Source organism: Methylocystis sp. NC52PC (assembly GCF_055698645.1).
In genome coordinates this window covers 2057157-2114827 of sequence record NZ_CP170127.1, presented here as the reverse complement: position 1 = coordinate 2114827, position 57671 = coordinate 2057157, and the positions used below count along the sequence as shown (strand labels likewise).

50 protein-coding genes and 1 pseudogene (2 of these 51 cut by a window edge) are annotated in these 57671 nt (G+C 61.0%); 20 read left to right on the top strand and 31 right to left on the bottom strand.

Features of this window, described 5'->3' with window-relative positions; translation table 11 throughout:
* The 4 genes in view from ACETII_RS12165 to ACETII_RS12150 are tightly spaced (at most 9 nt apart) and all read right to left on the bottom strand, a layout consistent with a single transcriptional unit that may run on beyond the window.
* Positions 1-534: the 5' portion of an alpha/beta fold hydrolase gene (locus ACETII_RS12165; protein WP_472785648.1), read on the bottom strand. Its footprint begins 447 nt before the window's first position; only the first 534 of its 981 coding nucleotides appear in the window; its start codon is at positions 532-534; its stop codon lies beyond the left edge, outside the window.
* Between the two features lie 9 nt (positions 535-543).
* The gene (locus ACETII_RS12160; protein ID WP_472785647.1) at positions 544-3162 is read right to left on the bottom strand and encodes a 2Fe-2S iron-sulfur cluster-binding protein; all 2619 of its coding nucleotides are present in this window, start codon (positions 3160-3162) and stop codon (positions 544-546) included.
* A complete protein-coding gene (locus ACETII_RS12155) occupies positions 3054-6185 on the bottom strand; it encodes an efflux RND transporter permease subunit (protein WP_472785646.1) in 3132 nt (1043 codons plus the stop codon). Before ACETII_RS12155 ends, ACETII_RS12160 begins: the two co-directional genes overlap by 109 nt.
* Entirely contained in the window at positions 6182-7291 is a 1110-nt protein-coding gene (locus ACETII_RS12150) for an efflux RND transporter periplasmic adaptor subunit (RefSeq protein ID WP_472785645.1), read from the bottom strand. The genes ACETII_RS12155 and ACETII_RS12150 overlap by 4 nt, the downstream gene beginning before the upstream one ends.
* A gap of 86 nt (positions 7292-7377) precedes the next feature.
* Between ACETII_RS12150 and ACETII_RS12145 the strand changes: the two genes are divergently transcribed.
* The 3 genes from ACETII_RS12145 (at position 7378) to ACETII_RS12135 (ending at position 8986) form a co-directional block, all read left to right on the top strand.
* Positions 7378-7956 (top strand): TetR/AcrR family transcriptional regulator, encoded by a 579-nt coding sequence (locus tag ACETII_RS12145; protein ID WP_472785644.1) that lies wholly within the window; start codon positions 7378-7380, stop codon positions 7954-7956.
* 375 nt (positions 7957-8331) lie between these two features.
* Positions 8332-8496 carry a hypothetical protein gene (locus tag ACETII_RS12140; protein WP_472785643.1) on the top strand — a complete coding sequence of 55 codons (165 nt, stop codon included), beginning with the start codon at positions 8332-8334 and terminating at the stop codon, positions 8494-8496.
* A gap of 220 nt (positions 8497-8716) precedes the next feature.
* Positions 8717-8986, top strand: a complete 270-nt coding sequence (locus ACETII_RS12135; protein ID WP_472785642.1) for a hypothetical protein — start codon at positions 8717-8719, stop codon at positions 8984-8986.
* A 343-nt stretch (positions 8987-9329) separates the two neighbouring features.
* On the opposite strand, the gene ACETII_RS12130 is transcribed toward ACETII_RS12135, so the two are convergent.
* Positions 9330-11018 (bottom strand): FAD-dependent oxidoreductase, encoded by a 1689-nt coding sequence (locus ACETII_RS12130; protein ID WP_472785641.1) that lies wholly within the window; start codon positions 11016-11018, stop codon positions 9330-9332.
* 691 nt (positions 11019-11709) lie between these two features.
* Here ACETII_RS12130 and ACETII_RS12125 point away from each other — a divergent pair.
* Positions 11710-13734 carry a hypothetical protein gene (locus ACETII_RS12125; protein WP_472785640.1) on the top strand — a complete coding sequence of 675 codons (2025 nt, stop codon included), beginning with the start codon at positions 11710-11712 and terminating at the stop codon, positions 13732-13734.
* A 279-nt stretch (positions 13735-14013) separates the two neighbouring features.
* On the opposite strand, the gene ACETII_RS12120 is transcribed toward ACETII_RS12125, so the two are convergent.
* Positions 14014-16029 (bottom strand): hypothetical protein, encoded by a 2016-nt coding sequence (locus tag ACETII_RS12120; protein ID WP_472785639.1) that lies wholly within the window; start codon positions 16027-16029, stop codon positions 14014-14016.
* 493 nt (positions 16030-16522) lie between these two features.
* Between ACETII_RS12120 and ACETII_RS12115 the strand changes: the two are divergent.
* A pseudogene (locus ACETII_RS12115) lies at positions 16523-16795 on the top strand (transposase); the annotation flags it as partial.
* 34 nt (positions 16796-16829) lie between these two features.
* Here the strand turns inward: ACETII_RS12115 and ACETII_RS12110 are convergent.
* The 14 genes from ACETII_RS12110 to ACETII_RS12045 all read right to left on the bottom strand — a co-directional run bounded on the left by ACETII_RS12110 (position 16830) and on the right by ACETII_RS12045 (position 33005).
* The gene (locus ACETII_RS12110; protein WP_472785638.1) at positions 16830-18446 is read right to left on the bottom strand and encodes a terminase; all 1617 of its coding nucleotides are present in this window, start codon (positions 18444-18446) and stop codon (positions 16830-16832) included.
* Positions 18443-18610 carry a hypothetical protein gene (locus ACETII_RS12105; protein WP_472785637.1) on the bottom strand — a complete coding sequence of 56 codons (168 nt, stop codon included), beginning with the start codon at positions 18608-18610 and terminating at the stop codon, positions 18443-18445. The genes ACETII_RS12110 and ACETII_RS12105 overlap by 4 nt, the downstream gene beginning before the upstream one ends.
* An 83-nt stretch (positions 18611-18693) precedes the next feature.
* On the bottom strand, positions 18694-19152 hold the full coding sequence (locus tag ACETII_RS12100) for a hypothetical protein (protein WP_472785636.1): 459 nt from the start codon (positions 19150-19152) through the stop codon (positions 18694-18696).
* 1019 nt (positions 19153-20171) lie between these two features.
* Positions 20172-20717, bottom strand: a complete 546-nt coding sequence (locus tag ACETII_RS12095; RefSeq protein WP_472785635.1) for a hypothetical protein — start codon at positions 20715-20717, stop codon at positions 20172-20174.
* Entirely contained in the window at positions 20710-23730 is a 3021-nt protein-coding gene (locus tag ACETII_RS12090; RefSeq protein WP_472785634.1) for a DUF5906 domain-containing protein, read from the bottom strand. Before ACETII_RS12090 ends, ACETII_RS12095 begins: the two co-directional genes overlap by 8 nt.
* The gene (locus ACETII_RS12085) at positions 23727-25175 is read right to left on the bottom strand and encodes an ATP-dependent DNA helicase (RefSeq protein ID WP_472785633.1); all 1449 of its coding nucleotides are present in this window, start codon (positions 25173-25175) and stop codon (positions 23727-23729) included. Before ACETII_RS12085 ends, ACETII_RS12090 begins: the two co-directional genes overlap by 4 nt.
* A gap of 107 nt (positions 25176-25282) precedes the next feature.
* The gene (locus tag ACETII_RS12080) at positions 25283-25438 is read right to left on the bottom strand and encodes a hypothetical protein (RefSeq protein WP_472785632.1); all 156 of its coding nucleotides are present in this window, start codon (positions 25436-25438) and stop codon (positions 25283-25285) included.
* 325 nt (positions 25439-25763) lie between these two features.
* The gene (locus tag ACETII_RS12075) at positions 25764-27011 is read right to left on the bottom strand and encodes a DNA cytosine methyltransferase (RefSeq protein WP_472785631.1); all 1248 of its coding nucleotides are present in this window, start codon (positions 27009-27011) and stop codon (positions 25764-25766) included.
* Position 27012: 1 nt separating this feature from the next.
* On the bottom strand, positions 27013-27321 hold the full coding sequence (locus tag ACETII_RS12070) for a hypothetical protein (RefSeq protein ID WP_472785630.1): 309 nt from the start codon (positions 27319-27321) through the stop codon (positions 27013-27015).
* A 311-nt stretch (positions 27322-27632) separates the two neighbouring features.
* Positions 27633-28223 carry a hypothetical protein gene (locus ACETII_RS12065; RefSeq protein ID WP_472785629.1) on the bottom strand — a complete coding sequence of 197 codons (591 nt, stop codon included), beginning with the start codon at positions 28221-28223 and terminating at the stop codon, positions 27633-27635.
* A 117-nt stretch (positions 28224-28340) separates the two neighbouring features.
* The gene (locus tag ACETII_RS12060; protein ID WP_472785628.1) at positions 28341-29345 is read right to left on the bottom strand and encodes a ParB/RepB/Spo0J family partition protein; all 1005 of its coding nucleotides are present in this window, start codon (positions 29343-29345) and stop codon (positions 28341-28343) included.
* Positions 29342-30064, bottom strand: coding sequence for a hypothetical protein (locus tag ACETII_RS12055; protein WP_472785627.1), 723 nt, complete (start codon positions 30062-30064; stop codon positions 29342-29344). The genes ACETII_RS12060 and ACETII_RS12055 overlap by 4 nt, the downstream gene beginning before the upstream one ends.
* A 658-nt stretch (positions 30065-30722) precedes the next feature.
* A complete protein-coding gene (locus ACETII_RS12050; RefSeq protein ID WP_472785626.1) occupies positions 30723-32009 on the bottom strand; it encodes a tyrosine-type recombinase/integrase in 1287 nt (428 codons plus the stop codon).
* Positions 32010-32288: 279 nt separating this feature from the next.
* Positions 32289-33005: a glutathione S-transferase gene (locus tag ACETII_RS12045; protein WP_472785625.1), complete on the bottom strand. Its 717-nt coding sequence runs from the start codon at positions 33003-33005 to the stop codon at positions 32289-32291.
* A 299-nt stretch (positions 33006-33304) separates the two neighbouring features.
* Here ACETII_RS12045 and ACETII_RS12040 point away from each other — a divergent pair, with 299 nt between their 5' ends.
* Complete coding sequence (locus ACETII_RS12040) at positions 33305-34675, top strand: sensor histidine kinase (protein ID WP_363346225.1); 1371 nt, start codon at positions 33305-33307, stop codon at positions 34673-34675.
* Between the two features lie 45 nt (positions 34676-34720).
* Here ACETII_RS12040 and ACETII_RS12035 read toward each other — a convergent pair whose 3' ends face one another.
* Both ACETII_RS12035 and ACETII_RS12030 read right to left on the bottom strand, forming a co-directional pair.
* On the bottom strand, positions 34721-35527 hold the full coding sequence (locus ACETII_RS12035; protein WP_472785624.1) for a methyltransferase domain-containing protein: 807 nt from the start codon (positions 35525-35527) through the stop codon (positions 34721-34723).
* Positions 35524-35757, bottom strand: coding sequence for a hypothetical protein (locus ACETII_RS12030; RefSeq protein ID WP_472785623.1), 234 nt, complete (start codon positions 35755-35757; stop codon positions 35524-35526). Before ACETII_RS12030 ends, ACETII_RS12035 begins: the two co-directional genes overlap by 4 nt.
* Before the next feature lie 781 nt (positions 35758-36538).
* Here ACETII_RS12030 and ACETII_RS12025 point away from each other — a divergent pair.
* Positions 36539-36982 carry an SRPBCC family protein gene (locus tag ACETII_RS12025; protein ID WP_363346220.1) on the top strand — a complete coding sequence of 148 codons (444 nt, stop codon included), beginning with the start codon at positions 36539-36541 and terminating at the stop codon, positions 36980-36982.
* A 236-nt stretch (positions 36983-37218) separates the two neighbouring features.
* Entirely contained in the window at positions 37219-37452 is a 234-nt protein-coding gene (locus tag ACETII_RS12020; protein ID WP_363346218.1) for a hypothetical protein, read from the top strand.
* A 103-nt stretch (positions 37453-37555) separates the two neighbouring features.
* On the opposite strand, the gene ACETII_RS12015 is transcribed toward ACETII_RS12020, so the two are convergent.
* The 4 genes from ACETII_RS12015 to ACETII_RS12000 form a co-directional block, all read right to left on the bottom strand.
* Entirely contained in the window at positions 37556-40039 is a 2484-nt protein-coding gene (locus tag ACETII_RS12015; protein WP_472785622.1) for a TonB-dependent receptor, read from the bottom strand.
* Between the two features lie 313 nt (positions 40040-40352).
* Complete coding sequence (locus ACETII_RS12010; RefSeq protein WP_472785621.1) at positions 40353-41069, bottom strand: LuxR C-terminal-related transcriptional regulator; 717 nt, start codon at positions 41067-41069, stop codon at positions 40353-40355.
* 282 nt (positions 41070-41351) lie between these two features.
* Positions 41352-41648, bottom strand: a complete 297-nt coding sequence (locus ACETII_RS12005; protein WP_363346211.1) for a hypothetical protein — start codon at positions 41646-41648, stop codon at positions 41352-41354.
* 244 nt (positions 41649-41892) lie between these two features.
* Positions 41893-42066 carry a hypothetical protein gene (locus ACETII_RS12000; RefSeq protein WP_363346209.1) on the bottom strand — a complete coding sequence of 58 codons (174 nt, stop codon included), beginning with the start codon at positions 42064-42066 and terminating at the stop codon, positions 41893-41895.
* 128 nt (positions 42067-42194) lie between these two features.
* On the opposite strand from ACETII_RS12000, the gene ACETII_RS11995 reads away from it, so the two are divergent.
* A complete protein-coding gene (locus ACETII_RS11995) occupies positions 42195-42425 on the top strand; it encodes a hypothetical protein (protein WP_472785620.1) in 231 nt (76 codons plus the stop codon).
* Here ACETII_RS11995 and ACETII_RS11990 read toward each other — a convergent pair.
* Positions 42415-43836 (bottom strand): hypothetical protein, encoded by a 1422-nt coding sequence (locus ACETII_RS11990; protein WP_472785619.1) that lies wholly within the window; start codon positions 43834-43836, stop codon positions 42415-42417. The two genes, ACETII_RS11995 and ACETII_RS11990, sit on opposite strands and share 11 nt — an antisense overlap.
* Positions 43837-44108: 272 nt before the next feature.
* The gene (locus tag ACETII_RS11985; RefSeq protein ID WP_363346204.1) at positions 44109-44855 is read right to left on the bottom strand and encodes a L,D-transpeptidase; all 747 of its coding nucleotides are present in this window, start codon (positions 44853-44855) and stop codon (positions 44109-44111) included.
* Between the two features lie 232 nt (positions 44856-45087).
* Here ACETII_RS11985 and ACETII_RS11980 point away from each other — a divergent pair, with 232 nt between their 5' ends.
* The 3 genes from ACETII_RS11980 to ACETII_RS11970 all read left to right on the top strand — a co-directional run bounded on the left by ACETII_RS11980 (position 45088) and on the right by ACETII_RS11970 (position 47000).
* Complete coding sequence (locus ACETII_RS11980) at positions 45088-45486, top strand: carboxymuconolactone decarboxylase family protein (protein ID WP_363346202.1); 399 nt, start codon at positions 45088-45090, stop codon at positions 45484-45486.
* Between the two features lie 92 nt (positions 45487-45578).
* Positions 45579-46115 carry a hypothetical protein gene (locus tag ACETII_RS11975; RefSeq protein ID WP_472785618.1) on the top strand — a complete coding sequence of 179 codons (537 nt, stop codon included), beginning with the start codon at positions 45579-45581 and terminating at the stop codon, positions 46113-46115.
* A 243-nt stretch (positions 46116-46358) separates the two neighbouring features.
* The gene (locus ACETII_RS11970; protein WP_472785617.1) at positions 46359-47000 is read left to right on the top strand and encodes a dienelactone hydrolase family protein; all 642 of its coding nucleotides are present in this window, start codon (positions 46359-46361) and stop codon (positions 46998-47000) included.
* Between the two features lie 13 nt (positions 47001-47013).
* On the opposite strand, the gene kdsA is transcribed toward ACETII_RS11970, so the two are convergent.
* Positions 47014-47850 carry a 3-deoxy-8-phosphooctulonate synthase gene (gene kdsA / locus ACETII_RS11965; RefSeq protein ID WP_363346196.1) on the bottom strand — a complete coding sequence of 279 codons (837 nt, stop codon included), beginning with the start codon at positions 47848-47850 and terminating at the stop codon, positions 47014-47016.
* Between the two features lie 343 nt (positions 47851-48193).
* Here kdsA and rfbB point away from each other — a divergent pair, with 343 nt between their 5' ends.
* The 8 genes from rfbB to ACETII_RS11925 all read left to right on the top strand — a co-directional run bounded on the left by rfbB (position 48194) and on the right by ACETII_RS11925 (position 56723).
* Positions 48194-49246, top strand: a complete 1053-nt coding sequence (rfbB, locus tag ACETII_RS11960) for a dTDP-glucose 4,6-dehydratase (protein ID WP_472785616.1) — start codon at positions 48194-48196, stop codon at positions 49244-49246.
* Positions 49247-49273: 27 nt separating this feature from the next.
* Positions 49274-49828: a dTDP-4-dehydrorhamnose 3,5-epimerase gene (rfbC, locus tag ACETII_RS11955; RefSeq protein ID WP_472785615.1), complete on the top strand. Its 555-nt coding sequence runs from the start codon at positions 49274-49276 to the stop codon at positions 49826-49828.
* A gap of 68 nt (positions 49829-49896) precedes the next feature.
* Positions 49897-50772, top strand: a complete 876-nt coding sequence (gene rfbA, locus ACETII_RS11950) for a glucose-1-phosphate thymidylyltransferase RfbA (RefSeq protein ID WP_472785614.1) — start codon at positions 49897-49899, stop codon at positions 50770-50772.
* A 131-nt stretch (positions 50773-50903) separates the two neighbouring features.
* Positions 50904-51185: a hypothetical protein gene (locus ACETII_RS11945; protein WP_363346188.1), complete on the top strand. Its 282-nt coding sequence runs from the start codon at positions 50904-50906 to the stop codon at positions 51183-51185.
* A 242-nt stretch (positions 51186-51427) separates the two neighbouring features.
* Positions 51428-53371 carry a PrkA family serine protein kinase gene (locus tag ACETII_RS11940; RefSeq protein ID WP_363346186.1) on the top strand — a complete coding sequence of 648 codons (1944 nt, stop codon included), beginning with the start codon at positions 51428-51430 and terminating at the stop codon, positions 53369-53371.
* A gap of 40 nt (positions 53372-53411) precedes the next feature.
* Positions 53412-54704: a YeaH/YhbH family protein gene (locus ACETII_RS11935; protein ID WP_363346184.1), complete on the top strand. Its 1293-nt coding sequence runs from the start codon at positions 53412-53414 to the stop codon at positions 54702-54704.
* Complete coding sequence (locus tag ACETII_RS11930; protein ID WP_472785613.1) at positions 54701-56218, top strand: SpoVR family protein; 1518 nt, start codon at positions 54701-54703, stop codon at positions 56216-56218. The genes ACETII_RS11935 and ACETII_RS11930 overlap by 4 nt, the downstream gene beginning before the upstream one ends.
* Positions 56219-56240: 22 nt before the next feature.
* Positions 56241-56723, top strand: coding sequence for an MEKHLA domain-containing protein (locus ACETII_RS11925; protein ID WP_472785612.1), 483 nt, complete (start codon positions 56241-56243; stop codon positions 56721-56723).
* On the opposite strand, the gene ACETII_RS11920 is transcribed toward ACETII_RS11925, so the two are convergent.
* Both ACETII_RS11920 and ACETII_RS11915 read right to left on the bottom strand, forming a co-directional pair.
* Positions 56724-57317 (bottom strand): DUF1254 domain-containing protein, encoded by a 594-nt coding sequence (locus ACETII_RS11920; RefSeq protein WP_363346178.1) that lies wholly within the window; start codon positions 57315-57317, stop codon positions 56724-56726. It lies immediately after the preceding gene.
* A protein-coding gene (locus ACETII_RS11915) for a DUF1214 domain-containing protein (protein ID WP_363346176.1) crosses the window boundary here: on the bottom strand, positions 57308-57671 show its 3' portion. Its footprint extends 233 nt past the window's final position; only the last 364 of its 597 coding nucleotides appear in the window; the start codon falls outside the window, past its right edge — the gene reads right to left on this strand; its stop codon occupies positions 57308-57310. Before ACETII_RS11915 ends, ACETII_RS11920 begins: the two co-directional genes overlap by 10 nt.

The window sequence follows — 57671 nt, the reverse complement described above, 5'->3', positions numbered from 1 at the left end:
AAAGGAGCTGCGCGCCATTCCGCGTCCCGTGGCGTAATCATAAGGATTGATCGCCACGACGCGTGAAACCCGCGGATTGTTGCGCGCCGCGAGAATAAGCGCGATCGAGGCGCCGATCGAAACGCCAGCGAGCGTCACCTCGCGCAGATCCAAGGCTTCGAGAAAGCTCTCGATCGTCTCAACGAAATAATTCGCGTCGTATTTCGCCGGCGGTATGTCGGAATAGCCGTGGCCGGGATAATCAACCGCATACACGGTGAAACTCTTCGCGAGTTCGGGGATGACCTTCCCGAAGAGGTCGAGTTGCGTCCTCAGCGTGTGCAAAAGAACCAGCGCAGGGCCTTCGCCCGTCTTGATGTAGCGAAGGCGGACGCCGTGAAGGCTGACATATCGGATCGGGATGTCGGGCGCCCAGGAGACGCGCTCCGGTGTTGGCGGGACAGGCCGCATCGCCTCGACCAGGAATGAAAGGAGCACCATCGCTGCCGCCACGCCAACGAAACCGACGAGGCCGAAGATCACAACATTTAACATGGCGTCCTCCTATGACTCGACGACGAGGTCGCTCTCGGCGAGCGCTTGGCAAGCGAGAATGTAGCCGCGGGCCTTCTCTCCCTGCGTCAGGGAGTCCTCGACCGGCATACGCACCTTGCCCGAGAGCAGCTTGACGCGGCAGGCGCCGCATGTGCCCGATCGACAGGCATTGTCGATAAAGACATGCGACTTGTCGGCGACGTCGAGAATGGTGTCATTCTCGGCGATCGGGGCCGAGACCTGCGACATCTGAAAGGTGACGCGCCCGACGGTCCTTCCGGCCGAAGCCGCCTTGTGGGTTGGATCGCGCGTCTCGGTTCCGAACGCTTCCTTCTTGATCCGCTCGGCAGGCACGCCGAGATCGAGCAGTGCGGCCGTGACGGCGCTCATCATCGCGAGAGGGCCGCAGAGATGGACGCGCTGCGCGGCGATATTCGGAACCGCCGAGGCGAGGAATGCCTTGTCGATGCGGCCCCGGGCCCCCGTCCACTCTTCGACGTTGGGATCGCTCATCGTGGCCGCGACCCGCAGGCGGCTGTTGCGCGCTTGCAGCGCCGCGATTTCCTCCTGGAACGGGTAATCGTGCGGGCTGCGGAAGCCTAGGAGCAGATGGATGTCGCCCGGCCAATTTGTGTCAGTGAGATAGCGCGTCACGCTCATCAGCGGCGTCAAGCCGACGCCGCCGCCGATCAGGACGATGCTTTGTTCCTCCTCGCCCGTGAAAGTGAAGGTTCCGTTCGGAGCCATGACTTCGAGGAGGTCGCCCGGCGTGACCGCGTCATGGAGCCACCGTGAAACGAGGCCATTCGTTTCCCGTTTCACCGTGATCTCGATAGAGTCCCGACAAGTCGGCGAAGACGCGATGGTGTAGGAGCGCCTGGTTGGAATGCCGAAAGGCTCGATTGCGAATGTCAGGAACTGCCCTGGCAGGAATTCGAAAGGAATCCTTCCTCCCACCGGTTCGACGAGTCGGAAGGTTTTGATGTTTTGCGCAACCTCGGTGATCTCGGCCAATCGAAGGGAGCCCGCCCATTTGATTTTTCCGGTCGCCGGGTCGTTTTGGCGATAGGGAGCCGCTTTCGGCCGCAGCTTTGACGCCACCGGAGGGACGGGCGTCGCATCATGGCGAACCGCGGGGCTCGGGAAGCATCTACCGAAAGCGAGAAGGAGCTTGGGCGAGCCGCCGACGCGGATTTTTCTTCGCAGCAGCGCCCACACCAAACTGTGCTCCCTCGCCAGAAAGCCGAGCCAGGTCAGGCTATCCGCGGTGACCCGAAGGTCGGCAGAGCCGACGTGCCCCTCGCGGACGCGGATAACGCCATCGTGAATAACAATCGTCGCCTTGCGCTGCTCGGCGCCGGTGAATTCGAAATGATAGGTTGCGCGCAGGTCGCGCGCCTGGTTGGGCTGAAACGCGACAGGCAAGAGTTGCAGCATCGCGTCGATGCTCCGCGGTCGTAACGCGTTGCCGACGGTCTTGACGGTCTTGTTCTTCCATCTCTTCTTGGCGTACGCCTCGGCGTCCGAGCCTTTTACGACATAAACGGGTTCTTCTTTCTCTTGGAGCGGCTTGAGGATTTCCTGAATGTGGCGCGCGCGATCCGCCAGATACGTCCCGATGACGTCTTCGCCGGCGGGACACACCGCCATGCAATAGGCCGCCTTGTAGTTCGCCCCATGGGAGAGGCTCTGCCACATCGAGGCGGTTTCGGGTTCGCTCATGCGGCTGCGATAGTCGAGCGCGTTCTTGCTGTCCGCGATCTGCTCGACCCAATCGGTGAAGCCCCCCATGAATTCGCGATAGTTGTGGGTAAAGCAGGCCGAAAAATTGAACCCTCCGTCGGGGGCGATGGCTCCAACTGGACAGGCCGTCACGCACAGCCGACACTCCAGACAAGGATTGTAGTCAATGGGCGCGTCGTACTCGGTGGCGTCCGCCCCGATCAGCACGGTTCCTAACAGGATGAAGTTGCCAAACTTAGGGTGAATCAAATTTCGGTGGACGCCCATGTGGCCGAGCCCGGCAGCGATGGCGACGAGCTTGTGGGATACGATCCATATGGCGCTAGGAAACTGATACATCTCCATAGGAAAGCCCATCGCCGGGCTGACGGCGCGAATGCCTTTCGCCTCGAGCCGCTGCACCACCCGACGACCAACCTCGTCAACCTCGAGTCCCGAATGGTGAAACTCGATGTTGGCGACAGAGCGCGCCGCGCTGCGGATCGGCTCCCGGTTCATGCGGACGACGAAACCCAGCAGTGTCCTGGTCCAAGGATAGAGATGCAGAATCCCGTCCCTCTGGGAGTCGAGCGCGGGCCGCTTGATCTCCACCAAGCCGACGTCATCGGCGCCGCAGTCGCGGGCCAGTTGGCGGAGCCAAGCGGCGTCGATCCCGCCCTTCTCGTTCTCGATCCGAGCGTCGGCAATGGCGCGCATACGCTTGACGGTCGGATGGTCCTCGATGTTCATGGCGTTATCCTCGCGAAATTGCGGTCGGCATAACTTGATGGCCGCTACTAGCGACCATCGAATGCAGGCTCGACGTCCGTCATTTGCAGGTCGATTTGCTCGCGCGAAGAAGCGTGCGCATGGACGTCGTCCGCCGTTGGTTTGATCCGGAACCACGTGGCGTAGAGCGCAGGAAGGAACAGCAGGATCAGCACCGTGCCGACCGCCGTGCCGCCAATCAGCGTATAAGCCATCGATCCCCAGAAGACGGAGTGCGTGAGGGGGATGAAGGCCAGCACGGCGGCAAGCGCGGTCAGGACCACGGGCCTCGTGCGTTGCACCGTGGCTTCGATGACCGCGTGATAGTCGTCGAGGCCGGCGGCGCGGTTCTCCTTGATTTGCTCGGTCAGGATCAGCGTGTTGCGCATCAGGATGCCAGCCAGTCCGATCAGGCCGAGAATGGCGTTGAATCCGAAGGGCTGGTTGAAGGCGAGCAACATAGGCACGACGCCGACGAGACCGAGCGGCGCCGTCAACATGACCATGCCCATTGTCGAGAAGGATCGCACCTGGAGCATGATGACGATCAGCATGGCGGCGATCATGGCCGGGAAGATCTTGACCAGCGCGACATTGGCCTTGGTCGCCTCCTCGATCGAACCGCCTGTATCGATACGGTAGCCGGACGGAAGGGACGCGATCAGCGGCTGAAGGGCCGTCATGATCTCTTTGGAGACTTCTGGGGGCTGGGTCGCCTCATTGACGTCAGAGCGGATCGTGATAGCGGGTGTGCGATCGCGGCGCTTCAGGATCGGCTCTTCCAGACGGACTTCCGAATGCCCGATCTGGTCGAGCGGAATTTGGCGGCCGTCCCGGCTCATTAGCGAGAAATCCGCCAGACGCGTTGGGTCCAAACGCTCGCCGCCCGCGCTGCGCGCCACGATGGGAACATTGCGGATGTCCTCGCGGACCTGCGTGACGGCGATGCCGGTGAGGAGGAATTGGAGCTGCTGGCCCACCTCCGCTGGCGAGAGGCCGATGAGGTTCAGCCGATCCTGATCCGGGATGAAGCGAAGCACGGGCGTGCGATTGCCCCAATCGCGGTTCGCTTGCCGCACGTCGGGCACGTCGCGCATGTTATCGAGCGCTTTTTCGGAGATATCGTACAATTGCGAGGGATCAGGCCCCATCACCCGAAACTCGACCGGGAAGGGCGTGTAGGGTCCGAACACGAGCTGCGTGACGCGCACATAGGCCTCCGGCGTCAGCCCCTGTGACACCGCTGCTCGGAGCCGACGCTTCAGCGCCTCGCGCGCCTCCGCATCCGGGGTCAGCACGACGATCTTGGCGAAGGCAGGATCTGGCAGTTCCGGCGACATCGCAAAGAAGAAGCGAGGAGCGCCCTGACCGACATAGCTCGTGACGATCTTGGCCTCGGGCTGGCTCGTCAGCCAATGTTCGAGCTTCTCGACCGCGGCTGTCGTCGTCTCAATGCTGGCGCCTTCCGGCAGGCGAACCTCGACCAGCACTTCGGGGCGATCGGATGTCGGGAAGAACTGCTGTTTGAGCGCGCCCATGCCGGCGCCACATAGCGCGAAGGCGATGCCGACGACGCCGCAGGTTACGAACTTGTGGCGCACGGCGAATGCGATGAGCCGCCGCAGACGCTGGTAGTTCGGTGTGTCGTAGATCGCCTGGGAGCCGCCTTGGATTGGTTTGAACGCTGGCAGCATCTTGACGCCGAGATAGGGCGTGAAGACCACCGCGACGATCCAGGAAACAATAAGGGCGAACCCCACGACCCAGAAGATGTTGCCGGCATATTCGCCGGCCGACGAGCGCGCAAAGCCCACCGGCAGGAATCCGGCGATCGTCACGAGCGTGCCGGACAGCATCGGCGCCGCAGTGTGGCTCCACGCATAGGCCGCCGCCTTGATGCGGTCCATGCCCTCTTCCATTTTCACCACCATCACTTCGATGGCGATGATGGCGTCATCGACGAGAAGGCCGAGCGCCAGGATGAGGGCGCCGAGCGTGATGCGGTCGAAGAAGCGGCCGGTTTCCAGCATGATCAGGAACACGACGGCGAGCGTCAGAGGCACGGCGGCCGCCACGACGATGCCGACGCGCCAGCCGAGGCTGACGAGGCTCACCAGCAGCACCACGCCGAGCGCCATCGCGAACTTCATCATGAATTCGTCAACCGCCGAGGTGATGTTGACCGCCTGGTCGCTGACCTTGGCGAGCGTCATCCCGAGCGGCAGGGTCTGTGCGATGGCTGCGGACCTCTCCTCCAGCGCCTTGCCGAGCGCGAGACCATCCCAGCCCTCCTGCATAACCGCCGCGAGCATGATGGTGGGCTCGCCCTGGTGTCGGATGAGGTAGGTGGGAGGGTCCTCATAGCCGCGGCGGACCTCGGCGACGTCGGAGAGCTTCAGCGTGTGCCCCGCAGCCACGATTGGCGTGTCGGCGATCGCCTCGGCGCTGTCATAGGCCCCGTCGATCCGAATGAAGAGCTGCGGCCCCTTTGTGTCGATCGAGCCTGCCGGCGTGACGGTGTTTTGCCTCTGCAAGGCGGCGACAATATCCTGTGCCGACACGCCGAGGGTCGCCAGTTTGGCGTAGGAAAACTCAACAAATATCTGTTCGGGACGTTCGCCGAGGATATTGATCTTCTTGACGCCGGGCACGTGCAGGAGATCCTGGCGAATGATCTCGGCTTGCCTCGCGAGCTCCCGCATCGGCATGCCCTTCGCCTTGAGGGCATAGAGGCCGAAGCTCACGTCCGAATACTCGTCATTGACGAAAGGGCCAAGCACGCTGGACGGCAGCTTACGGGCTTCATCCCCGAGCTTTTTACGGGCCTGGTAGAACTCCTCCTGCACGACTGACGGCGGCGTGCTGTCCTTCAGCGTGACCGTCATATAGGCATAACCTGGCCGTGTGGTCGTCTCCACGCGGTCGTACCAGGTCAGCTCCTGAATCCGCTTCTCTAACGGTTCGGCGACGAGGTCCTGCATCTCGCGCGCCGTCGCGCCCGGCCATACCGTCGTCACCGTCAGGGTCTTGATGGTGAAGGAGGGGTCCTCCGCCCGCCCGAGCATGAAAAAGGCGTAGGCGCCCGCGGCCGCCAGCAGGAGGATGAAGAAGAGGGTGACCGCCCGTTCGCGAACGGCGATCGCGGAAAGATTGAAGTTCATTGGGCGCCCCTGCTTTCAGACGCAGTCCTGACGCGCGCGCCGTCTTGCAACAGATGCGCGCCGAGCGAAACAACCGGGTCGCCAGAGCTCAGTCCGGAGATCACGGCGGTTTCGCTGGCCACACGCACAAGCTTGACGGGCCGAAAGTGGACGGTCGAGGTGGCGCTGTCGAAGGCCCAAACGCCGGTCTTCCGGCCGTCATCGAGCACGGCTCCGAGCGGCACTTGGACTTCCGGCCCACTCGCCTTGCTCGGCAATCGAATGGTCACCGTGGCGCCGAGGGGCGCCGCCGAAGCCGCGCCGTCGAGCACGTAGCGCGCTTCGTAAGTGCGGGTCCGACCATCGGCGGAATCCGACAGTTGCCGCAGATGCGCGGCATAGCGGCGCCCATCGCCCCCATACACGCTGGCCTCGGCCGCCGAGCCGATCGCCGGTCGGATCGTTTCCGGAAGCGCGACCACCGCTTCGCGAGGACCGGCTTGTGCAAGCCGAACCACTGTCTGGCCGGCGGACACGACCTGTCCCGGTTCGCCGAGCGTTTCCATCACCGTTCCATCGGCGTCCGCCACCAGCACGGAATAGGCCGCCTCATTCTCCGAGACCCGCGCCTCGGCTTCGGCGGCCGCGAGTTGCGCCTTGGCCGAATCCGATGCGGCTTTCGCCTGCTCGTAGCGCTGCCGGGTAACCCATCCTTCGCTTAGCAATTTGGCGTATCGTCGCTCATCCGGGACCAGCTGGGTGACGGAGGCGCGGGCCGCTGCGACGGCGTTACGCTTCGCGGTGAGCGCATGGCGTAGGTCGGTTTCGTCGATCCTTAACAGCGGTTGACCTGCTTTGACCTGCTGCCCGGCATTCACAAGCCGCTCCACGATCTTACCGGCGACGCGAAAGCCGAGATCGCACTGCACCCTCGCCCCTATGACGCCCGTGAAGCCGCGTTCGGATCCGGTCACTCGCGTAGCCGTCGCAAGTCTGACGATCGGACGCTCCAGCCTCGGGTCGTTCATTGCGGAGGCTTCCTTCGTGCGCATGAAAACTGTGGCGAGCGCGACCGCCGCAGACACCGTGAGAAGGCCCCCCAGCACAACAGCGGGTCTCTTTTTCATGGCCGTCTCCTCTAACAAAGATTTAGATTGCGCTCGAACTCTATCTCGGATAGATTTCGAACGCAATCTAAAAAAGGAGGTCGGGGATGCGGGTCAGTCGCACTCAGGCAGCGGAAAACCGCGAGACGGTAATCAATGTGGCAAGTCGTCTCTTTCGGGAGCGCGGCTTTGATGGCATCGGCCTTAAGGATCTGATGAAAGGCGCCGGGCTGACCCAAGGCGGCTTTTACAAGCAGTTCGCGTCAAAGGAGGACTTGGCCGCACAGGCGTCCAGGCGAGCCTTGGAGAGCGCCTTCAACCGATGGTCGGCCGCGATTGCGGCCAAACCCGAGGATCCGCTTGGCGCGGTGATGGCGTTCTACCTCAGCATGGGCCATCGCCAAGAAAAAAAGGACGGCTGCCCACTCGTGGCGCTCGCCTCAGACGCCGCCAGACAGGGCGGTGAGGTGAGAGCGTCATTCGAAGCCGGCATCAAGGCGCATCTCGAAGTCCTTGGCCGCTTGATTGCCGAAACCCATGACTCGGAGGCCAAGGGCAAGGCCATGGCCGTTCTCTCGATGATGGTTGGCGCGGTGACGCTATCGCGCGCCGTCAACGACCCCGACCTCGCTCAGGCCTTTCTGGATGCGGCAGCCAAACAGATTCGTGAAGTCGTCGCCGCTTGAATTGATGGAGCCACGTTTTCCCCATTAGCCTTCTTCACCTGCGGAGATAGGAGGGCGAGGCCGCTATACCCGAACAGGTTGAAAGACCGATTGTCTGCTCCCGCCGGGGCAGTACCATGGGGTGGATTTGGCGACCAGGAGCGCGCGATCTCCCAACGCCAGCTTAGTAGTTTCCACAGTTCTCGGGCCTTGAAGTTGAAGTTATCGTGAATTCAAATAGGCCCATAGAAAAAACCAATCACGGCCTTTATGGGTGGAAACATGCGCGACTTCGATTTCGGCCGTGTTCGAAATCCGATCAGAACAAATCGAGCTAACAGGTTACTTAGCTCGTACCGCCTCAACACGGATCGCGACTGTTTCGAAGTCAGAGATATGATTCTCGAAGACATTCGCCGGTTCTCTGAATTGGGCGCGGAAGCCTACGTTGCTGATTTAATGGAAGCGCTTTTCCAATTTGATGATGAGGAGTTCGAGGCTGCTCGCCCGAAAGCAGCTCACCGTAGCTTAAGCCCCGAAGCGCTTAAGGTTGCGATTTAGTCTCCTTGCGGGAACGCAAGGTGCGCCTTGGGTCAAAAGCGGCCACGCGCCGTGGAGAACTTGGCCCATAGCGCATCCTTCCAGTCCTTGGATGAGATTGCACTATCAAACCCTGGGATCAAATATCTAGGCGCGCCTTACAAGCCTGCAGAGTAGACCGGCTACATCTTGTTATTTGGTGGTCGCCCTATATCCCCAGGGACAAGTTGGAGCCAAAAACATGAGCACTACCGACAGCTTAGACCCAGATGCACCCGAGGGCATGGGCCTTTTCCTGCACGCAATGGCCGACCTGATCGAGGCCCGCCCCGGCCAGATTCTCCGCCGTGATGATGTCGTCTCCTTAATCGCGAAGCATATTGATGCGCCAAGTGAACGTGCGCGATGGGAAAGGGCGCAGGAAATCTATGGGAGTTGCTCAAAATATGTTTCCAGTAACGTTGTTGCGGGACCGACAAAGGCCCCGCCAGAGCCGCCAAAGGCTGCATGACCCTGAGAACGTTCTTCGTATCGCTCGACGGCACTGGGGTCGTTGCCCCCGATGTCTGGCTTATCCTCCAAGATTGAGCGACCAACGAGAGTTTCGAATAGGATCGCGGCATCATCTGTGTCGAACGACGCCAAACGGACGCCGACCTCGAGTAGCCGAAGCCCATCTTTGATGACATGCGCGCCCGCTTGGCGCAGCCCCCCTCGACGAGAAGGACGGCAGATCGAGATGACGGGGGAAAGGGGGGGAAGATAGCGATGAGCTTATGGTTGACATATCATCGCGCAAAAATCAAACGATAGAGGCTAAGATGTGCAGAGTCCTCTATCGTTTTGCCGGTGGCCTACTTCGGCGACAGCGCCGGCTCCCGTTCGGCCGCTGCCAGAAAGGCGTGCAGGATGGCCACGACCTGAGCCCCCTCGCCAACCGCGGCCGCGACCCGTTTGACCGAACCTGAGCGGACGTCGCCTATGGCGAAGACGCCTCGGCGACTGGTCTCCAACGGTTCGCGCGTGTCGCCTGCGGCGGCGCCGGTCAGCACAAAGCCTTTTGCATCCAAGGCCACGCCCGATCCGGACAACCAGTCCGTGTTCGGGTCTGCTCCAACAAAGAGAAACAGATGACGAATTGGCCTGCGTACCTCTTCCGTTGACCCGCGGCTACGCCAGCGCACGGCTTTCAGCAGGCCTCCTTCGCCTTCTAGACCGCTGACCTCGGTCTGTGTCGCCACCTCCACGTTCGAAAGGCCGCCGATGCGGTCAATCAGATAGCGCGACATACTCGCCTCGAGATCTTCCCCGCGCGCCAAGATCCATACCTTCGCTGCTTGGCTTGCGAGATACACTGCCCCCTGTCCCGCCGAATTTCCAGCGCCCACGATCGCGACCTCCTGGCCGGCGCAGAGCTTCCCCTCGAGGGGCGATGCCCAGTAATGCACACTCGCCCCCTCAAAGAGGCCTAAGTCTTCGATAGCCGGACGTCTGTAACGGGCGCCGCTGGCGATTACGACGGATCGTGCTTTGGCATATTCATTATCTGATAGCTTCAAGACGAAGCTGCGATCTGCGCCGACGCCATTCGTTGTCGCAAGGCCAGTCACTTCGTTTGGAATCGCCATCTCGGCCCCAAACTTCTGCGCCTGGCTGTAGGCGCGCGCCATAAGGGCCATGCCGGAGATGCCCGTGGGAAACCCGAGGTAGTTCTCGATTCGAGCTGAGGCGCCCGCTTGTCCGCCAAACGCCTGGCAGTCGATGACAAGTATGGAGAGCCCTTCGGAGGCCGCATAGACTGCGGCAGCGAGGCCCGCAGGCCCCGCCCCCACGACCGCCACGTCATAAACGCGATGAGGATCAATCGGCCTGAGAAGGCCGATGCAGCGGGCGAGCTCTGTTTCACTGGGATTACGCAAGAGCTGCCCGCCCGGGCAGAGCACAATCGGCGCCTCATTGGGGCTGATGTGAAAGCGTTCGACCAACGCCTTCGCCTCTAAATCCGTGGCGGGATTCAACCGTTGAAACGGGTGACCATTGCGTGAGAGAAAGCCTTCGAGCCTAAGCACGTCGGCGTTCTCCGCGGGGCTTATGATCACAGGGCCTCCCGCCCCAGTCTCAAGCAGGCCGACGCGACGCAGGATCAACGCGCGCATAATCCTTTCGCCGAGTTCAGCTTCGGCCACAAGTAAAGCCCGTAACTGATCCGGCGGGATGACCAAGGCCTCAACCGAATCTTGTGCGTGCGCGTCGATAAGACTTGGCCGTCCGGCGAGCTGAGCTAATTCGCCCATGAACCCTCCGGGTCCATGGGTGACGATCAACTGGCGGCGACCGGTTTCGTCGTGTTGGGTAATATCGACCTTGCCCGCTAGAATGATGGTCAATCCATGGCCCGCTTCGCCCACTTTCGCCAGCGCCGAGCCCGCCTCATAGGTGCGGATCTCACCAAACCGTCGCAGCCGCTCGATCTCCGCCGGCGCTAGGCGGGGGAACATTTGATCGCTTCGGGTCGCGATGATTGATTGAGCCGGAGCAGGCATTGCTTAAACTCCTTGGCGACCGAGGGGGAGGTACCCTGTCTAACGCATGCTCCCGAGGGCCTTGTCGCTGCGCAGGCCTGGCGCCAGCGCGCTGAGGGCCTCGAGGTCGAGCGCTTACGCGAAAGCAAGAGCGGCCCATTGCGCGCGGCCTTGGTTAGCACTCGCGTGAACACCTCACGCTAAACTAGATATGAGGACAGAGGGTTGCCATGCGGACACGACACTGGGGATAAGAGCCGCCGAAATCAGCGCCGCACTCTCCGACTTGGAGTTGGCCTATCGAGAGGCCGGTGGACAGAAAGCGAAGGGTCCAGGTGCGCTTACAGCCGAGCAGGAGATGCAAAGGCGTTAGAACACAGCTCCGAGTTCAAGGAATCCGTAAGCCGGTTGTCGGCTACGAATTAATCCAGACGCCCGCTCGGCGAGCGTGGACGTGCTCGTGCGCCTGCGAAAGCCGCTTGGAGGTCCCAAATAGTCAGCTATCAAGGCGGATGTGCTGGAGGTTATCAGAGTAGCGCGCGAACGTCGCCATTTTGACCAATTTTTTCTAAAGAATGAGCCCCTGCCCAATGCGCAGCTGAGCAGCAGGTCGTTCCTGAAGCGCGCAGCCTGATCCCAGCTAACTTCGTATCCTTCGAACCGGCCTCTGATGAAGAAAAAGATCGAGGGCGGTCCAAGAAAGGGGGCAAAAATGTTTCCAGCGCGCCGATTCGCTGCATCTTTGCATATTGCATCCGCATTTTTTGCCCTCGTTTTTTCGCTGTCGGAGGCCCAGGCCCGAGATTCGTCCAGCGCCTGCGAAGAAGTTACTGAGATTGCAGTCCTGGCGTCGCCGATGGCGCCGTGGAAGGGCGCGCCTTTGCGCGTCGTCGTCGCCGCAGAAAAGCCGCTCGACGGCGAGCTCTTGTTGATTGCGCCTGATGGAAGCGTCGCAGCGAAATCGCGCGAACGGCGCGGCGGACCGCCGTATGTCTGGTTCGCCGAGGCTGGGTCGCCCGCCGTCGGCACGTGGCATGCGACGCTCGCGCTCGACGCCGCCTCGTCCCCTTGCGGCGGGATCACCAAGGAAATCGCCGTGAGCTCGAGCAAGTCGCCCGCACCGCACGCGGCGGAAGGCAGCGTCTGGGGGCTACGCAACACATGGAACCGCGAGACCGAAAATTTGTATTCGGCCTGGATCGCCAAGCTTTTTGACGCGCCGCTCGAGGCGGAGCCGTCATGGAAGGCGTGGCACGAAGTGCTACGCGATCCGTCGCGCAATGTCCTATTCAATTATCTCGGGCTCGACGAAGACAGAGTCTCGCTATCGGTCCGCCCCGACTGCGCCGACTTCCTCTACTTCTTGCGCGCCTATTTCGCCTTCAAAATGGGGCTGCCGTTCGCCTATTCGAATTGCTCGCGCGGCGGTGGCGGGCCGGCGCGATGCAATGAATGGTTCGACATTCTGCATCCCCAAGTGACCCGCCCCGCGCGGCCGCCGGAGCAAGCTGCGGCCTCCGCCGTCGCTTTGCCGGCCCCCACTCAAGCAGCGGCTCCTCCTTCGAATTTCTTGCAGCAGCTATTTTCACAGCCTAAGCCGGTCCAACAGGCTCAGCCGGCGGCGCCTGCTAAGCCGGTCGCCGCCGCAAAACCGCCTGTCCAGAAGCATCTGGGATTGGTCGGAGGGTTTGGTGACTATTTGCGGACCGTGGGCGACGTCGTCCATTCCGGTTCGGTGCGAACAGCGGCGCACAGCGACAAGACCGACTTTTACACCATCCCGCTGACGCAGGAGGCGCTGCGTCCCGGCACAGTCTACGCCGATCCCTACGGGCATGTGCTAATGCTGGTGCAACGCGTTCCGCAGACGTCGGACGCTGCGGGCGTCTTTCTTGCCGTGGATGCCGAGCCAGATGGCACCGTCACCCGCAAGCGCTTCTGGCGCGGCAATTTCCTGTTCGCGCACGATCCTTCGCTCGGCAGCCCCGGATTCAAGCATTTCCGGCCGATCGTGCGCGAGAAGAACGGCGCGTTGCGAGCGCTCACCAATGGCGAAATCACCAAGAGTCCAGAGTACGGCGATTTTTCGCTGGAGCAATCGCAGCTTAGGGAAGAGGATTTCTACGATCGCATGGATGAGGTGATGTCGCCTGAGCCGCTCGATCCGATGCACGCGATGATGGGGGTCATCAGGGCGCTCGAAGAGCAGTTGAAGACGCGCGTGACGGCCGTCGAAAATGGCCGAAAGTTCCAGAACGGCGGGCGCGGTGAGGCGTCGATGCCGGAAGGTTCAGCCATCTTCCAGACCAACGGCGCGTGGGAGGATTTCTCGACGCCCGCGCGCGATCTCCGCCTGCTGATTGCGATCGACGTGGTGCGCGGATATCCCGACCACGTAGCGCGGCGCAGCGAGCGCTACGCGATACCTTATGGCAGGAGTCCGGCGGAGGTGAAGGCCGAATTGCAAAGCGCGCTGGCGAGCGAGCTCGCGGTCCGCAAGTTTTCCTATGCGCGCAGCGACGGATCCGCCTGGACGCTCTCGCTTAAAGACGTCATCGACCGCGCGACGGACCTCGAGATGGGCTACAACCCCAACGACTGCGTCGAACTGCGATGGGGGGCGCCGGACGGGACCGCCGAGGCGGCGACGTGCAGGCGGCACGCTTCGGCCGCGCAGCACGCGAAGATGACGGAGTATCGCTCCTGGTTCCGCGAACGCCACTGGCCGCACGCTTAGCGCGAGAGGGACATCAAAGCAAAAGCCAGGGATTCTCGGTTGTGAGCGAGCTGTCGCTCCTACCAACCTGCCCGTGACGATCGCCGACCCTTGCGCGAAATCAGCATTTTGGCGTTATGCCCTTCGCGGCGGTGGCGGTGCCCTTCAAGCTCACTTCCATCAATCGGCCGAAGACAGGGAGCTTCTTGCTCGCCTTCTTGAACTCCTTGGAACGCCTTCTTCTCGGCCATCTGCATCCCAGCCGCCCTCGCCTTCAATCTAAATCAATGAATCCTGAGCCTAAAACACCGACCGACAGGATCCTTTGGATGTGCTCCCGCGCTGCTGCGTGATCAGGAGATCTCCTCTGCCCCCTACTCTCGCAGTGATTTTGTCTTGCCATGGCAAGTTGAAAGGCCCTAATTCCGCTGCCCTCGCTCCACTGATGCGGATCGATCCATTCCGAGACCGGCGCGCTGACCCCCAAAGGTGCATTGTTAGCCCTTGCACTACGCCGTTCTTCCTGACCTCGAAAACTTCACCTCGATCCTTATCGACGCACCAGATGGGAAGCTTCAACCCTCCCAGCATCTCATCGCTTCTGGACACTTGCCGCACGATATCAATGGGACGGACTACCGTGGCCAAATCTGCTTTCGGCCGACTCGAGCTCGGGCTTACGCTCGGCGGAACGACGTCGATTCTTGCCCAATCCTGAGTTCGGCCCTTATCGTCCGTGATAGTGGTTACGCTTGTTACGCTGACCAAGGTCTTCTCTTTCAATAAGGCGGGCTCGCTTGCCCAGTCCGCGGGCGCTGGACGGACTTTAACGTCCCTGTTCGATCTCAATACATCGCCGACGGCGATAGAGCCATTCTTCCCGACAGGAAAGACTCTCTCAAAAAAAGGCAAAGAAGTGTTTGTACCATGTAACGGTACCCATGCCGCAGCAACCGCGAGAATTTGTTCCCCGCCTAGATCACCACGCGCTTGAATTGGTGTGGATACGGTCGCAGAACTCGCGGCCCAAGCCTTCAAATCTTGAACCTTCTCGTCGAATGGCGAACCTGGCCCAGTGTATGTTAGAACCACGGCAGGAGTAATCGCAGATTGGCTGGTAAATGAGTTTTTATCCCAACTGATAGCCCACTGATTATCTTTCGTATAAATTTGGTCGGATCCTAGGGTTGCCTTAACAGCTTCCTGGCCGGACACCTCGACCTTCTTTATCCATGACCCAACTTGTGTTCGCTCGGGGATAGTGATCGTCGTGTCGACCTTGGGGTGCCCAGATTCGTCCATGAGGACGTTGCCATCGGCGTCGCGCTGCAACTTCGGCAAAACTATCGAGCATTTGGTTCCAACCGCAGACATGCAATAGGCATCGGCCTTCGCCACAGCTGGATCAACGTATTCTTTGGTGACATACGACTGCCCGGACTGAACGACAACCATTCCTCCCGACTTCAGAAAGGCCTCACGAACGGCGACGTCGTCCCCTCCAGCTGCGGCGACGGCTAGTCCGCCCATCGCGCCCGTGGCGAGAGATTTTCTTGCGACATCACCTACAGTCCCGGTCGGCATTGCCGAGGTGTTGGCGTAGCCGGCGCTCGTCACTCCAGTTATGATACCAACTCGCAGCGCCATTTCAAGGTCGTTCGTTTCCCTATATGCGTACCAAGCCGCATAGGCTGCAGCACCTGCTGGTCCGCCGTAGAAAGACGCGGCGGCTTGTCCTGCTGCATTGATGAGTTGGCTTTCCTGAGCGGCTTTGGCTGCGCCTTCCTCGGTATTCTTTAGGCGGTCTGTGCCGAGGTGCCACACCGCGTCAACGACCTTGCCCTCGCGAGCGCGCTTTTCGAAATCTGACAAGCCATCTTTCATGCCTTGAATCTCGTGCTCGACGAATCTGGCTGCAGCTTTACCTGCATCGACTATATCGTTTGCACCCTTCACGGCGTTCCAAGCGACATCGTCCACGGCTTTCTTGGCATTTTTAACGATATCATCGAGAGCCTTCTTCCCCGTGTTAAGGGTGTCGTCTACCGCTTTCCGACCGGCGTTCGCTGTATCTTCGAATGCTTTTTCCCCAGTCTTAGCCACATCATCTATGGCCTTTTTTCCCGTATTCGCTGTGTCGTCGATGGCCTTTTTTCCTGTGTCAACAGTGTCATCGATCGCCTTCTTAGAGCTCTCGACGACGTTGCAAGCAACATCCCATGGTCCTCCGCAGGACCTCGCTGAGCTGTGCGTAAGAACGGCGAGGAGAAAGGCGACTGACCCGCCTCTGATCAGCGACCAACGTCTGTTCGCCATGGCTCATCCCCAAGTGCTAATTAAATATGGCGCGTCACGAGTTTCGATTATAGACGCTCTTCAGAACTTAGGCTGCCTTAAACTGTTTGAAAAGCACCCTGTGCTGCCTACACATGACCCCATGTTGAGCCCGTCCCGAGCGTTTTCGGCAGCACGCAATCTCCTCTCAAGTAGATGCTCTGCAGGTCGCGCTCGTCTGACAACCCCTTGTTGCAATTCTCAGTTTGGACAAGATTAGGCTCAGGACCTCTACAATCGCTTCAATCCGCGGGAGGCGGCTTGGCGTTTTCGACCGCATCTTCGCTGCGCTCGCAGCAGACGGGCCTAAGCCGGCGGATCATGACCGCTCCACCCATGTGAAAGCGCATCGGAGGGCGGCGAGTCCCCAAGGCTTTTTTTGCTGCATCGGCCGTACGAAAGGCGGGCTGAACTCCAGGCTACACGTTACCTACGACGGCGCCGGCAAGCCGCTCGTCATACTGCTGATCGACAGATGAGCAACCACACGGGCGCGCGGTTTATGCTGAAAACGCTACCGGCAGCCAAGACCATGATCGCGGACCGCGGGTATGACAGCGACTGGCTTCGCGAGGCGCTCGCGGCGCGGGGGACCAAGCCCTGCACCCCGCCCACCAAAAGCCGAAAGACGCCTCTCGGCTACGACAAGACGCTCTATCGCCAGCGCCACCAGATCGAGAACCAAGACCGCCGGCGCGTCGCCACACGCTACGATCGATGCGGCACGCCTTCTTCTCGGCCATCTGCATCGCAGCCGCCCTCGCCTTCTATGAGTTCTGAGTCTAGAGTTGCATTGGCTGCGAGATTGACGAGGATTCAGCGTCAATCGACGATGGTTGATCGGGTGGAGTCGATTGTGCTGCTTCGAGTTCGGGTTGAGGCTCGGCTTCTCTCTTTCGTCTTTCGGCTTCTTCGCGCTCGCGCTGTTCTTTCTCACGCATTGCTTTTTCTTCGTAAAGCGAAGGAAGCCCGCCGTAAGCCCGCAAAAACATCTCCATATCGAAGTCGCCAATGCCGGAGGCGAGCACCATGCTGAGCGCGGCGGCGTTGCAGCAATCGTCATGACCGCCTTTGCCATGGTCGATCCTATCTTTCCCCAGGGGCGACGTGCGCCGCTCCAGACCGACGAATTGAGTGACGAGGCGTTGATTATCCAAGAGCCGGGCGCGTCCGCTCGTAAACAGCGGCAGACAATCAAGATAGATTTGTGAGCGATCCCGTTCACTCACTTCATAAGTGACGCCACACTTTGAGAATGCGGATGCGACCCATTCGGCGCCATAACGGTCGCCAACTGCTTTCGTCACGCCATATTGGAGCATAGCGTCAACGATTTGTTGGGTCGCGGCGGTTGGATTGAACGGCGGGCGTATCTCGACCAGGCAGTCTAGCACGACCGTTCCATCGTATTCACGATGCGAGATTGCGGCGCAGTAGGAGTCGTGCACGCCCCCCGATGGATCGACCCCACAATGATAGACACAGCGACCATAACCAAGTGGCGGCCGCACCACGACGCCATTATCAACGGCGGCGTCAATCATTTCGTAAGACAACCAACCTGCAATGTCGTCGCGCCATTCCGCTAACCACTCGGCGCGCGCAGCGACGGGGTCTTCTTTGATGCGGCGATCAATGTCGGCTTGGTCGAGAGTCGGATTGAGCACAATGCTCGGCGCCTGAATTACCAGAACGTCGTCATCGTCCTGGCCATAGAATTCCTGATATTTGCGGTAAAGCAAACCGCTTTTTTTGTAGGGGCTCGATATGCCGATCAGTAATGAACCGGGCACGCGTGCCAAGCCAGGAAGGACGGCGCGATAAACCTCTTCATCTGGCGCAGCAAAGTTTTCATCGCGGAAGAAGGCGCATTCGTCCAGCACACAGCACAAGATCGAGCGCCCGCGCACTGAGCGGTGAGAGTTGGTCTGAACTGCTATGTCCACGCGGTTGCTAAGCTCGAACCCGGTCGCGGTCTCGCGCGTCACAAGGCTTTTGAGGGCGGGACATTCGGCGAAGAATGAGCGCGTGTAGTTGAGCGCAATCTTAGCTTGCTCCTTATCTACAGCTAAACAACTGACGATTGCGCGCTCGCCGGGGCGCAAGGTCGATGGATCGAATGTGGCGGCGATATAAGCGACGATGCCAGATGTTACGCTATCCTTGCCCGCTCCGCGTCCGCATACGCACCACAGTTCACGCACACGATGGCGCGGTGGATCACGCCCGCCTGAGACTTCGTGAAAGAACGTCAATTCCTCGGGGCCGAGAGGGATGGCGTAGGCGGCTTTCAAAATGACCTTCCAGCCCCACCAGGATATGCCCCGATACCAGGGCTCGAAGAGCGCCGGACTCTCGAAGGCGCCGACAATATCGAGGCGAGGACGACGGGCTGTCATTGCGCCGACTCCATATCGAGGAGACAGACGCCGAGAATATCGGCGAGCCGGTTGAGGGCGATGCGTCGTCGCGCTCGCCAAATGCGCCGGCGACGAAGCGTTTCACGGTCGAGGGGATGGCCTTCGCGCTGCCAGGGCCGGCAATTCGAGCTATGCTGATACATCGCCTATTCCAAAGCGTGGTTTCGACAGAAGCCTCGATATCGGGGCGATGGCAGGATCTGAGGCGCCGATTATTCTAGGCCTCCTAGACAGCCCCAGGATCCTCACTGGCGCCTTCGGATTGATTGGCAGATGTAGCGTGCTCATCGTCCCGCTCATCCTCAACCCTCCCGGCGAGAATATCGGCGAGCGACGGTCCGACGTCCTTCATCCGGCGCTCGAGGCCAAGGGATATGAGATCCAACCGCAACGAATTGAGCCAGGCGAGGGCGTGGTGGTCCGAGGCCTCGGCCATGTCGCCGCCGTGGAGAAGCTTCTCGCTCAGGAGATAGAGCCGGCAGGCTTTCAGGGCGGCGCTTTGGATGATGAGGCTTTGCGCAGGCGTAGGTTTCCCACCAACCTGATCGGACAGATCGGCGATCGTCGTGCGAAAGAGGCGCCCAACCTTGCTGCGCCGATCAACCGACGCTTGGATGATCCTCCGGTCCTTTGAGAACGGCCCGAGCGGCATATTGGATCGCTTCTTCTGTATCTGTCTCGCCATGGCTCAACAACGTTATAACATAACGTTATGTATGACATTGCGCTTGGAGATCAAGCGAATAAGGGCGATGAATTGCCCTTCCCCGCCTTCCCGGCGGAAATTTGCCAATCCAGCGCGCGCGAGGACTGCCGCGCGCTACGTCCGCGTTACGTAGAAACCGCGAGCGTGCTCTTTAACTACGCTAAGCTATGGATTTAAAAGGCGTCTGCTTTGCGCGACTCCTGATCACAGATCAGAGGACAACTGGCGACCGGGCGCGGGACAGGAGCGCCTACGGGAAGCTGCGTGCCGGTGGTGGTGGAAATTGTAACTGCTGAATCTCGGCGATGAAGCGGGTGCCGACGCCATGGAAGCACTGGAAGCATGACTTAGGCGTGAGCGTCTGTGTCTTTAGTCACGTCCTTGGCCATAAAGTCCGCCGGCAACGCCGCGCCGCCGTTGCGGGCGGTTCGCAATTTCAGACGCTTCATGCTGACACAGACGGCGGCGGTCGCCAGACTAGAGGCCGGTGCTGCAAGGAAACAGACACCCGCTCGCGGCTGACCGAAGTGCTGGCCGCATCCACCACGTCAGGGTGGTCAGGGTGGCGAAAATTAACCCTGACCGCCGAAACGCCCGGAAAACAAGGCGGAGTCAGGGTGGTCAGGGTGGTCAGGGTAGAAAGTATATACGTGCGCGAGGAAGCCGATATATAGCAACACTCTAGTGCACGCCTTCGCGAGTATATGCATTCCCGCGCGCAGTAGCGATTTATGCAAAACAGCCCTGCCCACCCTGACCGGCCCAGCAAAATCAAGGGTTATACGGCCAAGCAACCCTGACCGCGGTCAGGATGGCGCCCTGACCGAGCCTTGCGCAGTGCTTTTGAACGCTTTTTAACCATTGGCGTGGCTTTGTCAGACCGGTCGGCCCGGTCAGGGCACCCGTCTCGTCGTCAGCCCGGGAGTCGCCCGAAAATCGCTGGCGAGCCTTATTACGGCCGAGTCAAAGAACAATCGGCAATCCCCCACCCTGACCGCTCACGCGTCATCTGACGTCATCACCGCTCCATTTGACGCGTGGTCCGGCCGGCGCAGCGCGGCGCCAAAGAGCGCCTTCGTCGCTTCGAGCGCGCTGAGGGCAGGACGATCGACCGGCCATATGTCGTCCGCCGGGACGGGGACTTTCTTGCGCGGAGCTCCGCGGGACGCTTCGCCTTTGTCGCTGGCCTTGGAGGCTTTCGCCCCTTTGACATATCCTTGCCCAGCTGGACGACGCGGGCTGTGGTGCCACGCGCGATACGCCCAATCATTGGCCGTGACGCGGGCCTCGGCGCCTTCGATCGCCGCAAGCCAGCTTTCGGGATCAACCTGCTCGAAGAGGCGCTGATAGACCGCCTCGGCGATAGCGGGATCGTTCTCAAGGCGTTTCAAGATCTCCGGCGTCAGATGCACAATGCCCGTCACTATGATGCGGTTACAATCCAGGTCGAGCCGGATGACGGCGCCGACGGCCTCCGCCGCGGCGAGAAGGTCCGCGGGCGGTAGGTGCAGGGCCGCCGGGTCAATCGCGCCGCTTTTACTCATCGTCGCCGTCATCTTGCCAGTTAATGTCGAGGCCGAGCGCGGTCGAGACGTTGTCGCGGGCGTCTTCGAGGCTCCCCAACTGATAGGCGGGCGCCCGTCTCGTGTTCAGCAGGGCGCGCCACCCTCTTCGGTCGTTGTCGTAGACTTCGCCATCCAACGCGCCGGCCGACCTCTTTGGTCTGAACCCGGCCTCATGCAGGAAGCGGCCGAATTCCTCTCGGCTGATTGGGTAACGGTCGCCGATGGCCGCGATGAATGGCTTGTAGCTTTTCTCGTAGAGAACGTCGGTCGTTACGCACTCATGCCAGCACTCGACATCTGGCAGACGCCCTTCGGACGGCATGACATATCCGCGCATCAGCACGTCCACGAGCCATTTATGCTCATTGCGAAGCGAGAGCTTTTTCTGCTCCTGCAGCGCCTCCGTCTTTGGAAACGCCGTGACGTCGAAGCCATCCAGATTCATGTTTTGAAGCTCATGCAGCATCGCCTCGTAACCGCCGTTCTCGAGCTCCTCGATAATGGCGGCGAAATATTCGTGGTCGCCCGCCTTGTCGGCTCGAACAAAGAACACGCAGAAGCGTCGGGCGTCGAGCGAGGCGGGCACGACCCATTTCTCGTTGCTCGCCATCATCAGATGAATGTAGTTGGGGCTTTGCACGGTATTGCGAAATTTACCCTCGATCGCCAGCGTGGGCTCGGTTACGATGCCCTTCAGAACGCCGGTATGTGATCGATCGCCGGCAAAAAACGCTTCATCCGCGAATAGCAACACGCAGTCCTGAAGATGCGCATTGAAGTTGCCGGTCAGATGTTTCGCATGCGTAATATGCAGGCCGTGCTGTCCGAGCAGATATACCATCGCTCGCGCAAGGATGCCCTTTCCAACGCCTTCGCCGCCCTGCATTACGATTGCGACGCCGCCCGGCGTCGCCGGATGCTGGATCACGCGGGCCATCCATCGTTTGAGGTATTTATAGTAGCTGCGATTGCCGCCGCAGATGATTTTCAACATATGCTGCTTCATCCGGCGCCAGGATCCGCCGCGCTTCGCGACGACGGCAAAGCCTTTCCAGAGATTAAGCTGATTGTTGCGGTGACGGTTGCTCGGATCAAAGACAACGCCGCCCAAAAACTCGCGACGTCGCGGGCTCGTTAGCCAATAGGCGCCCAACGGGGTTTGAACCGCGCCGGCCGGCGTCTGAATGGTGATGAAGCGGTTGGCGTATGTGGTCTTAAAGTCGTAGGGTGTGAGGCGATCGTAGTAGTGCCGCTTCAGCCTCTCGTCGAAGTTATCCTTGAAGATCGTCGCCTTTCCGCCTTCCAGCACGAAGGAGTGCTCCCCATTGAGTTCGGCTATGGCGTCGTCGCCTGGCGGATGGGGTGGGCGCGGCCTCTTCGAGCCTTCTTCCGCTTCCTGTCTTTGCTCTTCCGCGTCGATCAGCTTGCCGAGAGGGCCAAGGGTCACGCCCTTAACTGCCTTAAGCTTAGCCAAAAGGCGCTGGAAGTCTGCTGGGCTGTTCCGCCTCATCAGCGCCAGCGTCGTAACCGCCTCGTAAGGCGCGCCAGCATCAGCGGCGCTGCGCGCAATCAGGTCTTCGCTGAAGCGGTCGCCCGCCAGCTTCATCAACTCGGCGCGCTCGGCCGGATCGATCTCGGCTTGCGGCAGGAGTTCGCACAGCGCCCGCACGGCCTGAGCCGCGCCCGCCGCCTCGACCGCCGCCCGGAGTGACGCATAGTCGTGGCGTAGCCTGTAGATCGTCTCCAAACCATGGGCGAAGCTCAGGACAAAGGCGCCGTCCCGCACCTGCCGTAGGACCGCGCTTGAGCGACTGTAAGAGGCGCCCTCGACAGGGTCAGGAATCCATAGGCCCTCGTAACGCGCCGGGTCGGCCAGCACGTCGCGCACGCTGACAAAGCCCGACCCGTAGTTCGAGAAATCGAGAACGGCGTCGGGTAGAAGGACGCCATCTGACCAATTACGCGCCATGCGCTCCGCGGTCTCGTGCGGGACGCCGCGCTCCACGGCCTCGCCGATGCGCTTCGCAATCCAGTCCGCCCGGATGCGGTCGGCTTCGGGCTTTAGCGCCTTCTCTGACGCGTCGAGCGCAGCCTGGCGGGCGTTCTGCTCATCGACGGTCAGGCCGAGGCACTGGGCGATACTGTCGAACGGCGCGGCGTCTTGGAGCTCGGGCGCCGGTCGATGCTGCGTAAGAGGCGCCTCGAGCTGTGGCGTCGCCTCGAAGCATAGGCGCTCGGGAGCAAATACGCTGCGATCAACGATCGACCGCTCAAGCAGCGCGCCGTTCTGGCTGATGATGTGCCAGCCCAAGCCAAGCGCCCAAGCGCGGTCGTGCATCGTATAGAGCAAACGCTGCGAGTCGGCGGCGTCGAGGACGAGCACATAGTCGTGCTCGCCGGCCTTCTGGAACTCCTCGCACGTATCGGCGCGATAGAGTCCGCTGGAGGTCGAGAGGCGCCGGACGCGGCCCGCGGCGGTGATGCCAGGGCAAATGTGCTCCAGCGCGCCCAGAAAGCCGCCGAGGGCGTCGATTTTCGCCCGGACGGCAGGTGGCATGCCCTTCGTGTCGTGGTCGATCAACACGAGACCAGGCGCGCCGGCCGTATAGGTGAAGCTCTCACGGCTGCGCGGCACGCCCTTGGTGGGATCAGCGCCTGCCTTACCCTTCACGGCGAGCGGCACGCTATCGGGCAGGTCTGGGCGTAGGCGCCCGAGGGTATAGGCGACGTCGGGCGGAGTCTGCTCGAGGATCTCTGCGAACTGGCGCCAATCGTCGAGCGGCATGCGCTCCATGCTGCCGCGAACCATATTCGCGGCTGGCGTGGACACGAGCTTGCCGTCTGGCCCGAGCTTGATGCGCTTCGACAAGGCGCCGTCGGCGTTTCGACAGCGGGTTAGTTCGATCGCCGTCAACGTCTCGTGCGGCACCCGCGTCGCGGACGGGCCGCTATGGCCATTGGTGGCCTTGTGGGCGGGGCTAGGCGTTTTCACCGGCGCCCCGCCCATCCGAAGGCGCGACCGCGCGCAACCGCCGGCAGAACGAGCGTCAGTTCGCGTTGCGCACGCGTGACGGCGGTGTAGAGCCAACGCCTGGCGTCGCCGCGGAAGCGAGCCGACTCGTCTTTGACCAGAACGCGGGGCCACTGCGAACCTTGCGCCAGATGGCAAGTCAGAGCGTAGCCGTAATGAAGATCATCACAACCGTCGGGCGCATGCGCGTCCGGGACGTCGCCATCGGAGGCGGCGGCTGAGGCGCGCAGGAGTTTCATATCGGCCTCGATCTCGACCAAATCGTCGAGCCCCTCGTGCCGGACCACGCCGCTCCAACGCTCTTCGTCGAAGTCGTCGGGCGCGACGCCGTAGCTCACCTCGACGATCAAGATCTCGCCATTGCACAATTCACGGCTGTCTGTGCGTGAATTCGATCTGCAGACGAGACGCTCGCCTTCCTGCGGCGCGTCGCCCGTGAAGTCCCGCAGGCGGCGCAAGCGCGCGTTGGTGATGATGCGAAGCTTGTTGGTGCCGACAATTATTTGATCGACGCCAAGGACGGCCTCGTCGGTCATGCCGCGCACGACGCGCACCACACCGGCTTCGTTCTGCTCGGCGAACTGTTGGATGTCGCGCCCCTCGCGGATGCTCTGCGAAAGGCGAATGATCGGGGAGCCTGCCGCCTGGCGGTGGATCTCGGACAGCATCGCGTTGGGCGCGCCAGTCACGAACAGCGACGGCCTTGCTTTAACTGGCGGCAGTTGGAAAGCATCGCCGATCGCCAAAACCTTAATGCCGAAGCTCATGATGCGCTCGGCATGGTCGTGCCGGACCATTGACGACTCGTCGATGATGATCAGCGACGGCCTCTGCTCGAGGTCGCGTTCCGAGAAAAAGTGCTCGCCGGTCGGCCGGAGGCCGCGATTCTCGGCCTCGTCGAGCAGCGCATCGAGGCGCGCTTGCAGCGCCGCGAGCTCCGCCCGATTTTCAGCCGGCGCTTTCATCAGCGCGTCGATATTCTCGCGCAGACGATCGACTTCGTGGCCGTTGAAGGAGTAGGCGAAGGAGTGGATCGTCTGGGCCGCGATGCCCTTGCTCTTCAAGACCGACGCGGCCTTGTTCGTTGGGGTCAGAACAACGGCGCCAGGGATCTCGCGCGCAAGGTGGGCGAGCAGCGTGCTCTTGCCCGTGCCCGCGTAGCCGAGGAGCCGGAACAAAAGCTCATCGCCGCTACACAGCCATCTCTTAATTTTGATCAGCGCGGCGTCCTGGTCGGCGGACCAAATTAGCGGCGGCTCTTTTGCGGCGCCTTGGCTTTCCGCGCCGTCAGCGTTATATTCGTTCTCGGTGTTTTCTGTTGAGCCGCCACGCCCAGAGAACCTTTTAGAGGGGTCCGTCTCCACCACGTGGAGGCTCGGGCCCCTCGCCGTATTCGACCCTGTCATAATGGAACCCCAAATTTTCCTCCGCAGTTTCGATTGATCGGGGGGCGCAGCCGTTGCTGCCCGCGCCCCTGACCTGGTGAATTTCCGCCCGCCTGGGCGGATAGAGATCAGGCCGGCGCTTCGTCGGCCTCGATCTCTTGCGCAAGGGGCGCGGCACGCTTCGACTCCGAAGTCTTGCGTCGGCGCCGTTCGACAGACCGCCGCTCCGCCTCGATCTCTTCCAGCTCCCTCGCCAGCCGGCCGCGCGGCGCGATGCGCAGCAAGCCCTCGTTGGCGATCCAAACGTCTCCGACGAGCGCGCCCGGAAGCTTTCCCTCCTCAAGCAACGCGTTAGTGTGACCCGGGCACAGCTTCACCACCGCGGATATTTCTGTAATGCCGGAAATCAGGCGCCCAACGTGCGAACGATCCCTATGACGCATGGTAGGGTCCTCCTTTGGAGTTAGCTCATTAGTATGTAGAAGCATGCTTTTCTTAAGCAAATAGACAGCAAGTGTGCAGCTAATAACTTCAGCTTCATTTGTCTGCTCGCGTCCGGTTATGGCCGGTTGTTTTTTACGAAAAAATCTTTTTCTTTAGAGTGGTTTTTTATACGCGCGGTTCCTGACGCCGTTGTTTTGGGCGATGCGGGATTACCAGCCGCCCTTTCGAAAAGAGCGTTAGCGGCCTTCCCTGGGGTGGTGGCTGTTTATGCGAGAGTTCGGGAGCTACGCGGCTCTCTTTAGCCGGAGGCTGCAACTGGGTTAGAAGCGGTTCCAGCACATTCGTCGTCAAGAACCGCACGACGGGCACGGCGACGCCATCGCCGACAAGATCATGCGCCGCGGCCTTGCCTGCCGGCAGGCGATAGTCCTCTGGCAACCCCTGCAGCCGCGCCGCCTCGCGCGGCAGGATCTTCCGCGCGTGCGCGCCGGCGTCATCAACGATCAGCAAGGTTTGGATCGAAGAGCCGCCCTTCGCGCAGCGTAGCGCATTGGCGAAACCATCGAGACGGATCTCGGCGCGCTGTTCCCCGTCGCGCATTCTGCGATTGACGGCGCCGATGATCGTCTCGCCTGGACGGCGGGCCGCCATCGCGGCTTCGAGCTTGGCTCGATGCGTCGGCGCCACGATCGCCAGCAGCCCGGCGAGACAGCGCGGATCTCCCCGCACGGGCTCTAGGACGTCGCTGAGCTCGATTGAGCGCGGCGGCGGTAATGGGAGCCGCCACCACACCCACGCCGCGCGTAAGAGCTGCGGAAGCCGTTCATACGCCTGCATAACCCCGACCGTGTGAAAAGGCGCGGTCGGGCCACGCTGCGCCACGTCGGCGGCGATAATGTCCGGCGCTCGCGCGCATATGATAAACAAGCGTCGTCGTGACTGTGGCGTAAATAGCGCGGCGTCGATCTCCAAGGCGCCGGTCATGAATCCGATCGATGCAAAGGCTTCGACAATAGCGACGAAGTCCGCGCCGCCGTTCGAGGTCAAAAGAGCCGGGACGTTTTCGATGCAGATGACGCGCGGCGCCCTGCCCTCGGCGACGAGCTCGCGCATCAGCCGGAAGAATGGCCAGAATACCCCGCTGCGCTCCGCATTGAGTCCGGCGCGGCGGCCGGCGAGAGATAGATCGACGCACGGCGGAGAAGCCCACGCGAGCGCCGCATGGCCCGGAAGATCGGCCGCGGTCAGCGTCCCGATGTCGGCCAGGCGGAAGCCCGCGGCGCCATGGTTGGCGACGTAGGCCGCCGCTTTGGCCGGGTCGTGATCATTGGCGAAGGCGCAATCCATCGCGTCGCCGAGCGCCAGGCGCGCCATGCCGGCCCCGGCGAAAAATTCATAGAACGCGGGCCGCATTTTACATAGGCTCCGTCAGCCAGCGTATCTCTTCCAAATATTCTTCCTCAGTCTCGAATATTATTGTTTCCCAGCGATCGAAAACTTTCGCCATGGCAAAACGTTTGCCGACCGGAATTTCTAGGTCTATATGCGGTCGGACTAACCACGTCCGATTGCCGACATGGACGATCACCTGGCCAGTATATTCCTCATCCGAGAGCTTTTTGATATGCGAATAATATGGTTCGCTGCGCCATATGTCTGGAAAGTCGGGGTCAACATACATCGCTAATCCATATGCGCCATCGGGGTCATAGGTCGCAACCATTTTACATACGCTCGGTTTCCATTCCTCGCCGAAAAAGTCACAGTAGCCGATCAACCAGAAGCACTGGAATTTTTTACAATAGTCTGGTCGATCGGCGTGATAGACCGCGCATCCATTGCCAGGCCGGCAATGCGGACACCAACCAAACCCCGGTGAAATCTCAATGTCGAAAACCCTACAACACAATGAGCAATCGCCGCATGTTCGAGCTAGAAACTCGGTTTCGATTGCGTCGCTTTGCATTTGATTTCCTCTCTTGAGGGAGGCCGCGTGACCGGCCGCGCCCGTCCTGTGTTTATGCCGTGGCGGAGTTACGTTAACTGGCGCGCGCGCTCGATCTGAACGTCGCCGGTCGAGCGAGGAGAAAACAGGACGATCTCGGATTCCATCCGATCGTCATAAAATCCCGCGACGGCGGGCTTCGCGACCGTCGCCTCGATCACGATCGGTTTAGGAACTGCGATACCCCTGTGACCGTGTGCGAAACCCTCGGCAACTTTTCGGTTAAGCGTCCAAGACAACCCAATCGGGGCATCGCCTGATTGTCCGCGATAGACGATCATCCTCTCGGGGAGTGAGTGATACCTGGCGCAGTCTTCGGCGCTCATATATTCAGAGCGCCAAAACTTCTTATGCAGATGGAGACGCTCCTCAAACGCCCTGTGCGGAATGCGGTCGAAGCCGTTCCATTCCTGATGGAACGCCCGCCAGAAAAGCCTCGGCTCCATGCTGTCTGCCAATTCCAGAAAGGCCCAAGATCGACTCTGCGACGAGACCATGCCCATCCAGGCGCGCAGAGTCTTGAGGGCGTTGTCTTCATCTCCTATCCTTGCCGCCGCAAGGAATTCGCTCTGTCGGCGGGAGCGGAGTCCTCCAAATGTTAGATGATTGTTTGCTTGCATAACTTTCTCCTATCGAAGCGCCAGCCGCTTCGCGGAAAGCGCCAGCACGGGCGCGCTCGACGAAACGCCCCTCGATCAGCGGTCAGCGGTCGTCGCCTTGCCGGAAGCGATCGGGTTTCACTCGGCGGCCTCCTGATCCGGCGGGAATTCGCGGCGGAGTCGTCCAAGCAGCACCTCGCCAAGCAAGTCAGCTTTCTTGTCGCCCAGGGCGGCGCGGATTGTATTGGCCATTGTCAGCGCGTCGGCGGTTGGATCGAAGACCACGCCATCGCTGTCCTGATACAGTTTGAGCTGCGCTTCCACGCGGGCGAGCTCTGCACGCAGTTCCGCATTCTCGGCGCGTAGCGCCTCGGCGTCGCCGTGGGTATCATTGGCGCCGCGATGACCGTCGGCAGCGGGTTTCTCGTCGCGTTGCTTCGCGCTCTTCCTAGACTCGGCTTTAACTTTTTTCGGCGCAGCTTGTGGCGGGCGGCAGGCTGAACGGGTCTCCCGGTCCGCAGCCTCGGCGACCGGCGCGGGTCCCGGTGGCGGCTCTGTGGCGTCGGCACCCGTCTCGGCAGGGACCCTATGCGCGGTCCCATGCGTAGCCTTTTCCGCCGCTTTCTCTGCATAATTGCAGGCGCTCCGGGCAGGATCCTTTATCAGCGTTATTGCGAAAGTGACAGCCATTCTGCCCGCGTCGATTTCAGCCAGCATCTGAGCTGTGCCGTGGTGGAGAATCTTCACCGCGTCAGTTACGAGGCGTCTTGAGACGCGGCACATCTTTGCAGCTTCGTCCTGTGAGATTTTTTTGCGCAGATCTGCGCAATCTTGCAGTTTAGCTGCTGCCATGGCGCGCTGGCTTTCGTTAAGGTGGCGGCGATGAAGGTTCGCCGACAGCACAAAGCCAAGCGGATCGTCGCCTTCATATTCCCCAAAGTGCGGTTCCACGCCCGCAGCGTCACAGCCGCGAAGCCGGTTCCTGCCCTCAAGGACGATCCATTCGCTATCCTCGCCTTTCATGCGTATGATCGGCTCCCGAAGCCCATTGGCGCGAATGTCGGCGACGAGCGCTGCGAACGCCTCCCCCTCGATCAATGGGAACAGGTTCGCTGCCCAGTGGAATTTATATTGATCCGTCATGGCCGTTTCCTCACTTTCCTCGGCCGCGACAGCCGCTTGGTGAAACGCACTACGATGCCGCTCTGCGAAATCATGGGATTTGGTAATCTCCTGTCTGCTCCAGCGATGCGCGGCATGGCTGGATATGCTTCAGGAGGGTTTGCGGTGGGACCGGCTCGGCCAGCCGCCAAACGAACCAGGCGTAGTCCATCGTCGTTGAGGCGGTGGCGTCGAATCGGCACGCGCTCTACGAAAGGCGCGACGATGTGGGGCGGATTTGCCGCGAAAAGCCGGCGATAGCGTCCGACCGCGTGCAAAAACTGACCGCGGGCAAAGATGGCGACGCCGATGCTCGCGCGTAGCAAGGCGCAAGCTGCGAACTTTTCGGCAAATCTGAAGGGCGGGTTGGTGATAATCCAATCCGGGACCGCGCAGGCGGGATGGCGATAGTCAGCGCGCAGAAAATCCAGCCTCGCGGCCGAGGCGTCGGCGCCTTCATATTCTGCGATGTCGGACTGATGGACGGTCCCAAAATACTCCGTCAAGGCGCGCGCCATGTGGCCGCCGCCACACGCCGGCTCCAGCGCGGAGCGGGCGGTGCAGTCGCCCAGCACATGCTCACACAAAGCCCGCGTCGCCCAGGGCGGCGTTGGGAAAAAACCGAGCGACTTCCGCGGCTCATGGCGAATGGCGCCGCCGTCATACATGCGGCGAGGATTTTTGCGGAGACCGTCAGACATCGGCCGCCCTCCGCGGCCGGCCAGGACGCCGTCGCTCTCCTGAAGCGGACGGGGCGGGTTTTGGCGGGAGTTGGGGCTTCGATGACGCCGCCGGCGCTGCTGCTGGCGCCTCCTCCGCGGCGGCGGCCTTAGCGACCTTGCTGATTACCCAAGCATCGAGTTCAGCGCGCCCGCGATATTTTCTGCGGTTGATCACGGTCGGCCGAGGGAACCCGAGTTTCGGGTTGGCGTCCCAACGCGCGAGCGTGCGCAGACTCACGCCTAGAAATTTAGCGACCTGGGGATTCGGGATAAGGTCTAGATTGCTCGCCCGATTGAGAAGCGACGGGTTGTCGAGTTCGGGTTTTACCATTGTCGCAACGCTCCAAAAGCACCCATAAAGGGCGCTTCGATTTTGATGGAGAGTTGCGTTTTCGCCCTTAAAAGGGGACCTGGAGCCGGAGCCGCAAGGACTCTTTCAAGCTAGCATGACCAGGCGCTTTGTTGAATCACGACGCCCGTGGGCGGCGGATGTTGGCGGCTCTATTAAAGAGCAAAAATCGAAGGTCGATCGGTTCGTGTCTTTCTTTTTTGGGCGATTGCGGGCGAGCCGCCACCAACAAGGGAAAAACTAGGACCGGCCGTGTCCAGTGGCAAGGGGCGTTTGTGACCGCAAAAACTATTCGGTGAAAGCCGCCTCAGCATCGCACATCGCCGCCGTGCTCGTGATGGTCGCCTCGACATGCGCCGCCCATTTGTGCAGAGCCGTGCGCTTCTCGGCGGCGTAAGTGTAAACGTTGTAAGTCGCCGCCACGCCTTTGATGACGCCGCTACGGTGATTCAACACGGCCTCGACGATATGTGGCTGAACCTCAAGTGAGGCCATGCCGCTGGCTGCTGTGCGGCGAAGGTCGTGGTAGGTCCAGTGCGGGATCGGCCCGGCGTCGGGGTCTTCGCGGCGCTTGATCGCCGCCATCGCCGCGTCGAGGCGGGACTTGGCGCGGCTGAAACCGTCTACAGGCCCGGCGCCCGTGGTCGTGAACACGAAACCCTTGGCGCTGGCGATGCGCGGGAGGGCTTCGAGCATGCGCAGCGCCGGCGCAGCGAGGGGGATCAAATGCTCGGCGTCGTTCTTCACCCGGTCGCCGGCCAGGAGCCACGTCGCCGACGCGGTGTCGATCTCGGCCCTGGTCATCGCGCGAACCTCGTCGCGACGGGCGGCCGTCAACAAGAGAAGCTGCGCCAGCGGCCCGAAGGGCCATCCAATCTCGTCGCAGGCGGCCCAAAACCAGCGAATTTCATCGGAAGTCAGGATGCGCCGACGGGCGCGCTCCTTTGCCGGCGGCTCGAGGCCATCGACGGGCGACGTCTCGATCAGGTCCTGTTTGCGCGCCCAGTTGAAGAACAGGCGCAGCAGGCTCAATGTTCGGTTGGCGACTATCGGCGCGCCGCGGTCGGCGATGTCCTCGACCATGCCGCGGATCTCGGCGCGGGTGACCTCAGCGAGCTCTCGACTGCCGAGCTTTGGCAGAACCTCGACCCGCAGCAACCGCTCGGTCTCACGCTGCGACGCCGGGCGCATATTGGGCCGGACGTGCTTGGTGACGAATCGATTGGCGATGGCCGCAACATTCCCGACGCCTGGCGCCCTTGCGGCAGCCCTCTGTGCGTTTTTGAGAGCGCAAGGATCTTCGCCGCGGGCGACCGCGACAAGCGCCGCACGCGCCAATTCTCGGGCCGTGCCGAGTCCAATGGCGATGGGGCCGAGGGTGAGATTTCTCGGGCGGCCTTCGAACCGGTAACGCAAGTTGAAGCTCTTGCTGCCGGTCGGCCGTACGGTCAAAAACAGGCCATCGCCATCGGGGACCTCATAGGGTTTGGCCTTCGGCTTCAGGTTCTCAATCGCCTTGACGGTAAGCTGCTTTGATTTCTTCCCGCTCGCCCGCTTGTCCACCTTGTTCCCCATCACGTAACCCCCACGTAACCCACGGGGGCTGGCTGGCCATGTCCGCTTGCGATGCTGACATAAGCCGATAATCATTGAATAACAAGGAGGAAGTGGCGATATATAAGGTAGAGGGATGCAGCCACGACCGGCTATAACCGGTCACTGCTACTGTCTTTTAATCAGGGGGTCCTGGGTTCGAGTCCCAGCGCGCTCACCAACAACCCCACATATAGGCATTGTGAGAACGGTTCTCGGAGCGGTTCAACGACCGAGGACGTGTTCAAAAAGGCGCTTTCGCTATCGGTCGAGTTCGGCATAGTGGCGGAATATGCCGCTCTCGTTGAAAGCGATGCGCCGGTCGCTCTCGAGATAACTGCGAATGCGCGGGCGTTGCGCAACCGCTTGGCGCAGAGCGGCCACTCCCGGGCAATCCGCGAGCACGGCGTTGGCGGCTCGTGGAAATGCATAGAGTAAGCCCTCTGTGACCTGGAACAGCGAAAGATCCGCATAGGTCACACGATCACCGACAAGATAGGGCCCGTCTTCTCGCTTACGTGCGGTAATTTCCTCGAACCAGCGGAGGTATTTTTCGATCCTGTTTTCTCGAAAGTCGCGCGCCCGGCGCAGCGCCTCGGGCTTTTGTTCTTCATAATATAAATGAGCGCCCAGGGGATGGTGCGCGTCGTGAGCCTCGCTGACGAGATCGGCGATCGTGAGCTGGATTTGATGCACCCAAAGCCTCTCCGCCTGGTCTGTCGGCGCCAAGCCATGACGCTCGCCGAGGTAGAGAAGGATCGCCGCCGTCTGGCCAATGAGGACATTCCCATGTTTCAGGAAGGGCGGCGCAAAGGGCGGGTGGAGGAGATCCGACCGCTCGAGCAAAGCAAGGAGGGTTTCTTCAGCGCCGGGCTCACGCGCCTTGTCGACGTAAGCGACCCCCGCCTCTTCCAGAGCCAGCCGGACAAACTCTCCGCGGCCCGCAATGCCCGGCCAATAATAAAGCTCATAACTCATCGCTCGACGCGCCGACGATTGCGAACCCACCAATAAACGCGGCGCGCCCGCCCTCCGTTCCTGCGAGCGGTTAGTGAGAACGCGCTCGAACAATTGCTGCGCCTAATCATCCGCTTGCGGTCGAACGTAGGGCGATTGGAAGGGTTAAATTAGACACGCGCCGACGATGAATAAGGGGCAACGTCGCGGTAGAGCAGCGCCGCACCAAGCGCGGGATGCTGTGATCAGGTTAGCAAAAATCAGATTTTGGACATAACCTTGGCGTAAGAGGGTCGGCGCTCCGCTGCAAGCTACTGAAAATGACCCTCGAAAAAGACAATCGCTCGCCTCTTTCCGCCTCCCACCAAATCGAGCGTTTGCGTGCGGAGCAATTTTCTCACATTGCCCGGCACACGCCCGGGGTGATGCTGGCGAATATTTGCAACGCCACTGTCTTTATGGCGGCCTCGTGGGATCGACCCTACCGCATTGCCGCCTTGTGCTGGGGCGCGCTTGTCATCGCGATTGCGTCCTTCGTCTTCCTGCGCCGCAAGACCCGGCGGACCTCGACTTACAGGCCGGCCGCTTCATCATCCCGACGTGGCGTCTACCGGGCCGTAGGCTACGCGGCGGCGCTCGGCTCTTGTTGGGGGGCCCTTCCCTTACTGTTTTTGGACCAGGCAAGCGTGGGCGGCAAGCTGCTGATTGCTTGTCTGTGTTCCGGGATGTTGGGCGGCGGAGCCTTTGTTCTGGCAAGCATACCTCCAGCAGCGGCGGCGTTCTCCGGGCCCATTGCGCTCGGATCGTTCGCAGCCTTGCTCGCTAGCGGCGACAGAGACTATCTGCTCACCACCATCGTTCTTGCCGTTTACAGTGCGGTCTTGATGCGGGCCGTCTGGAATTATGCAGAGGGGCTCGAGCGTCGGGTGAAGACTCAGGTCGAGGCGGAGAGCAAGGCAAGCGAACGATTGGCGAGGCTGCATGCGTCTGGCTTGCATGCGCTCGGAGGCATGGCCAGCGGCTTGGCGCATGAAATCGCGCAGCCTCTGGCGGCCGCCTCCGCCTACGTCGAAACCTCCAAACGCCTCCTGCGCGAGCCCACCTCCGAGGCGCTGCCTTTAGTCGAGCGCAATCTTCAAGGCGCTTCGGAGCAAATTGGACATGTTGGCGACATCGTCGACCGCCTTCGTCACTTTCTCTTGGAGGGAAAGCCCTCTTCGAGCCTTGTCCACCTGCGCTCGCTCATCGAGGAGGCGTGCAGAGCCAATCGTCGCGCCCTGGAAAACGCCAATGTGCGCGTGCATCTCCGGCTCGAGGCGACCAAGGACGCCGTACAGGCCGACCGCGTCCAGATCACGCAGGTCTTGGCAAACCTTCTCAGAAACGCCATCGACGCAATGGAGGGCGTCTCGGACCGCTCGATCATGATCGCCTGCGTCAACGAGGACGACTGGGTGCGAGTCGACGTTGCTGATTCAGGAGCGGGCGTCGACGAGGGCGTGCGAGAAAGCCTTTTTGAACCGTTTATGACGACGAAGCCTAAGGGGATGGGCGTCGGCCTCGCCATGAGTCGCTCTATTGTCGAGGCGCACGGAGGCCGCATCTGGATGGAGCCGAATGCAAAAGCGGGATCAACCTTCAGTTTCGTCCTGCCGTGCGATCGTTGTGCAGAAGCGTCGATAACGACTTAACAAGCAGACATCGTGCGGCGGCCTCCAGAAGATGACAGAAAATCGTTACTCTGTCGTTCCGCTGACTTCCATGATGCAAAGGCTTGCAAAGAAAGTGTCTCTTTCAGAAGCCTGCTTCGAGAGGGCCCACCAAGTATCGGCGTCGTCCTGCGTCATCATGCCTGCGGCCGCGCACTGGTCTCTGACTTTGTTAAGATCGAAAATGACGTCGGCGTCATTTAATTTGCTGGTCCAGAAAGTATGGACGTGGGCGTCAAGATGTTTGACGCCGCATTCGTTCATCAGCGACGCCAGCTCGCGCCCGATAAACGGGTTTCGAATCGAGCGCTTGAATAAACCGGCGATTTTGCTGCTATCGTCAAATTCGCCGTTGAACAGAACAAAGGTCTCCCAGTCGGGCTCGCAGGCGACAATGCGACCGCCCCTCTTGGTGACGCGGACCATTTCCGCCAATACGGCCTCGGGATTTTCCATATGTTGCAGCGAACGATCAATTCGCGCAGCGTCTACCGATTGATCGACGAGCGGCAACCGATGGCCGTCGCCAAGCAGAAACTTGAGATTAGCGGCGGACGCCGCACGCTCTCTGGCAATGGCCAGGAACTTCTCGCTGTTATCGACGCCGACAAAATTTGTGTTTCGATACGCCTCGGCGAGGTGGATCAGGTCCGAGCCCGTTCCGCATGCGACATCCAGGATGACCTGCTCGGGGGCAATGAGCAGTGATCGCCACGAATGGGATTTATACGCTTTGAAAAACGCCAGCTCGTTCATGAAGTCCAAACAGTGGAGAAGCTTGCTGAACAGCTTCCCATCCACGCTACGAAACCCGCTGCCTATGTTTCCGGTCATGAGCTGATGTGCTGATTGTCTCGACGAGCTCGATGGTCGAACAGTATCAGCGCCGCCGCAAGAAGATTGGCGTAGGCGGTGGCGCCCATTTCAAGAAAACGGTCTATGTCCTGAGTCATGAGCCGGCGAAGCGTCGCTGTGTCTCGGTCGATGAGGAGATAGCTCGCAAGCAACTTACGGCACTGCGACGAATCCAAGATTCTGGGGTTTGAACTCGCAAAAGCCTTCATCTTTAAAATTCCAGTATAAAAAAACAATATGCAGTAATGACAGTCTCGTTTACAGCTTGCCTCGTCCGGCGTCAATCGCGATGTCGCCGGGGCGAGGTTGAGCCGCCTCTTCTTGCGGGATAGAGGCAGGTCGTTTCCGAAACACCTTGGTCCGGTCGATCCGCGGGCCCCTGGAACGGTCGTCGGTTGCGGCATGCTCCGCACCCCGCCGCAGCTGTCGGATCGATCGCGTCCTCGATCAGGACGGCCTGCCGCTGATCACCTTCGCCGAGGCTGCGTCGGCCTAAACCAATGAAGCAAGGAAAGTCCGGCCGAGAGCAGGCCCGAACCATATACCAGCCTGCCGAGGCTTTCATCCTTGATCGCATAGCTAAGAACGGCCAGGAGCATCCCTAAGATTGCTATGGCCAAAGGCGTCGAACTGCGCTCGCTCATCCTTCCGATCTTTCATTATGATTTCGTTTTAAGCCGCCGAGGAGAACGGCGGCCGCGCCAAGCGAGCGACGATGTTGCCGATCAAGTTGGCGCTATTGCGGCGCCTCGCGGCGGAAAGCCTCTTCGAACGGTTTTCACCGAATTGATTTATGGATCGCCGCCTGAGAACGGCTCATGCTGCGGGGTTCAGCGGCGCCGAACGCTCCTGTGCGCCCCGGATAAAGTGTCGGATCCGGCGCGGCCCAGCTATGCTGCGAGCGGCGACGGGCGCGTCGGCGCCGAACGCGCTACCTCAGTCGTATGCTCAAGAGCGACATCCGCTTGCAAGCCGCAGGGAGAAGAGACAATGCCGAACACCGTTCGCCTCCATAGGGTCCTCGCCACGACGCCGGAGAAGCTCTATCGCGCATTTATCGAACCGGATGCGCTCGCAAAGTGGCTGCCGCCGAATGGCTTTGTATGCACCGTGCATCGCTTGGAACCCAAGGTCGGCGGCGCCCATCGCGCATCCTTCCGAAACTTTACTACGGGAGAAAGCCACGCCTTCGGCGGGGAATTTCTCGAGCTGTCGCCGAACGAGCGCCTGAGGTATACGGATAGGTTCGACGACCCCAACATGCCGGGCGAAATCCACGTCACGGTGATGATCAAGAAAGTCTCGGTCGGCGCCGAACTGAGCATTGTCCAGGAGGGCGTTCCAGACGTCATCCCGCCGGAAGCCTGCTACCTCGGCTGGCAGGAATCGCTCGAAAACCTCGCAAGGCTCGTTGAGCCCGAGATCAGCGGGTAAGTCGCACGGCGGCGCGCTCGAACGGAGAAGCCCGCCTCACGGCGTCGAGCTGCTTCGTTTCGAGCTCGAACATGACCGTCAACGGCCACACCCCGCTCGGTCTCGCGAGACCGGGGTTGGACAAGGGCGCCTGGGCATCCCTCGCGAATGGGGCCAACTCGAGCGATTCAGCCCTATTTGAACCGAAAGTTCGTTCCTGAAGCAAACTGCCAAGGCTCCAGCTGAATGAGGGTGCCATGCCGTCCGAGCCGCCCAACAGGATTAGTCTGAAGACGGCGCTGTTCATCGCAAACGTTTTCGGTCCCGCGACGGCGACGCATTACCTCTTGCGGGGCCAACTTCACGAGGAAAGCCTGAAGGATCCGCTTCCCGAAGAGTTTTTCACGCTCCTCGCCAAATTGAGCGCCGCCTCGGAGAAGAACCAATCGACCGACGACGAAGAAGGACAAAGCGACGAACCGAACGCTTAACCGGTGGATCGACGACTGCGAACAGGGCCAGACGCAAATCGGCGGCGCTCCACGGCGGCCGGAGGACGGCGCCCGGCCGGGCGCCTTCGTCTAGAGGCGGACGTTACTCCCAGAACTTTATAAGCTGGAACGGCTCCGTCAGATCGGGCCCTCTGCTCGTCGCAGGGTCGAAATCAAGCGGCCCGCCGAAGGTCAGGCGCCATGACGGCCGCTCGACCGGATGGCCGACGACGCCCATCTGGCCGACGCCGCACACCGCGTCGGTGGTCGGAGCGATAATGGTTCCGGTGCAGGCGCGAAAGAGCGGATCCTGCGGAATGAACGATCCATAGCCATAGGCGATCTGCTGCGACCTGGAATTGAACATATTGAAGACATCGAGCTGAAGCTTCCAGCCCTCCTTCCAGCGATAGCCGACGCGCGCATTCACCGTCCCGATCGCCGGGCTTTTTAGGAAACCGTCCTCGGTGAGCGCGCGGGGCGCAATGTAACGGTATTTGAAGTTGCCGAACCAGCCGGTCGCCTCGCCCAGCTCGAGGACGGCCGTCGCAATGATCGGCGTGGCGTTGACCAGATAATTGCCCGGCGCGTTGCTCTGCCACGCGCCCCATTCGAAGGCCCCTGGCTGAAGCAACTCGCTGTAGAGGTCGGCCTGTTCCTGGTTGAAGCCCCTGAAGCGAGCGCGGACGGCGGTCAGATCGCCCTCGAAAGCGAGCCAGGAGAGGGGGCGATAGTGGTTGGTGAATTCGACGCCGATGCGATCGGCGCCCCGCGCGATCACGGTGTTGCCGCTGTCGCCCTCGAAGATGTTCTCTTGCGCGGTCTGGATGAAGAACAGCGTCGCGGCGCTCTCGAGCTTGTCGATCGCTTTGGTCTTCACCCCGACCTCCGCTCCGGTCGAGGGCGAGAGAAGTCCCTGCCTGCGGACACCGACGTAGCCGAGATCATCCGTCGCTTCCGTGGCGGCGACGCGCTGCGTGGTGGCGCGGAAGTCGTTGGAATGAAAACCACGCCCGAAGTTGAGGTAAAAGTCGGTCTTATCGTCCCATGGGTTGATGATGACCGACGCCTTCGGGCTTAGGAGCTGCGCGTTGGACGTTCCGCTGTTGATGGGCCCGGTCCATAGGCGAAACGGATTGGTGGGATCGAAACCAGGGGCGTCGAGGGCGGGAATCAAGGGCGAATCCCAATAGGCCTGGAGGCCCGTGTTGCTGCCCCAGTAGTAATCCCAGCGGGCGCCGACGATGGTCTTGAGCCACGGCGCCCATCTCGTCTTCACGTCGGCGAGCAGCGCAATGCTGCCTTCGCCGACATGGTCGTTGCGGGTCGTGGCGTAAGGCACGCGAAGGAAGCTGTCCTGCAGGCCGAGCCTTATGTCGTCGTAGCGCGACTGGAAGCCGACCTTGATCTCGCTTTCCCTGTCGAGCAGGCTGAACTTGATCGCATGATAGGCGTTGCCGCCGATCATCGTGCGGCGGTCGAACTGGCGGAACTGGTCGCCGATGACCGGGTGCGCCAGGAAGTAAGTGAAGTCGTTGAAGAGATTGAGCGTCGAATGCATGGCGAAGGCTTCGACCTTCGACCAGTAATTCGCGGTCTCCTGCGCCCAGCGACCCGAAAGGCTGAACCGAGTCGTGTCGCCGCCGTCTGTCGGGTTGATGCTTCCCCAGCGGGAAAAGCCCCAATCCAATATACGCAGCGGGATTTGGTCGGTCGAGTTCCAGCGGTTGGCGTAGGCCATGCCGGTAATCGACATTCCGTCGTTCTCTTCTCCACGCGACCACCGCAGCACCGCATTAATCTTGCGGGCGTTGTTGGGAATGAGCCAGGGGCCGTCGTAGGTCGAAATTTCGCCGCCGCCCAGAATGTCGCCGCCGGCGAACTCCCATGATTTCATGCCAAAGACGCGGCCATAGTTGAACGCGCCCCCGGTCGTCGAAAAAACGCCTTGCGGGACCTTCCGCAAATATTGCATCCGGATCGTGCCGGCGTTCGAAAAATCGCCATCCTCGACGTTGTAGGGCCCCTTGCGGGCGTCGATATAGGCGAGCATCTCGGGAATTACGAAATTGGCGTCGGCGTAGCCCTGCCCGTGCCCGTGGGTGCGCATATTGAGCGGTATGCCGTCGAGATAAAGGGCGAGGTCGGTGCCGTGGTCGAGGTCGAAACCGCGCAGGTAATACTGATTGGCTTTGCCTTCGCCGCTGTGCTGCGTGACCGCAAGTCCGGGCACGATCTCGAGCGCTTCGCCGGGCCGGAAGGCAGGGATCGTGTTGACTTGACCGCCAGTGAAGAAGCGCTGGCTCGAGGAGGGCATCTCTTTCGGAGGCGCCGGATAAACAATTCTCGGACCGAGCGCCGTGTTCTGCTGCGCGGAGGAATCGAAGCCGTCGCTGGCGTCCGCCACGAAGGTGGACGGCGGCGCAACAAGAGGCGTCGCACGGACGGCGCGCGGAGCACGCGCGACCTGTCGACTCGCCGTGCGCCTCGTTTGTTGTCCGCCGACGTTGATCGTCGGCAACCTGGCCTGAGCTGCGGCGTCGCCGGCAATCATCGCCGCAAGCATTGCACTCGCGGAAACTTTCAAGAACCGATCCGATGACATCTCGCCAACCCCGGGACGACCGCATTGATCGCCGATTTTTAACGAAAGTCACAGGATGAGCCACCTCCTAGTATGATGTAGGTGTAGTTTCTGCATATCTGTGGCTTTTGAGTGACAGTCGGCTTCGCAGGCGCGGCCCGGCACGCGGAGACCAACCCCGCTCGAGCCAAGCGAAAACCTGTCCCAGGGCCAAAAGCGCCGCTCCCGAGTCTGCCGGCTTTCGAGGAGAGACACCGGACTCAAGAACGCCGATAGGGGGCGTCCGCGGCGCGCCCCGCTGCCGCAAACCGAGCGCTCAATCTTCCACTTCTCGAACAAGCTCCTTTATTCTGACGACCGCTTCGGTGCGTGATCGGACATGGAGCTTCCGCATGACGCTGCGGACATGCGACTTGACCGTGCTTTCGCTCAGGTCGAGCTCGTAAGCGATCGTCTTGTTGGGTTTGCCTTTCAACAAGGCTTCGACAATGTGATGCTCACGCTTCGAGAAGCTGCTGAGCGGATTTTTGCGGCCAGCTTCCGGCTCGACCTGCGACATCACGACGTTTGCCGGAACGAAGACGCCGCCGGTCAGGACAAGTCGGATCGCCTCAGCGGCGACTGTGAGCGGCGTCGCGCTCGGAATATACCCGTGCGCCCCCGAGCGCAGGTAATTTCTGATATGGCTCGCGCTCAGATCGTCCGAGCAAATGATGATGGGGATCGCCTTGTGGTCCTGGCGAAGCTCACGCAGGATCCTCGGTTGTTCGTCATCTGTATCGGCGCAACCGCTCAGGATAAGCACCCCGGCAGAGGCGCTCGCGCCGTGCTCTCTCCAGCTTTCCAGGTCTGGAAAGGTCAACACTGGACGCGCCAGACTTTTCTGCAGGCACAACGCCAGGCACTCGCGAATGAGAGTCCTCTTTTCGATAACGACGACCAATTCTGAAAATGTTTCCGGTCGGCTCATTTCGAGATCTGCAATTGGAGTCGAGCGACGACTCTGCTCCGAAGCTTCGGCGATCATTTCCATCCCCCGATCTTTTCACGGATTTACGACGCGGCGCGCGTGTGTTCGCTCAGGGGTCCCATGCCTGCGCCGGCGCGCCTGTGGAGGTTGTCGGCCTCCGGCAGGAGCAGTCGTCGGTACGACGGCGCTGTTGAGGGTTGCTGAAATAGCTGCGACGATGGCGGTCATTGTCGGCTCCTGCCCGTTCTTGGCGCTTCGAATAAACCGTAGCGGAGGCCGCATGAGGCGTACGTGCGCCAGCGCACGCACAGGCATGCGCGCTCGCATTTCTGACGGGTAGATCGCTCAACGTTCTCGCTTGATGTGCCCAACCCGCGTCGCCAGCTCGACGAAAGACTGGCCGCCCCCCTCTTCGGAGGAGTGCAGCGCTTGCCTGAGGTATCTTGCGGGGAAGCAAATCGCATCGACGTTGGCGTCGCGCAGCTGCGCGTTTCGCTCGGGATCGGACGCTAACCGTCTTTCCGTCTCGACGAGAATCGACTCAAGCTCGCGGCTCTCGAAAACGCCTTTGTCCCGCAGCGAGACCAGAAGCGCCGAGAGAACGACATAAAGACCCTCTAGTTGGAGATTTGCGGTGTTCATCTTGCAAACGCTTTCCCTTGGATCAACGCGCCGAGAGCCCCCCGACGTTACCTAGGGTGACGCATATCCGTCGTCGCGCGCGAAAAGGAGAGAAACAGGGGCGCTGCGGCAAGACGATGTGAGAAGCAAGTGCAGGCGGCCTCAAGCGTGAAAGTAAAGGCGTGAGCATGCGCGCCGAAGCGTGACAGCCTTTGCCGAGGAGGCTTGGCCCGAGCAGTCCGCTCTCTCTCTCTCTCTCTCTCTCTCAATGCATGGGCCGGCGTCGCGCGGTTCCGGCGCGGGTCTTCTCTGAAAGCCCCGGGCGCAAGCGGGCAGGCATGCCGCACTTGCCCGTCTCCGCCTGCAAGAATCCGGTCGTCGGAACCAGGCTCTCGAGAAACTTGCGGATGGGATCTCGAACTTCCGAAACCTTTTTCATCGTGCGTCTCCTCGACAGCGACGGCGGTGCAATCAAGTAAGCTAAGCGTCACCCCAACTCGCGGGCGGATCAAGATCTGGGCCTGCAAAGATGCCCCTTCGCCGCGAGATTTCGCCACGACGTTGCCGATGGGTGACAGCACGCCGCGTTCGCTGCAATGCAGCGTCAGATTTTTGCAGAAGCTAATGAAAACGCGCCTAAATGCGAATTATCTCTTGTTCCGCCAACGCGCCGACATGACGCGCTGCGATGAATTCGGATTTGCATTCTGGCGCCTGCCCCTATCCACCGCAGGCGACGACTATCTGGCGCAAGTAACGAGATGCGCGCGTTTCGATGAAGCGCGGCTCAATGAATAGCGGGACGATCGCCTTTTATGAACGACACGAGCTCTCTCGCCCGATCGGTGTAGAGTTGCAATTTGTCCAGGTCCAAAGGGTCGCTCAGAAATTGGAGCATCAGAATATCCCTGTCGTCGAAAAAGGCAGGCCCGACGCCGCAAAAGAAAAAGCCGCGTTTGCGCGCTTCCTCCGCCAGAAGCGGCAGACCCGGATCGTCGACGGGCGCAGAAAGTTGCACCGCGCGCGCGCCAAGGCCGAGAATATCCTGAAAGGCCTGGTTGAGCTCGATTGCTGCCTTTGCGCCCACCTGCTCGAAGTGGATTTTCCCGTAGCCGCGCGTGTCGATCGATACTTTGGTTTTCGAATTCTCGGCGGCCGGGGCGCCAGACTGAGACGCGGCCGCCTTGGCCCCCAGGCTCTCGTAGATCCCGAGCATGACGGCGCGATAAGGTTCAGGCGCATAAATCCTGCGTTCGGGCGGCTCCTTGAGGAAACGGAAGGTCATCAGGTAACTCTGGCGCTGTCCATGCGTCGGATAATTTGCGTCCTTCGGATGAGAGGTTTCCGGAGCCGCGCCAAGCAGGACGGCGCAGACCGGCATGCCCGCCCGCTCATCGTTGCGCTGAGAGAATGTGTGGATCGTGACTGGTAAGGCATAGATCCCCGTCAAGCCGAGCTTCTGCGCCTCTTCGGATAAGCGCTCTGTCATCTGCTCGAGCAGATGGCGCCCGCGGTAGGCGTTCACCACAACAGCCTCGCCGCGTTCGGCTATAATCGCGCCCGGTTCGCGCTCGAGCGCGACATGGCCGATGACTTCGTCCTTTTCATTTCGAGCCACGACGGGGATCAGCGCGCCGTCCTCAACTTTGCTCCAGTAGCGCTGCGGCGAGAAGACTTCCGTGTGCACGTAATTGTGGCCATAGACGTCCAAAAAGCATCGCGCAATCGCCGCGGTGTCTTTTCGACTCGGCAGATCGATACGAACCTTCGCGGACGCCGCTGTGGCGGCCTCTTGCGGAATCGCCAAGTCGAACCTCTCGAGTTGCTCGACTTCTTCCGCGATCTTTCTGTGAAAGCTCAACTCCCATCCATCGATCCCATGTTCACGAATGGAGAACCCGGCGTCAGGCCGAACAAGATCGCCCAGCGACTGCGCAAGCCGAGAGAATCTCGCATGGCCTTTGACGAGGATTCGACAATGAACGTCTCGACGCCAGGACGAGACAATCAGGCTGGCGTTGTCCGAGCCGTTCGCGAGAGCGCAGAGCACCGCCCAAGCACGGAGCGAATCTTCGGCGATTTGAGTGGCGATCGAGGGAAGCGCCCCTTCCAACAGCGCCGCTTCGCGCACGAAGGCGCGGACGAGCTCGCTGCGGCTCAGCTCGAGCGGCAATCTGATTTCACTGAAGCGGGTCTGCTTCTTTTCCACGTGAGATCCCTCCTGCGGCGCGCGTGATTCGGCCAAAGCTTAGAGCGGCGAAGCTGACCGAGAAAGACGCGCCCTCACGCCGCCGGCGCCAATGCGCTCGCCTGACGCGTGGCGAACGCTATCAGCCGCCTTCGAGACGGAGGGAATCTGCCTCGTTTCAGGGGAAGCAGCCTGGCGCAGCGCAGGAAACTTTCACGACGACTGGCGTTTGCCGGCGACGGCGCCACGCGACATTGGAGCCTGTTTACAAAGTTGCGCGCTACGCTGGCGATTCACCGTCTCGCCACCTCGGCGCGCAGCACGACGACCCGGGTCCCGGCCGGAGTCTTTTGATAGAGATCCATCACGTCCTGATTGATCATGCGAATGCAGCCCGACGATTGGCTTTGTCCGATCGTCCATGGCTCATTCGTGCCATGTATCCGAAACAATGTGTCTTTATCGCCTTGCCAAAGATACATGGCGCGCGCGCCAAGCGGATTGGCTGGGCCGCCGTGCATGCCGAGACCGCTTTGCAGTTCGACGAGTTGCTTTTTGAGATCCGGCCGGCGTTCGACCATTTCCTTTGGCGGATACCAATCCGGCCACTCTTGCTTACTCTTGATCGTCGCTTCTCCGGCCCAGGCGAATCCCTCCCGGCCAACGCCCACGCCATAACGCGTCGCTCGTCCGCCTTCCTCTATATGATAGAGGTAGTGATTGGCCGGATCGATGACGATTGTTCCCGGAGGCTCCTTCGTCGCATAGGCCACGTTCTTGCGAAGAAATGCCGAATCCACTTGTCCGGCTTTGACGGCTGCGACGGTGAAACCGGCGTCCTTGACTTCGGCGTAAAGATTGCCTTCAGGAGGATCGCCAGGCTCCCTCGGCCGGACGCTCTCGGCCGGCGGATTCTGCGGCGCCGCGGCGATCGTGGGGACGTTCGAGACGTGAGTAGACTGCGTGCTGGCGCATCCGGCAAGGGACACGCCCGCCGCTGACGCGAGCAACAGGCCGATACGGCGCGCGACGAGAGACATCAGGCAACAACCCTTTCGGTAAGGAGAGCGGCGCGCGTCGCTGGACACGGGCAGCTGTCGACAAAACCATCTCCGAACCATGGCGCTCGACGACGACCCCTTCGTTCAGCGCCACGCATCAGGCTCCAAATAGACGCCTGTTTATGTGTTGGAAACGCACGTTTACCATATCATCGAAAAGGGAGCCGGCAAATACGTCGGCAAAACGAAACCCCAGGCTCAGGAGAAATGCATGGCGACCGTTGAATTGCTTTCGGATAGCGAGCTCTCGGCCGAGGCAAGAGCCGTGTTCGACGATATCCGCGCCACGCGGAACAGCGACTACGTCAACAATTTTTGGCGCGCCCTCGCTCATGACCCCGCGACTCTCAAGCGGACATGGGAGAATCTCAAGGCGATCATGGGACCCGGCGCGATCGACCCCAAGGTCAAAGAAATGATCTATATCGCCGTGTCAGTCGCCCATGGTTGCCCCTACTGCGTCCATTCGCACACGGCCGCCGCCCGGACAAAAGGCATGTCGGAGGCTGAATATCACGAGCTCCTCGCCGTCATTGGGATGGCCTCGATGACGAACAGACTGGTCACGGCTCTCGGGGTTTCCATCGACGACGCATATCAGGTCCCGTGACGGCCTCGCCGCGGCCGCCATGGTCGAGGTAAACAAAAATTTAACCGCGTGCACTGCAATATCGATCTTCCCCTAGCGGTGGAGCGTGACCCATGACCCAGGAAATGCAAATCGACGTCGCCTTGGCCAATCTGGAAGCAGGGAAATTCTCATTCCGCACTGCTGACGCCATCAGGACCCATATTGAGAAATTGGAAAGGGAGCTGGCGACCGCTCGGGACTCCGAGCTCGATCTTGGCAGAAAACTCCAGCTCAGAGAATACGCCAACGCCAGGCTGGAGGCGGAGCTGAGAAAATCGAACGCGACAATTCACGCGCTTCTGCGCGCCAATAAACTTACCGAAACGGCTTGCACATATACCGCCGTGCTGGCGGAGGAGGCCAAAAAAAGTCTGGAGGCCTTTGCGCAATACGCCGCCCAATCCTCGAAGCGGGCCGCAATACTGTTGAGCGACGAGAAATTCTGGCTCGGCATGCGCCAGCGCGCTGAGCGCGCGGGAGAGAAGATTGCGGCCGCCGTTCGGGACCTTCAAGCAAGCGATGTCTGGCAGGGCCGCCATCGCGGCATGCAAGTGAACTGGGGCCTCGACGACGTCAAGAAGTTCGTTGCAAAGCTCCAAGCCCGGTAGGCTCATGTCTCGTTGTCGCGCGAGAACCTAAAGATCGATCGTGTGTGGTCCAATCGGTCGCGCGGCGACGCCGGCCTCGACGCTTAGGGTCACGGGAGCCGGCGCGAGCGTTTGGCGCAGCGGCCTGCTGCCTCCGTGGCCCGCCGTTTCCGGGCCCTGACGGCCTTTCTTGGCGCTTCCTTACCCGGCTTCGAGACATAGATGCCGCCGCATCCGCGCGCTCGTCGTAAGGGAGCTTGAGCGATGCCTTATCACTCCACAAACAGGCGCGTTTGGGTTGGACCCCGCCGCCTGCCCGGAACTTTGTATTGCCCGCAACGGCCGTCGGGGCTGATCATCTTCGCCCACGGCAGCGGCTCATCCCGCTTAAGTCCGCGCAATATTTACGTTGCAGAACAACTTGTCGCGCGGGATCTCGCCTGCCTGCTGTTCGATCTTATGCAAGAGGAGGAGGCGCGAGATCGGCGCAATGTCTTCGATATAGCCCTGCTGGCCGAAAGAGTTATCGAGGCTATTGCTTGGGCGCCGCAGGAAGAAGGGATTGGCGGCCTTCCGCTTGGGCTGTTTGGCGCGAGCACCGGAGCCGCAGCGGCTCTGGTCGCGGCCGCCGAGCAGCCCAACGCAGTCGCCGCCGTCGTCTCGCGTGGCGGGCGCCCGGACCTCGCCGGCGCGGCCCTGCCACGCGTCCGGGCGCCGACGCTGTTGCTTGTCGGCGGTGAGGATTGGGACGTGCTCGAACTTAACCGTGAAGCGCTCGCTCTCATGGCCTGCGAGGCGCGTCTCGAAATCGTGCCCGGCGCGACGCACCTTTTCGAGGAGGCCGGCGCGCTGGAGGAGGTTGTCGTCCGAGCCGGCGCATGGTTTCTCGATCATCTTACGGGTTAAGCGGCTCGCGGCGCTAGATGGGCGCCAAACGCCTTTTCGTGATTTCGTCGAACGCCAAGAGGGTTTCAATAAGCTCTGGCATGGCGCGCAGGGGCAGCATGCTCGGACCGTCGGACGGCGCATGGTCCGGATCGGGATGCGTTTCAACGAAGACGCCGGCGACGCCGATTGCGACAGCGGCTCTCGCAAGAACCGGCGCCATCCGTCGATCGCCGCCCGACGCGCTTCCCTGCCCACCCGGCTGCTGCACTGAATGGGTCGCGTCGAAAATGATCGGATATCCGGTCTGCGCCATGATCGGCAAGCCGCGCATGTCGACGACGAGCGTGTTGTAACCAAAACTTGCGCCGCGCTCGGTTAGCAGAATGCGCTGGTTGCCGACGCTGGCGACTTTTTCCGCCGCGTGGCCAATATCCCAGGGAGCCATGAACTGGCCCTTCTTGATGTTGACGGCGGCGCCCGTCGCGCCCGCGGCCAGAAGCAGATCGGTCTGCCGCGAAAGAAAAGCGGGAATTTGCACTATATCGACGACCTCAGCGACCGGTTTGCACTGAGCTTCGCAATGGACATCGGTCAGCAAGGGAATATTGAAACGCGCCTTGACATCGGCGAACACGGGCAGCGCCTTTTCGAGGCCGAGCCCGCGCGGCGCCCGCGCCGACGTCCTGTTCGCCTTGTCGAAAGACGTTTTATAAACAAGCCCCACGCCCGCCGCGGCGGCCATTTCCACGAGAGCCGCGGCGCATTCGAAAGCGTGGTCCCGCGACTCGAGCTGACAGGGTCCGGCAATGAGCGTCAAAGGCAAGTCATTGCCGAGAACGATGTTTCCGACGGTCACGTGGCGCTGCATGCGGGTCCGGGCCTCTTCATCGATCTACCAATCAGTCGACAAAGACTTGAAAATCGACACGCCCGCCGTTCCGCCAGAACCCATGCAAGCGTCGCGTTGCACGCTAGCGTCGCGCTCGGAAGGCGTCAACAAAGCTTGTCCGCGCCTGCGCCCGCCCTTCGGTTCTTTGTGTATGCGACAACTGCAAGCGAAAGGATTTATAAAGACGCCGGCGCGAACGGCGGAGGTTTATCTTCGCAACCTTGTTTGTTCTTGGGCTGAATGCTACTAGCAGGCTGGCAGCCTTGGCTTTTCGCGGCTTCACGAGCCGCCTGGGGAGAAGCGACGTTATGGAAGCGACGTTATGAATGTGCTGATTACGGGCGGCGCTGGTTTCATCGGGTCTGCGGTCGCCCGGCGCTTCATCACGCAATCCAAGGATAATATTCTTGTTTTCGATAAGCTGACCTATGCCGGCAATTTGGATTCGCTCGCGCCCATTGCTGAAAATCCCCGTTACGCCTTCCGGCGCGCCGATATTTGCGATCGCGCCGAAGTGGCCCGCGCCTTTGCCGAGTTCAAGCCCGACGTGGTCATGCATCTTGCCGCGGAGAGCCATGTCGACCGTTCGATCGACGGACCGGCCGCGTTCATAGAGACCAACGTCGTCGGCACTTTCACGATGCTTGACGCGGCGCTCGAATATTGGCGCGCCCTACCGCAGGCGCAAGCAGACCGCTTCCGCTTCATGCATATTTCGACCGACGAGGTTTTCGGCACGTTGGGCTCGGAAGGGCTATTTCGCGAAGACACGCCTTATGCCCCGAATTCGCCCTATTCGGCTTCCAAGGCAGGGTCAGATCATCTGGTGCGCGCTTGGCGTGAAACCTACGGGCTGCCGACCATCGTCACCAATTGCTCGAACAATTACGGCCCCTATCACTTCCCCGAAAAGCTCATTCCGCTCATGATTCTCAACGCCGTCGAGGGTAAGCCGCTGCCAGTTTACGGGCGCGGCGAGAATATCCGTGACTGGCTCTATGTGGAGGATCACGCCGCGGCCTTGATGCTCGTCGCGCGCAAGGGCGTCGTCGGCGAATCCTATAATGTCGGCGGACGCAATGAAAAACGTAACATCGACGTTGTTCACGCCATTTGCGACATTCTCGACGAACTGTGTCCCAGCGCCGAGGGCTCTTTCCGCCGACTGATTGCTTTTGTCGACGATCGCCCCGGCCACGATCTGCGCTACGCCATCGACTGCTCGAAGATCGAGCGCGAGTTGGGATGGCGGCCCGAGCAGACCTTTGAAACCGGCCTGCGTCGCACAGTGCAATGGTATCTCGACAATCCAGCCTGGTGGCAGGCCATTCGTTCGGGCAAATATCGCGGCGAACGACTCGGGCGCATCGCTTAGCCCCTTCCATTTACGCGAGTTCTTCTCATGCAGTTCGAAGACGCTGAAATAAGCGGGGTTAAGATCGTCACGCCGAAAAAACATGGCGACGCCCGCGGTTTCTTCTCAGAGGTCTACAAACAATCCGAGTGGCGGGCAGCGGGTCTGGATTACACTTTCGTCCAGGACAATCATTCGCTTTCGGGGCCCGTTGGCACCCTGCGCGGCCTGCACTTCCAGACGCCTCCTTTCGCGCAGGACAAGCTCGTGCGCGTCGTGCGCGGGCGTATTTTGGACGTCGCCGTCGACATCCGCCGATCGTCGCCGACCTTCGGCAAGCACGTGGCCGTCGAACTCTCCGCACAAAACTGGCGCCAGCTTTTCATCCCGGCCGGATTCGCCCATGGCTTCGTTACGCTCGAGCCAGATACGGAAGTGCTTTACAAAGTGACGGCATTTTATTCCGGGGCGCATGACAGAGGCCTCGCTTTCGACGATCCGGAACTCGGCGTCACCTGGCCAACGCCGCCCGGCGGTCTCCTGCTGTCCGAAAAGGACAAGCATTGGCCGCGCCTGCGCGATCTCGCTGAGGCCTTCGCGTGAACGCGATGGGTAGCCAGGACGCGCGGCGCGGGTCAGTCTGACAGCCTAATTGTTGAGGAACACCGAATATGCGCGGCATCGTTCTCGCCGGAGGGTCCGGCACCAGATTGCATCCGATGACGCTTGCGGCGTCAAAACAGCTGCTGCCTGTCTACGACAAGCCGATGGTCTATTATCCTCTGTCGGCGTTGATGCTCGCGGGCGCGCGCGAAATCCTCATCATCTCGACGCCGGAGGATTTGCCATCCTTCAAGCGTCTGCTTGGCTCCGGCGCGCAATGGGGCATTGCGCTTTCTTACGCGGAGCAGCCGCGCCCCGAGGGGCTCGCGCAGGCCTATACTATCGGGGCGCCCTTCGTCGAAGGCCACAATTCCGCGCTGGTGCTCGGCGACAATATTTTTTACGGCCATGGGCTGACCGAGGCGCTGAAGTCGGCGCGCAGGCGCGAGAAGGGCGCGACAATTTTCGCCTATCATGTCCGTGACCCCGAGCGATACGGCGTCGTCCAATTCGACGCCGACGGCAAAGCGGCGTCGCTCGAGGAAAAGCCCGCCAAACCCAAATCGAACTGGGCGGTGACGGGCCTCTATTTTTACGACGGGCGCGCGCCGGAATACGCAGCCTCGTTGAGGCCCTCGCATCGCGGCGAACTCGAGATCACCGACCTCAACCGCATCTACCTCGAGGCTGGCGCGCTCAACGTCGAGCGCCTCGGACGCGGCTTCGCCTGGCTCGATACGGGCACGCCCGCGTCTCTGCTGGAGGCTGCGCAATATGTGCAGGCGATCGAACAGCGCCAGGGGCAACGCGTCGCCTGCCTCGAAGAGATCGCCTTTACGCAAGGCTGGATCGACGCAGGCGCGATGCGCGAAGCCGCGGCCCGTCTCGCGAAGAGCGGGTATGGCGCGTATCTGTTGCAGATTCTCAACGAGCGCGAAGATTGAAAACTTAACCGAATCTGTGGCGGCGCCATGAACAGTCGCGGCCATTGTAATGGCGCAAAGCTCTGGTTTGCGTGGCGATGCGCGTAGGGGCGTCGCCCCGACGCGACTTCATCACGAAACAAAGGTCTCCCATGCAAAGCATCGCGCTCAGCCGCCCGGCAAAGAAAGCATTTCTCGTCGCCGCCGTCCTTACCGCCGCCTTGCCGCTCTATGGCTGCTATACGCCGGGCGAACGCGCCGTCGGCGGCGGCATCATCGGCGGTCTCGGGGGCGCAGGCATTGGCGCTCTTGCCTCTGGCGGCCTGGCGGGTCCGACCCTGGCTGGCGCCGCCATTGGCGCCGCGGGCGGCGCGCTGGTCGGGGCCGCCACCGCGCCGGCGCCGCGTTATTATCGCCGCCGCTACTATTATTAAGAGCGGCCGCCTGCGGTTCGGCGTCGCATGCGCCGAACCGCGCTCGCGCGCTGAAGCTCCGCTTCAGCATTCTCGATTGCGAGCTCGGACTGAACCTTAAGGCCCGAAAACCGCCAGGCGCGCGGCCGAAGAGCCTGCCGACCTTCTGACTTATCGCTCCCGATATTGAAATCAGTTCGCGCTTGCTCAGGTACCTCTTGTTAGAACGCGCGTCGCCGCGTTCGGAGGAGAGGCCTTAACCTATGGCGAACACCGACGTCTTCGCTGACTTTGTCCAGTTTTACCGTGAGCGGCAGGCGAGCGAGATGTCGCTCGATTCCTACCTCGAACTGTGCCGTGAGGATCAGAAAACTTACGCGAGCGCAGCCGAACGAATCCTTGCCGCAATTGGCGAGCCTGAACTTGTCGATACTTCTCGGGACCCGCGTCTCGGCCGCATTTTCATGAACCGGACCATCCGGGTCTACCCGGCCTTTGCGGAATTTTACGGCATGGAAGAGACGATCGAGCGCATCGTCAGTTTCTTCCGGCATGCGGCGCAGGGCCTCGAGGAGCGAAAACAGATCCTTTATCTGCTGGGCCCGGTCGGCGGGGGCAAGTCGTCACTGGCGGAGCGGCTCAAGGCGCTGATGGAGGCCAATCCGATTTATGTGCTCAAAGCGGGCAATGAGCTCAGCCCGGTTTTCGAGAGCCCTTTGTGCCTTTTCGACCCCGTGGAAGCCGGACCAATTCTGGAGACCCGCTACAATATCCCCCGGCGCAGGCTGAGCAGCATCATGAGCCCGTGGTGCCTCAAGCGGCTCGATGAGTTTGGCGGCGACATCACGCGGTTCAAGGTCGCGAAAATCTCCCCGTCGCGGCTGCGCCAGATCGCCATAGCCAAGACAGAGCCGGGTGACGAGAACAACCAGGACATCTCCTCGCTCGTCGGCAAAGTCGATATCCGCAAGCTGGAGGCGCATGCGCAAGCCGATCCGGACGCGTATAATTACTCGGGCGGGCTCAACCGCGCCAACCAGGGTCTTCTCGAATTTGTCGAGATGTTCAAGGCGCCGATCAAAATGCTGCATCCGCTGCTCACGGCGACGCAGGAAGGCAATTATATCGGCACCGAGAACATCGGGGCGATCCCATTTTCTGGCATCGTCCTTGCTCACTCGAACGAGGCGGAGTGGCAGACCTTCAAGTCCAATCGCAACAATGAAGCCTTCATCGACCGCATCTATGTCATCAAGGTGCCCTATTGCCTGCGCGTGACGGAGGAGCAGCGCATCTACGAGAAGCTTCTCAGAGAATCCGAGCTCGCCAACGCGAGCTGCGCGCCAAATACGCTAGAAATGCTGGCGCGTTTCATTGTGCTCTCGCGGTTGGCGCCGCATGAGAATTCCAACCTGTTTTCGAAGATGCGGGTTTACGACGGCGAGAGTTTGCGCGAGGTCGATCCCCGCGCCCGCAGCATTCTCGAATATCGTGAAGCCGCCGGCGTCGATGAGGGGATGACGGGCCTGTCCACCCGCTTTGCCTTCAAAGTGCTCGCGGCGACGTTCAACCACGACACTGTGGAAGTCGCCGCCGATCCGGTGCATCTGATGTATGTCCTCGAACAGTCGCTGCGCCGGGAACAACTGCCGCCCGAGATCGAGAAACGCTACATTGAATTCATCAAGGCCGAGCTTGCGCCCCGCTACGCCGAATTCATCGGGAAGGAGATCCAGAAAGCCTATCTCGAATCCTACCAGGACTATGGCCAGAACCTCTTCGACCGCTACATCGATTATGCGGACGCATGGATCGAGGACCAAGACTTCAAGGATCCCGATACGGGCCAGATGCTCGACCGGGAACTGCTCAATCAGGAATTGACCAAGATCGAGAAGCCGGCGGGCATCGCCAATCCAAAAGACTTCCGCAACGAGGTCGTAAAGTTTGCGCTGCGCTGGCGCGCTTCCAACAAGGGACGCAACCCCTCCTGGGCAAGCTACGAGAAGATCCGCGACGTGATCGAGAAGCGGATGTTCTCTCAGGTGGAGGATCTTCTGCCGGTTATCAGCTTCGGCACCAAGAAGGACACCGAAACCGAGAGCAAGCACGGGGAATTCGTCAGCCGCATGGTTGCACGCGGCTATACCGAGCGGCAGGTTCGCCGCCTGGTCGAATGGTATATGCGCGTGAAGCAGGCGGGATAACGCTGGGAGCGACGCGCGCGCAAGGATAGCGAAGGGGACCATGCGTATCGTCGATCGCCGGCTCAATCCCGGAGGCAAGAGCTTCTCAAATCGGCAGCGCTTCCTTCGCCGCGTGAGGGATACGGTGGAGCGCGCCGTTCGCGAGGCGAGCCGCGAGCGCGCCATTGAGGACCTGGAAAACGCGCAGGAGGTCACCGTCCCGGCCGACGGCGCGCGCGAGCCCGTGTTCCGCCACACGGCGGGAGAGCGGCGCGATTTCATCCTCCCCGGAAACCGCGAATATGTAGAGGGCGATCTCATCGACCGTCCGAGCGGCGATGGCGGCGGCGGCGGAACCGAACCAGGCAGAGGCCACGGACAGGAGGACGCTTTCCGCTTCGTGCTGACGCGAGAAGAGTTTTTGAGCATCTTCCTCGACGACCTCGAGCTTCCCGATTTCGCCAAGCGCGGACTTGTCGATGCGCAAAAGCTTGGATCGCGGCGCGCCGGCTATACGGTGAGCGGCACGCCCGCCAATCTCTCGCTGGGCCGCACGATGCGTATGTCGCTCGCGCGGCGGATCGCCATGGGACGACCGAAGCAGCAAATCGTGGAGCGGCTCGAACGGGAGACCGCCGGCGCGACCGAGAAGGACATCGCCGATCTCCTCGAGCAGGAACTCAAGTCGGCGCGCGCGCGTCGTCTGCGCATCCCCTTCCTCGACCCCGTCGATCTGCGTTATCGCCGTTTCGAACGTTTTCCGCGGCCCGTCGCTCAGGCTGTCATGTTCTGTCTGATGGACGTGTCCGGTTCGATGACGGAGCATATGAAAGATCTCGCAAAGCGCTTCTTCATGCTCTTGCACGTGTTTCTTACGCGCCGATACCAGCGCGTCGAAATCGTGTTCATTCGTCACACCGACGAGGCTCAGGAAGTAGACGAAGAAACGTTTTTCCGCTCGACGGAAACCGGCGGCACGACGGTTTCGTCGGCGCTCGTCGAAATGGATCGCATCATCACCGACCGCTATGATCCGGCGAACTGGAATATCTATGGCGCGCAGGCGTCCGATGGCGACAACATGCTGAGCGACAACGACAGGACGCGAATGTTGCTTCAGGAGAAGATCCTGCCGCGCTGCCAGTATTTCGCCTATCTCGAGGTCGCCAACTCGAACGAGACGTCCCCGATCTCCTACATCGGCGGCAGCTCCTTGTGGAACGCCTACGCGCCCCTCGCGACAAGCGCGCGCAATTTCCAGATGCGCCGCGTCTCGCGACGGGACCACATCTATCCCGTCTTCCGCGAATTGTTCCAGCGCCGCGAGGGCGCCAATGCGGAGGCGGCGAAATGAGCGGGGAGCTGCTCTTCGAAGGCAAGGACTGGAGCTTCGAAACCCTGCAGATGATTCATGACGCCGCGGAGGTGGTGGCCAAGCAGGAGCTCGGGCTCGACACTTTTCCCAATCAGATCGAGGTGATCACGACGGAGCAGATGCTCGACGCCTATTCCTCGACCGGAATGCCCCTGCTCTACCGCCATTGGTCTTTCGGCAAGCGCTTTGCGCAATATGAAGGGGTTTATCGCGCCGGTCTTCAGGGGCTCGCCTATGAGATCGTCATCAACTCCAATCCCTGCATCAGTTATGTGATGGAGGAAAACAGCGCGACGATGCAGGCGCTGGTGATCGCTCACGCTGCGTTTGGGCATAACCATTTTTTCAAGAACAATTACCAGTTTCGTCAATGGACGGACCCCGCTGGGATTTTGGACTACCTCGCTTACGCAAAGAACTATATCGCCGCCTGCGAAGAGCGTTACGGCTATGCTGAGGTCGAGCGCCTGCTCGACGCCGCCCATGCGTTGTCGGCGCAAGGCGTTGATCGCTATCCGCGCAAACGGCCGATGAGTCTCGCGGATGAGGAAAAGCGCGATCGCGAGCGCAGAGAAGAACGCGAACGACTCTACGACGACCTCTGGCGCACCGTGCCGCGCTCGGGCGAGAGCGCGCGCAAGGCTGTCGACCACCAGCGCGCGCTGCTGCGTCTTCCTCAAGAGAACGTTCTTTATTTCCTCGAGAAGGCGGCCCCGAAGCTTCATGCCTGGCAACGCGAAGTCTTGCGGATCGTACGCCTCATTGCGCAATATTTTTATCCCCAACAGCAAACAAAGGTAATGAACGAAGGGTGCGCAACCTATTGCCACTATCGCATCATGAGCCGGCTGCACGAAAAGGGGCAGATCAGCGACGGCAGCTACCTCGAGTTTCTTCAGTCTCACACCAACGCGATCCGCCAGCCCACTGCTCATGATCCAAGCTATAGCGGAATCAATCCTTATGCGCTCGGCTTCGACATCATGCGCGATATCGCCCGGATCGTCAGGGAGCCGACGGAGGAAGACCGGCACTGGTTCCCGCAAATTGCGGGAACAGGCGACGAAATGGCGGCGCTAAGGGACGTCTGGGCGAATTACCGCGACGATAGTTTCATCGCCCAGTTTCTCAGTCCGCATCTTATGCGCAATTGGCGGCTGTTCCACATCGTCGACAAGGAGGACGCGCCGAAGCTACGCGTCGAGGCGATCCACAATGAGCGTGGCTACCACGATCTGCGGCGCAGCCTTGCCAGCGATTACGAAGTGGGCCGCCATACTCCCGACATTCAGGTCGTCGACGTCGACCTGGCCGGCACGCGCCGACTCGTGCTCCATCATCGCGTCTTCGAAGGTAAGATCCTGGACGTGGTCGACACGGCGCTGGTGCTGCGCCACCTGACGGCGCTCTGGGGCTACGACGTCGTGCTCGAGGAGGTCGACGCCGTGACGAATGAAGTGCTAAAGGCCCATATGGCGTCGCCCGAGGCGTGAGTCGGCGCCGTCGAGAGGCACGATGTCGAGTTTCAGCGCTGAGCTTCCGGGCGATCTTTGGCGTAACTGGATTATTCATTCCACCGCCCTGCTCAACTCCTACCGTGACCGCACTGGCCGCGAGTTAATCGAGCGCGGGGGCGACTCCAAGCTCGACGCCGAGCGGCTCCTTGGCGCGCCCTTCGTGGTCGTCTCGCACGGCGTGGAAGCCGACCCGATCCTCAATTATGGCAATCGCGTCGCGCTCGCGCTGTGGGAAATGAGCGCGGCGGAGCTCATCCGCACGCCCTCGCGATTGACGGCCGAGCCGATGCTCCGCGAGGCGCGTGAAAAGCTCCTTGCCCAAACGACGCGGGAGGGCTTCGTCAGCGGTTATGAAGGGGTGCGCATCAGCGCAAAAGGCCGGCGCTTTCATATTTCCAACGCGACGATTTGGAACGTCACGGACGACGCCGGCAAACCCGCCGGGCAAGCCGCGACATTCGCCCGATGGACGTTCCTCTAGTCAGTCTTTCGGCGGATCGAAGCGCGCGCAACTGACTGCTTTGAGGCGCTCGCGCGCGCGCGCCTGATCCGCCGGACGCTTGGCAAGGGAGCGAATGAGAACGAACCCGCGCTTGGTTGGCGAGGTGAGCCTTACTTCCTGCGGCGGCGCCTCGTCTGCTGCGCTCTGCAGCGCGTCCATCTGTTTTTCGTCGCCGATCACAATATCGATCTTGCCTTTGATCGCCGCGCGGTCGGTGATGGCGTGATAGAGCCGGCCGCCGCCGGAGTGAAAGGAAAAGGCCAGGAAATCCTCTCCATCCGCGGCGGTCGACACGTGCAAGAGGCCCTTGGACAAATCGTAGACGCACACGCCCTCTGCAAAGGCCGGATCCTCGAAGGGCAATGTCTCGCCGCCCGGCGCGGCAGGCGGGAGCGCAATCAGCGTTTCGGACGGCGCCTTGCCCACCGCGTCCAGCACCCGCGCATAGGCGGTGCGCGGGGCGACAGCCGGCATCAACAGCACCGAGACGATATGGACGACGCCGGCGACGAGCAGCATCGCGGCCGCCCAGGGGAGATAATCGAAAATGCGGTCGGGGAGCGTCAGGCGCACTTCAGTTTCACAATCTTGGGAAAGTTCGTCGGATCGGGACGAGCGTCAGTGTCGAACGGCGTGTCGTAGAGACGCAACAACAGCACAAATCTGCGGGCGTCGCCCGGCGACAGCCAATTCCCGGCGCGGGCGTTGCGCGAAATGGAAATCGTAAAGGCCCCGCCTTCACGCCGCAGCAATTCGGCTGAGGAGAAACCGTATCGGCCGGTCGAATTGTCGATGAGCCCGCCATTCGGAGTCGCAAGCGACAAGGTCCAAAAACGCGCCGTCGGGACCGGATCGACGATCGAATATTCGCAGGCGCCGTCGAGCGGCGCGCCGCTCGCATCCTCCGCCGCGGTGAACGCCAGCCCT

Bases quoted from the DNA above. Each gene is read 5' to 3' on its own strand.
- ACETII_RS11980 (WP_363346202.1), top strand. From the start codon at position 45,088: ATGGCGACCGTTGAATTGCTTTCGGATAGCGAGCTCTCGGCCGAGGCA.
- ACETII_RS12070 (WP_472785630.1), bottom strand. From the start codon at position 27,321: ATGGTTGCGACCTATGACCCCGATGGCGCATATGGATTAGCGATGTAT.
- ACETII_RS12120 (WP_472785639.1), bottom strand. From the start codon at position 16,029: ATGGCGAACAGACGTTGGTCGCTGATCAGAGGCGGGTCAGTCGCCTTT.
- ACETII_RS12095 (WP_472785635.1), bottom strand. From the start codon at position 20,717: ATGAGTAAAAGCGGCGCGATTGACCCGGCGGCCCTGCACCTACCGCCC.
- ACETII_RS12155 (WP_472785646.1), bottom strand. From the start codon at position 6,185: ATGAACTTCAATCTTTCCGCGATCGCCGTTCGCGAACGGGCGGTCACC.
- ACETII_RS12030 (WP_472785623.1), bottom strand. From the start codon at position 35,757: ATGAAGGCTTTTGCGAGTTCAAACCCCAGAATCTTGGATTCGTCGCAG.
- ACETII_RS11970 (WP_472785617.1), top strand. From the start codon at position 46,359: ATGCCTTATCACTCCACAAACAGGCGCGTTTGGGTTGGACCCCGCCGC.
- ACETII_RS12020 (WP_363346218.1), top strand. From the start codon at position 37,219: ATGCCGTCCGAGCCGCCCAACAGGATTAGTCTGAAGACGGCGCTGTTC.
- ACETII_RS11925 (WP_472785612.1), top strand. From the start codon at position 56,241: ATGTCGAGTTTCAGCGCTGAGCTTCCGGGCGATCTTTGGCGTAACTGG.
- ACETII_RS12140 (WP_472785643.1), top strand. From the start codon at position 8,332: ATGATTCTCGAAGACATTCGCCGGTTCTCTGAATTGGGCGCGGAAGCC.
- ACETII_RS12035 (WP_472785624.1), bottom strand. From the start codon at position 35,527: ATGACCGGAAACATAGGCAGCGGGTTTCGTAGCGTGGATGGGAAGCTG.
- ACETII_RS11945 (WP_363346188.1), top strand. From the start codon at position 50,904: ATGCAAAGCATCGCGCTCAGCCGCCCGGCAAAGAAAGCATTTCTCGTC.
- ACETII_RS11930 (WP_472785613.1), top strand. From the start codon at position 54,701: ATGAGCGGGGAGCTGCTCTTCGAAGGCAAGGACTGGAGCTTCGAAACC.
- ACETII_RS12110 (WP_472785638.1), bottom strand. From the start codon at position 18,446: ATGACAGCCCGTCGTCCTCGCCTCGATATTGTCGGCGCCTTCGAGAGT.
- ACETII_RS12060 (WP_472785628.1), bottom strand. From the start codon at position 29,345: ATGACGGATCAATATAAATTCCACTGGGCAGCGAACCTGTTCCCATTG.
- rfbB (WP_472785616.1), top strand. From the start codon at position 48,194: ATGAATGTGCTGATTACGGGCGGCGCTGGTTTCATCGGGTCTGCGGTC.
- rfbC (WP_472785615.1), top strand. From the start codon at position 49,274: ATGCAGTTCGAAGACGCTGAAATAAGCGGGGTTAAGATCGTCACGCCG.
- ACETII_RS11935 (WP_363346184.1), top strand. From the start codon at position 53,412: ATGCGTATCGTCGATCGCCGGCTCAATCCCGGAGGCAAGAGCTTCTCA.
- ACETII_RS12040 (WP_363346225.1), top strand. From the start codon at position 33,305: ATGACCCTCGAAAAAGACAATCGCTCGCCTCTTTCCGCCTCCCACCAA.
- ACETII_RS12145 (WP_472785644.1), top strand. From the start codon at position 7,378: ATGCGGGTCAGTCGCACTCAGGCAGCGGAAAACCGCGAGACGGTAATC.
- ACETII_RS12000 (WP_363346209.1), bottom strand. From the start codon at position 42,066: ATGAAAAAGGTTTCGGAAGTTCGAGATCCCATCCGCAAGTTTCTCGAG.
- ACETII_RS12050 (WP_472785626.1), bottom strand. From the start codon at position 32,009: ATGGGGAACAAGGTGGACAAGCGGGCGAGCGGGAAGAAATCAAAGCAG.
- rfbA (WP_472785614.1), top strand. From the start codon at position 49,897: ATGCGCGGCATCGTTCTCGCCGGAGGGTCCGGCACCAGATTGCATCCG.
- ACETII_RS12105 (WP_472785637.1), bottom strand. From the start codon at position 18,610: ATGTATCAGCATAGCTCGAATTGCCGGCCCTGGCAGCGCGAAGGCCAT.
- ACETII_RS12005 (WP_363346211.1), bottom strand. From the start codon at position 41,648: ATGAACACCGCAAATCTCCAACTAGAGGGTCTTTATGTCGTTCTCTCG.
- ACETII_RS12100 (WP_472785636.1), bottom strand. From the start codon at position 19,152: ATGGCGAGACAGATACAGAAGAAGCGATCCAATATGCCGCTCGGGCCG.
- ACETII_RS12085 (WP_472785633.1), bottom strand. From the start codon at position 25,175: ATGACAGGGTCGAATACGGCGAGGGGCCCGAGCCTCCACGTGGTGGAG.
- ACETII_RS12150 (WP_472785645.1), bottom strand. From the start codon at position 7,291: ATGAAAAAGAGACCCGCTGTTGTGCTGGGGGGCCTTCTCACGGTGTCT.
- ACETII_RS12045 (WP_472785625.1), bottom strand. From the start codon at position 33,005: ATGAGTTATGAGCTTTATTATTGGCCGGGCATTGCGGGCCGCGGAGAG.
- ACETII_RS12065 (WP_472785629.1), bottom strand. From the start codon at position 28,223: ATGCAAGCAAACAATCATCTAACATTTGGAGGACTCCGCTCCCGCCGA.
- ACETII_RS12130 (WP_472785641.1), bottom strand. From the start codon at position 11,018: ATGCCTGCTCCGGCTCAATCAATCATCGCGACCCGAAGCGATCAAATG.
- ACETII_RS12055 (WP_472785627.1), bottom strand. From the start codon at position 30,064: ATGTCTGACGGTCTCCGCAAAAATCCTCGCCGCATGTATGACGGCGGC.
- ACETII_RS12125 (WP_472785640.1), top strand. From the start codon at position 11,710: ATGTTTCCAGCGCGCCGATTCGCTGCATCTTTGCATATTGCATCCGCA.
- ACETII_RS12075 (WP_472785631.1), bottom strand. From the start codon at position 27,011: ATGCGGCCCGCGTTCTATGAATTTTTCGCCGGGGCCGGCATGGCGCGC.
- ACETII_RS12010 (WP_472785621.1), bottom strand. From the start codon at position 41,069: ATGGAAATGATCGCCGAAGCTTCGGAGCAGAGTCGTCGCTCGACTCCA.
- ACETII_RS11995 (WP_472785620.1), top strand. From the start codon at position 42,195: ATGGGTGACAGCACGCCGCGTTCGCTGCAATGCAGCGTCAGATTTTTG.
- ACETII_RS12135 (WP_472785642.1), top strand. From the start codon at position 8,717: ATGAGCACTACCGACAGCTTAGACCCAGATGCACCCGAGGGCATGGGC.
- ACETII_RS11940 (WP_363346186.1), top strand. From the start codon at position 51,428: ATGGCGAACACCGACGTCTTCGCTGACTTTGTCCAGTTTTACCGTGAG.
- ACETII_RS12025 (WP_363346220.1), top strand. From the start codon at position 36,539: ATGCCGAACACCGTTCGCCTCCATAGGGTCCTCGCCACGACGCCGGAG.
- ACETII_RS11985 (WP_363346204.1), bottom strand. From the start codon at position 44,855: ATGTCTCTCGTCGCGCGCCGTATCGGCCTGTTGCTCGCGTCAGCGGCG.
- ACETII_RS11975 (WP_472785618.1), top strand. From the start codon at position 45,579: ATGACCCAGGAAATGCAAATCGACGTCGCCTTGGCCAATCTGGAAGCA.
- kdsA (WP_363346196.1), bottom strand. From the start codon at position 47,850: ATGCAGCGCCACGTGACCGTCGGAAACATCGTTCTCGGCAATGACTTG.